Raw genomic sequence first — 46,763 nt, forward strand, 5'->3', positions numbered from 1 at the left:
GCGCGGCCGCCACGGAGATCCTGCTGGAGGCGGCCACCTGGAACCCGGTCGCGATCGCCCGCACCGCGCGGCGGCACAAGCTGTCCTCGGAGGCCTCGCGCCGATTCGAGCGCATCGTCGACCCGGAGCTGAACCTCGCCGCGCTGGACCGGGCGGCCACGCTGCTGGTCGAGATCGCCGGTGGCACAGTGGAACCCGAGCTCACCGACGTGCGGGTCGCGATCCCGGAGCGCGCGCCGATCCGGATGGACCTGGACCTGCCCGACCGGACCGCCGGGGTCGTCTACCCGACCGGTACCTCGGCGCGGCGGCTGGCGCAGGTCGGCTGCGCGGTCGAGGTCGACGTCAGCGCATCGGGGCACGGCCAGCTCGTGGTCACCCCGCCCAGCTGGCGGCCCGACCTCACTCAGCCCGCCGACCTGGTGGAAGAGGTGCTGCGGTTGGAAGGGCTGGAGCAGATCCCGTCCGTGCTGCCCACCGCGCCGGCCGGACGCGGCTTCACCCCCGCCCAGCGCCGCCGCCGCGCGGTGAGCCGGGCGCTGGCCTTCGCGGGCGCGGTGGAGGTGCCGGCGCCGGTCTTCTTGCAGGAGAACGTGTTCGACGCCTGGGGCTTGGACGCCGACGATCCGCGCCGCACGACGATGCGGGTGCTCAACCCGCTCGACGTGGAACGCGCCGAGCTGGTGACGACGCTGCTGCCGGGGCTGCTGGAGGTGGCCGCGCGCAACATCTCGCGCGGCGAGCGTGATCTGGCGATCTACAGCATTGCGCAGGTCGTGCTGCCGACGGGGGAGACCCGCGCGGTGGAGCCGCTGCCGGTGGACCGGCGGCCGACCGACGAGGAATTCGCGACGCTGGTGCGGTCGCTGCCGGTGCAGCCGGTGCACGTGGCGGCGGTGCTGACCGGCCGCCGCGAGCCGCGCGGGCCGTGGGGCGCGGGCCGGGCGGCCGAGGCCGCCGACGCGTTCGCACTCGCCGACGCGCTCGCCGACGCCGCGGGCGTGACGATCGAGCGCCGCGCCGCGGCCTACCTGCCGTTCCATCCCGGCCGCTGCGCCGAACTGGTCGTGGACGGCACGGTCGTCGGCCACGCGGGCGAGCTGCACCCGGCGGTGCTGGAGCGTTCCGGTCTGCCGCCGCGCACCTGCGCCCTCGAACTCGACCTCGACGCCCTGCCGCTGCGCGAAACCCGGCCCGCCCCACTGGTATCCGCGTTCCCGGCGGTGTTGCAGGACGTGTCGGTGTCGGTCGAGAAGACGGTGCCCGCGGCCGCGGTGGAGTCGGCGCTGCGCACCGGCGCGGGCGACCTGCTCGAGGACATCGCCCTGTTCGACGTCTACGAGGGCGCCCAGGCGGGCGAGGGCCGCAAGTCCCTCACCTATGCCCTGCGCTTCCGCGCCGTGGACCGGACCCTCACCGAGGACGAGGCCAGCGCCGCCCGCGACGCCGCCGTAGCCGCCGCTTCCCGAGCGGTCGGCGCTGTGCAGCGGGCGTGAGCTCGGCCGTCCCCGCGTCCCTTCGGCGATTCTCGGTGTGACGACGCGCACCTTCGGTTACGGTCGGTGGCGTTTCGTCTCAACGGGTTTCGACGGCGACGATGCGGAGGGCGACGATGCTGAGCCGACGCGCACTGCTGCGGGGTGCGGCGGGGGTGGGTGCGGCGGCGACGGTGGCCGGGGCGAGCGGCTGCGCGGACGACTCGGACGCGTTGACCTTCTTCTTCCAGGCCGCGCCCGACGAGGCGAAGGTCCGGATGCGGATCATCGAGGCGTTCGCGCGGGTGCGGCCGGACATCCCCGTGCGGGTGCAGATGTCGGGCATCGATCCGCAACAGCAGATCCTCACCTACTGCGCGGGCGGGAAGTGCCCGGACGTGCTGATGCAGTGGGAGTCCTACTCGCGGTTCGCCGAACTCGGCGTGCTGCAGGACCTCAACGTCATGCTGGACAAGGATCCCGAGTACGCCGCCCGGCTGCGCGCCGACAGCATCCCGCAACTCTACGAGACGTTCCGATTCGAGAACGGGCAGTACGCGCTGCCGGAGCAGTGGGCGGGAGTCTTCCTGTACTACAACAGGACACTGTTCGACGCGGCCGGGCTCCCGCCGCCGCCCGCGCGCTGGGAGGACGCCTGGACCTTCGACGAATTCCTGCGCACCGCACAGGCTTTGACGAAACGCGACGCGGCCGGGACGACCACCCAGTGGGGCTTCGTCGACGCCTGGCCGGTGCCGCGCTGGTCCGGGGCGATCTTCGGGATGAACAACGGCGCCGAATGGTTCACCCCGCCGATCGACCCGACCCGCTCCAACGTCGACGACGACCGCTTCGTCGAGGGATTCCAGTTCTACGCGGACCTGTCGGTGCGGCACCGGGTTGCGCCGCTGGCCGCGGACATGCTGTCGGTCTCGGCCTCGATGTCGGCGCTGGACCTGTTCACCCAGGGCAAGGTCGGCATGGTGCTGACCGGGCACTGGCAGTACAGCGGTTTCGCCGCGGCCGAGGATCTGGATTTCGACGTCACGGTGCTGCCGGTGGGTCCGCGCGGGCAGGCCGCGAAGTCCGATATCGGCACCACCGGCATCGGCATCGCGGCATCCAGCGCCAAGAAGGAATCGGCCTGGGAATTCGTGAAATTCGCGACCGGGCCGGAGGGACAGCGGGCCGTGGCGGCGTCGGGACTGTTCGTGCCCGCGTTGCGCTCGGCCCTCGAGTCGCCGGAGTTCGCCGCGGCGCACCACGGCATCCGCAACCTCAAGGTGCTCACCGGCGGCCCGGCGCATTCCCATCACCTGCCGGTGAGCCCGCGCTGGCCCCGGGTCGACGCCGCCTGGCAGCGCGCCACCGACCGGGTGCTGCGGGGCGCCGCGCCGGCGTCGTCGTTCCGCGACGGCCTGGCCGGTGAACTGGACCGGCTGCTCGCGGGCGAGGCGTCGTGAGTGCCGCGCCGCGCGGCCGCTCCGCGCTCACCCGCCGCAAGGCCGCTGCCGGGCGCGTGTTCATCGTCCCGAATCTCGTTGCCGTGCTGGTGTTCCTGCTGTTTCCGCTGGCGTTCTCGCTGTATCTGAGTTTCCACCACTGGAATATGTTCGACCCGCCGGAATTCGTAGGGGCACAGAACTATCGGCGGCTGTTCACCGGTGATCGGCTGTTCTACATCGCCTTGGTCAATACGCTGATCTTCACCGTCGCCACCGTGGTGCCGACGATCGTCGTCAGCCTGGCCGTCGCGGCGGCGCTGAGTGCGAAACTGAAGGGCATCGGCCTGTTCCGCAGCGTGCTGTTCCTGCCGCTGGTGGCGTCCACGGCGGCGATGACCATCGTGTGGGGCTTCATGTTCAACACCGACGGCGGCCTGTTCAACACGGTGCTCGGCTGGTTCGGCATGGGACCGGTGCGCTGGCTGATCGATCCGCGCTGGGCGCTGGTCTCGCTGTGCCTGGTCAGCATCTGGAAGAGCGTGCCGTTCGCGGCGGCCGTGCTGCTGGCCGCCATGCAGGGTGTGCCCGAGACCCTGTACGAGGCGGCGCGCATCGACGGCGCGGGCGGCCTGCGGCGGTTCCGGTCGGTGACGCTGCCGCTGATCCGGCCGGCGCTGGGGTTCGTGTTCGTCATCTCGATCATCAACTCGTTCCAGGCCTTCGACCAGGCCTACGTGCTCACCGGCGGCAACGGCGGGCCGGAGACGGGGACGTACCTGTTCGGAATCATGTTGTTCCAGAACGCTTTCGCCTTCAACGACCTGGGCTACGCGTGCGCGCTGGCCTGGGTGGTGTTCCTGATCCTGCTGGCGCTCACCTATCTGCAACTGCGGCTGGGGCGCGACGACACGGCGGCGGGCTGATGGCGACGACGACCCGGCCGACCCGGTACCGCAGGGTCATCGTGCGGCGCACCGCGCGCGGGCTGCTGATCTACCTCGCCCTGGCCGTAATGGCTTGGTGCGCACTGCTTCCCGTGCTCTGGGCGCTGTCGGGATCGCTGAAGAAGCAGGGCGAGGTGGCGGGCTCGGCGCTGGTGCCGGCCGAGCCGCAGTGGTCGAACTATCGGTCGGTCTTCGAGTTCGTGCCGTTCGGCCGCATGTTCCTCAACACCGTGCTCTACGCCGGCTGCGTGACCGCCGGGCAGGTCTTCTTCTGCTCGCTGGCCGGATATGCCTTCGCGCGCTTGCCGTTCAAGGGCCGCGACGTGGTGTTCCTGGCCTACCTGGGCACCCTGATGGTGCCGCTGACGGTCACGGTGATCCCGCAGTTCCTGTTGATGCGCTCGTTCGGCTGGGTGGACAGCCCGCTGTCGATGATCGTGCCTGGGTTGTTCGGCAACGCCTTCGGCACCTATCTGATGCGGCAGTTCTTCCTCACCCTCCCCGCCGAATTGGAGGAGGCCGCGATCCTCGACGGCTGCACCGTGTGGCAGACCTACTGGCGAGTCCTGTTGCCGCACACCAAACCCGCGCTGCTGGTGCTGGCGGTGCTCACCTGGGTCACGGTGTGGAACGACTTCCTGTGGCCGCTGATCATGTTGCAGCGCAGCAGCATCGCCACACTGAACCTCGGCCTCGTGTGGATGCAGGGCCAGTACACCGCGCACTGGCCGGTGTTCATGGCGGCCTCGCTGCTGATGCTGGCGCCGATGCTGATCGTCTACGCCTTCGCCAACAAGGCCTTCGTGCGCGGCATCGCGACGGCGGGCCTCGCGGGGCGGTGACGCCCGCCCGGCTCGAGGTAAGAAGGGAACATGCGACATCCGGCCACCTCCGTGCTGAACGCGCTGACGTTCCTGCCCGAGCGGCAGGTCACGGTGACACCGCGGCAGCTGGGCCTGCCGTACGAGGACCTGTACTTCACCGCCGCCGACGGCGTGCGGCTGAACGGGTGGTTCGTGCGCGCGGCGCGGCCGATCGGGCACATCCTGTTCGCCCACGGCAACGCCGGCAACATCGGCGACCGCTCGCCGGTGCTCGCGCTGCTCGCCGCGGCCGGATTCGACGTGCTGGTGTTCGACTACCGCGGCTACGGGCGCAGCGCGGGGCGCCCCAGCGAGCGCGGCGTCTACCTCGACGCCCGGGCCGCCCGCGCGGCGCTGCTGGAGCGGACCGGCGTGGACCGGGACCGGGTGCTCTATCTCGGCAAGTCGCTGGGCGGCGCGGTGATGATCGAACTCGCCACCGAGTTCCCGCCCGCGGGCCTGATCCTGATGTCGACCTTCACGGGCCTGCGCGACGCCGCCCGGGCGGTCTACCCGCTCCTGCCCAAACCCGTTGTGCCGAACGCCTTCCCGAGCCTGCGCCGGATCCGCTCGCTGCGGGTGCCGACGCTGGTCATGCACGGCGACAACGACGACCTGCTGCCGGTGCGGATGGGGAGGGCGCTGTACGAGGCGGCCGCCCAACCCAAGTCGCTGAAGATCTACCCGGGGGCCGGGCACAACGACCTGATCATGATCCCGGGCTGGAGTACCGACATCGCGACTTGGGCCCGCGGCGTGCTGGCGCAGACGCCCGCCGCCACCGGGGAGTAGGCGGTCGGCCGAAGGCGTGGTCGGGCGGGGTTCCGGTGCGTAGCCTGGGTCCATGTCGGAGACCAGTGAGATGGCGGCGGTGCTGGCCGCGCTGCCGGACGAGGAGTTGGCCGCGGTGGTGGCGGCCGCCACGGCCGGACGGCCCGCGCTGGAAGGGCTGCACGCGGCCGCGGCCGGAATCGGTCATGTCTCGGCCGAGGTCGCTGTGACGTCGGACACCGACCTCCCACCCGGGCCCGGTGTGTCTGAGACATTCGGGCAGGTGACGCCGACCGCCGGCATACCGTCGTCCACCGGCACGGAAGGGGTCGGCGGATACTCCCGATCCGGTGTCCCTACTTTCGAGTCAGTTCGCGATAAGGTCGAGCAGCGCTTCGGCACCGCGCAGGGGATGAGCGAACTCGATTCGCAGACGCCGGCGGGCCGCAGCGTCGAAGAACACTGGGAGGCGCGGGAGAAAGCCGCGCGGGAACGCCTGGACCGGATCCGGAAATCGGTGCGCGACAACGATTCCGGATAAGCGGGCCGGCCGGGAACGAACAGAGGGTGGATGGCATGGCCGAACCGCGGGAGATCGCCGAACGCTTGCTCGACGCACAGGTCGAGTTCATTGTCGGGGAGGTGACCGGCGACCGGTTCGCCGAGGTCGTCGCGCGCGACGTGACGGCGGTGATCGGCGTTGCCGACACCATCGTCTTCCGCGACGTGGTGACCCTGGACGAGGCCAAGCGGACCGTCCGCAAGATTGTCGACCGCAGCGACAGTCCGGTCGTGCGCGACCTGGTCGGGACGCTGTCCGACGCGCTCTACGACCACATCGCCGCCAACGACGACCACACCCTGGGCGACGTGGTCGAGCGCGAGCCGGTGGAGGCGCTGCTGGAAAAGATCCTCGGCATGCACGGCGCGCAGGAGCGGCTGCTGGACCGGCTGAGCGAGGCCCCGACGGCGGGCCCGGTGGCCGCGAAGTTCACCGACATGCTGATAGACGACATCCTCGAGGCGAACAAGAAGATCGCGGGCAAGGTGCCGGGCGTGAACTCGCTGATGTCGATCGGGCAGTCCGCGGTGAAGTCGGCGCGCAAGGCCGCCGAGGGCAGCCGGGTCGGCGCGCTGGCGGAGAAGGGCACGCTGTACGCGCTGCGGCGGGTGACCAACGCGATCCGCGAGACGCTGCGCGACGCACCGGTGCACAGTGCCGCGATGGAATTCTGGGATGTGCACGCCGGGGAGCCGGTGAGCGGCCTGCGGGACTACCTCACCAAGGCCGACCTGCGGCAACTGGTGCTCATGGTGCACCGCATCGTGGTCACCACCCGCAACAAGGAGTACGTCGGCCTGCTGCTGGACGAGTCGGTCGAGGTGTTCTTCGACAAGTACGGCGACCACACCCTGGCCGGCCTGCTCCCGGAACTGGGCCTGACGCCCGACGATATCGCCGAGGAGATCCTGGCCTACGGTCCCGCGGTGATCGAGGCGGCCAAGCGGAACGGCGTGCTGGCCGAGCTGATTCGCGAGCGGCTGGAGCCGTTCTACACCTCCGAGCAGGTGCTGGGGATCCTTGCCGACCGCTGAGGGCAGGGCAGTCGCCGCCGTTCGGGGAGCGGAGGCTCGTGGCTGACGCCTCCTGCCCCGTGCCCGGTATCGATGTGGCGGCCGTGGCCGCCCTCTCCGAGCGCACGCTCGGCCCGGAGCACAAGTCGCTGCCGCCCGCCGCGTGGGGGCGCACAGCGTGCGAATTCCTCACCGGCGCACCGTTCCTGGACGAGTTCGCCACGCCCCTGCTGACGGTGGACCGCGCCGCCCTGGATACGAATCTGGCGGTGATGGCAGACTCTGCGGCGGCCGCGGGCGTGCGGCTCGCCCCGCACGGCAAGACGACGATGTCCCCGCGGCTCTGGGCCGAGCAGCTCGCCGCGGGCGCCTGGGGGATCACCCTGGCCACCGGCTGGCAGGCGCAGGTGGCGCGGTCCTTCGGCGTCGCCCGCATCCTGCTCGCCAACGCGCTGGTCGACCCGGCCGGATTGCGCTGGGTGGCAACGGAACTGCGGCGCGACCCGGCCTTCGAGTTCGTCAGCTGGGTCGACAGCGTGCCCACCGTCGAGCAGATGGAGCGGCATCTGCCCGCGGGCGTCCGGTTGCCGGTGCTCGTGGAACTGGGCGGGCCGCAGGGGCGCACCGGCGCGCGGGGGCTCGACGAGGCGCTGACGGTCGCCGCGGCCGTGTCGCGCTCGGACCGTCTGGAATTGGCCGGAGTCGGCGGGTACGAGGGCGCCTTGGCGCACGACCGCACCGACGACGCGGTGGGCGCGGTGCGGCGCTACCTGGACGAGCTGGCCCGCCTGCACACCGCCCTGGCCGACCGCTACGAGCGGCCCGCCCTGATCAGCGCGGGCGGCAGCGCCTTCCCCGACCTGGTCGTCGAACACTTGGCCGGTCTCGCGAACGACGCGGGCGCACAAGGCATTCCAGCCACGGTGGTGCTGCGTTCGGGCGCCTACCTGATCCACGACGACGGCTTCTACTCCGACATCTCGCCCCTGTCCGCCGCCCGCGCAGCCCGTCCGCTGCGCGCCGCGATGCACGGCTGGGCGCGCACCGTGTCGCACCCCGAACCCGGGCTCGCGCTCCTGGACGCCGGACGGCGAGACCTGCCGTTCGATCAGGGACTGCCGGTGCCGCAACGCTTCTCCGACGGCACCGACACCCCGCCGGGCGCGTACGTATCGGCGCTAAACGACCAGCACGCGTTCCTGCGCCTCCCCGCGGGCGGCAACATACCGGTGGGAAGCGTAGTGCGCCTGGGCCTTTCACACCCGTGCACGGCATTCGACAAATGGCGGCTCATCCCGGTGATCGACGACGCGAACGCCCTCCGCCCCCACGTCGTGGACCTGCTGCACACCTTCTTCTGAACAGACGGAATATCGGGTCACCCGCAGCACCCGCCGTGCGTGCGGTCCGGCGGCGCGGAATCCGCCTGCCGCGCGGCTGTTTCGACCTCTCGCAGGATGCGCTCGCGATCCGTGCTCGACAGGTACCGCCCCCGGCACACCACTGCGTGGATCCGCCGGGTATTGCCGATCGACGTGAGCGGATCACCGTCGAGCACAACGAGATCCGCGAACTTGCCGGACTCGACGGTGCCGGTGCGGTGCGCCATGCCCAGGCACCGCGCGGCGTCGCGGGTCGCGGCCTGCAGGGCCCGCATCGGCGACAGCCCCGCTTGTACCAGCAGTTCCAGCTCCTCGTGCAGCGCGAAACCGGGGAAGACGAACGGATTTCCCGCGTCGGTGCCGGCGACGATGCCGACGCCGGCCTCGGACATGGTCTCGAGCAGCCGCAAGCGGGCCTGGAAATTGCTCTGCAGCACCGCGCTCGGCCCGGCGGCCGGTGCGCTTGCCTGTTCCTGCCATGCGCGACGCAGGTATTCGGGCAGATAGCGCAGCCGTTCATCGCCGGGGTTCCCGGGCGGCGTACCCGTCATCAAGCGCTGCTGGACCACCAAGGTCGGTGACTGCCAGCAGTTGTAGCGGATCAGCTGCTCGATGAGCGCCGCCGCGCGTCGCGGGCTGTGTGATTCGGCCGCGGCCTGTTCGAGGCGGATGCGGTCGGCGCGCGAACCGCCCGGCGCGGCGTCGATGCGTGCGTACAGTTCGTCGGCCCGCGCGGACGTGGACAGCAGCATCCCGTACATGTGCTCGAGGGTGTATTGGCCGAGATCGACTGCCTCCTGCACCGGGATGCGGTGCGGCACATGCCCGGCGAAGCGCAATCCGACCCGGTGCGCCTCGTCCGCGACGGCCGTGAGAGTCTCGCGCGACAGCAGCGAGTAGACCTTGACGAAATCGGCCCCGTCCTGCCGGGCTCGCCGCACCGCGTGGCGCGCCTCGGTATCGGTGGACACTGTTTCCGAACCCGGCCAGATGCCGGGCGCTCCGTCGATGATGTTGCTGGCGATCACCATCCGAGGACCGAGGGCCTGTCCCCGTTCGATGCGCCTGCGCAGATCGTGTGTCGCGGGGTCACCCCACATCTCCCGGATTCCGGTGACGCCGTTGACCACGTGCAACGGCGGGAAGAACCGCTCCGCCGACGCCGCGTGGGTGTGCATGTCCCACAGGCCCGGGATCACGAATTTTCCCGTCAGATCCACCGGCCGGACCCGCGCGGGCAATCGCAGCTCCGCGGCGTCACCCACCGCGACGATGCGGTCGCCCAGCAGCGCGATGGTGGAGTTCGGGCGCGGCGGCGCACCGGTCCCGTCGATCAGCGTGGCGCCGGACAACACCGAAAGTGCTTCGCTCGCAGTCGGATCAGCGACGCCGTGAGTGTCGGCGGACAGACCGCCCGCGACAGAACCCGCGGCCCCGACGGTCAGCAACCTGAGAAAATCGACTCGACGAAACTCCCGCATCCCGCTCCTCTACTCGATGATCGCTCACCTATGGGAGCAGATGAGCGGGCATCGGGCGGCGGGTTCCGCCGCGCGGAGCGGGGTGGTGGTCAGTGGACTGTTGCGTCGGGGGCGGGCGTCGTGCAGCTGCGGAAGTGGGCTGCCGGGCGGTGTACCGGGGAGCGGCGGGGGGAGCGGACGGGCATGATGCCCGGGGCGACCGTGCGGGGGCGGGTGGTGCGCGGGGCGGCCGGGCGTGGCGACGCGGGGCGGCGGGCGCTCGCGCGGTAGGTGAACAGGATGCCGAGGACGACCGCGGCGACGACGAGGACGGCAAGACGTAGGAACAGCAACGGACTCTCCTGCAATGCGACGTGCTGGACGCCTCTGGCAAACGCCACGAACGCCCGGGGGCGACAAGGTTCTCCTACTTTGTTTCCCTGTCACGAAGTGAATCGAAACACCGCGATCGTCGTTACCGTCGGCGACGTTACGGTTCGGCATCCCTAGGGCAACCCTGACCCGGGCGCGTCGCGAAGGGCGGCGGGGGCCCGCTTGTGAATGAGCTTGCACGATCGTGCATAATCATCACATGGCGGATACCTCGAGTGGGCCCGTGCTGCGGGTCGCGGTGGCTGGAGCGAGCGGATACGCGGGCGGCGAAGTGCTACGCCTGCTGCTGGGCCATCCGGAACACCGAGCGGGGCGCCTCGAGATCGGGGCGCTGACCGCGGGCTCGAACGCCGGGACCACGCTCGGGGAGTTGCAGCCGCACCTGCTGCCGCTGGCCGACCGGGTGCTCTCCGAAACTACCCCGGAGGTGCTCGCCGGGCACGATGTGGTGTTCCTCGGGCTGCCGCACGGGCAGTCGGCGGCCATCGCGCGGGCGCTGCCGGAGCGCACGGTGATCATCGACTGCGGCGCCGACTTCCGGCTCACCGACGCGGCGGCCTGGGAGAAGTACTACAAGTCGCCGCACGCGGGGAGCTGGCCGTACGGGCTGCCGGAACTGCCCGGCGCGCGCGAGCGGCTGCGCGGCGCCACCCGGATCGCGGTGCCGGGCTGCTACCCGACCGTGTCGAGCCTGGCGATGGCGCCGGCGGTGGCGGCGGGCATCGTCGAGCCGGTGGTCAGCGTGGTGGCCGTGACCGGAACCTCCGGCGCGGGCCGCAAGCTCGACGTCGGCCTGCTCGGCTCGGAGGTGATGGGGTCGGCCCGCGCCTACAACATCGCCGGCGCGCACCGGCACACCCCGGAGATCGCGCAGAATCTGACCGCCGCCGGCGGCCGCCCGGTGAAGGTGTCGTTCACCCCCGTGCTCGCGCCCATGCCGCGCGGCATCCTCGCGACCTGCACGGCGGTCACCGACGTCGACGCCGCGCAGGCCCGCGCGGTCTACGAGAAGGCCTACGCCGACGAGCCTTTCGTGCACCTGCTGCCCGAAGGCGCACTGCCGCAGACGGGTTCGGTGCTCGGCTCGAACGCGGTCACCCTGCAGGTGGCCGTCGACGCCGATGCCGGGCTGCTGGTGGTGATCGGCGCGATCGACAACCTGGCCAAGGGCACCGCGGGCGGCGCGGTGCAATCGATGAATCTCGCTCTCGGTCTCGACGAGACCGCCGGACTTTCCACCGTAGGAGTGGCACCGTGACAACGACCGACAGCGCCGACGGCAAGCTGGTTCGCACGCAGGGCGTGACCGCGCCGCTCGGCTTCCGCGCCGCCGGGATCGCGGCGGGCATCAAGGCCAGCGGAAACCTCGATCTCGCACTGGTTCTCAACGAGGGGCCGGAGTACGCGGCGGCCGGGGTGTTCACCCGCAACAAGGTCAAGGCCGCGCCGGTGCTGTGGTCGCAGCAGGTGCTCAAGAGCGGCCGGCTGCGGGCGGTGATCCTGAACTCCGGCGGCGCCAACGCCTGCACCGGGCCCGGCGGTTTCCAGGACACCCACGCCACCGCCGAGGAACTGGCGAAGGCGCTGAGCAACTGGGGCACCGAGACCGGCGCGGGCGAGATCGCGGTGTGCTCGACGGGCCTGATCGGCGACCGGCTGCCGATGGACAAACTGCTCCCGGCCGTCACCGAGATCGTGCACGAGATGGGCGGCGGGCTCAACGGCGGCACCGACGCGGCGCACGCCATCATGACCACCGACACCGTGCCGAAGCAGGCCGCCTTCCACCACCGCGACAAGTGGAACGTCGGCGGCATGGCCAAGGGCGCGGGCATGCTCGCGCCGTCGCTGGCGACCATGCTGGTGGTGCTGACCACCGACGTCGCCGCCACCCCCGAGCAACTGGACCGGGCGCTGCGCAACGCCACCGGCCGCACCTTCGACCGCCTCGACGTCGACGGCTCCTGCTCCACCAACGACACCGTGCTGCTGCTGGCCAACGGCGCCAGTGCGGTCACGCTGAGCCAGGAGGACCTCGACGCCGCGGTGCTGGCGGTCTGCGACGACCTGGCCGCCCAGCTGATGGCCGACGCCGAGGGTGTCACCAAGCGGGTGCTGGTCACCGTGACCGGCGCGGCCGACGAGGACGAGGCGCTGCTCGGCGCGCGCACCGTGGCGCGGGACTCGCTGGTGAAGACGGCGCTGTTCGGCTCGGACCCGAACTGGGGCCGGGTGCTGGCGGCGATCGGCATGGCGCCGATCGAGCTGGAGCCGGACCGGATCTCGGTGTCGTTCAACGGAAATCCGGTGTGCGTGCACGGCACCGGCGCGCCCGGGGCCCGCGAGGTCGACCTGTCCGGCGCCGACATCCACATCGTGATCGATCTCGGCATGGGAGCGGGCGAGGCCACCATCCGCACCACCGACCTGTCGCACGGCTACGTCGAAGAGAATTCGGCCTACAGCTCATGAGCACGTCTGTGACCGAAGGCCTCTCGGCGCTGGACAAGGCGCACGTGCTGGCCGGGGCGCTGCCGTGGCTGCAGAAGTTCCGGGACAAGATCGTGGTGGTGAAGTACGGCGGCAACGCCATGGTCGACGACACCCTCAAGTCGGCCTTCGCCGCCGACATGGCGTTCCTGCGCACGGTCGGCGTGCATCCGGTGGTGGTGCACGGCGGCGGCCCGCAGATCAGCGCGATGCTGCGAAAGCTGGGGCTGGAGGGCGAGTTTCGCGGCGGCTTCCGCGTCACCACGCCCGAGGTGCTGGACGTGGTGCGGATGGTGCTGTTCGGTCAGGTCGGCCGCGAGCTGGTCGGGCTGATCAACGCGCACGGGCCGTACGCGGTCGGCATCTCCGGCGAGGACGCGCGCCTGTTCACCGCGACACGCCGCACCGTCACGGTCGAGGGTGTCGCCACCGACATCGGTCTGGTCGGCGACGTCACCTCGGTCAATCCCGACGCGGTGCTGGATCTGGTGCGCGCCGGGCGGATTCCGGTCGTGTCGACCATCGCGCCGGACGCCGACGGCGTGGTACACAACATCAACGCCGATACCGCGGCGGCCGCACTGGCCGAGGGGATCGGCGCGGAGAAGCTGGTGGTGCTCACCGATGTCGAAGGGCTGTACACGAATTGGCCCGATCGCTCGTCGCTGACCACCCACATCGACAGCGCCGAGCTGGCGGCCCTGCTGCCGAGCCTCGACGCCGGGATGGTGCCGAAGATGGAGGCGTGCCTGCGCGCCGTGCAGGGCGGCGTGCCGACCGCGCACGTCATCGACGGCCGGGTGCCACACGCGGTCCTGCTGGAACTGTTCACCGGGGAAGGCATCGGAACGATGGTGACCCCACCCGACACAGGAACGACAACGCCATGAGTAATCAGGAAATGCGGCAGCGCTGGTCGAGCGCGCTGATGAACAACTACGGCACCCCGAAGGTCGCGCTGGTGCGCGGCGCCGGCGCGGTGGTCTACGACGCCGACGGCAACCGCTACGTGGATCTGGTCGGCGGCATCGCCGTCAACAGCCTGGGCCACGCGCACCCGGCGATTCTGGAGGCCGTCACCCAGCAGCTCGGCACGCTCGGGCACGTGTCGAATCTGTATGCCAGCGAGCCGCAGATCGAGCTGGCCGAACGCCTGGTGTCGCACTTCGGCGACGGGAGCGGTCGGGCCTTCTTCTGCAACTCCGGCACCGAGGCGGTCGAGGCGGCGTTCAAGATCGCGCGGCTGACCGGGCGGCGCAAGATCATCGCGTGCCACGACGCCTTCCACGGGCGCACCATGGGCGCGCTGGCTCTGACGGGACAGCTGGCCAAGCGCACGCCGTTCGAGCCGCTGCCCGCGGGTGTCGTGCACGTGCCCTACGGCGACGCGGACGCCCTCGCCGCGGCCGTCGACCGGGACACCGCCGCGGTGTTCCTGGAGCCGATGATGGGCGAGAGCGGCGTCGTGGTGCCGCCGCCGGACTACCTGGCCGAGGCCCGGGTCATCACCTCGCACTTCGGTGCGCTGCTGGTGCTCGACGAGGTGCAGACCGGCATCGGGCGCACCGGCCACTTCTTCGCGCACCAGGCCGCGGGCGTGGTGCCCGACATGATCACGCTGGCAAAGGGTTTGGGCGGCGGGATGCCCATCGGGGCGGTGCTCGCCCAGGGCGTCGCGGCCGAGCTGTTCACCCCCGGCCTGCACGGCACCACGTTCGGCGGCAACCCGGTGTGCGCGGCGGCCGCGCTGGCGGTGCTGCGGACCATCGACGAGACCGGCCTGCTCGCGCACGTGGAAGCGGTCGGCAAGACGCTGATCGACGGCCTCACCGAGCTGGACCACCCGCTGATCGACCACGTGCGCGGAGCCGGGCTGCTCATCGGCATCGAACTGCGGCGCGACGTCGCGGTGCGGGTGGAGGAAACCGCCCGCGCGGCAGGCTATCTGGTGAATCCGACCAAGCCCAACGTGATCCGGCTGGCGCCGCCGCTGGTGCTCACCGAGTTCCAGGCCGAGAACTTCCTCGACGATCTGCCCGCGATCCTGGACAACGCGCTACGGAAGGGGACCGCGTGAGCCTCCGGCACTTCCTGCGCGACGACGACATCACGCCCGCCGAGCAGGCCGAAATCCTCGCGCTGGCAGCCGAACTGAAGGCCGCGCCGTTCGCGCACCGGCCGCTGGAGGGGCCGCGGGGGGTCGGCGTGATCTTCGAGAAGAACTCCACCCGCACCCGGTTCTCCTTCGAGGTGGGCATCGCGCAGCTCGGCGGCCACGCGGTGGTGGTGGACGGTCGCGACACCCAACTGGGCCGCGAGGAGACCCTCGCCGACACCGGGCGGGTGCTCTCGCGGTACGTGGACGCGGTGGTGTGGCGCACCTTCGAACAGCGGCGGCTCGACGAGATGGCGTCGGCCGCAACGGTTCCGGTGGTCAACGCGTTGTCCGACGAGTTCCACCCGTGCCAGGTGCTGGCGGATCTGCTGACGCTCACCGAGCGCAAGGGCACCCTCGCCGGGCGGCGGCTCACCTACCTCGGCGACGGCGCCAACAACATGGCGCACTCGCTGCTGCTGGGCGGCGTGACGGCGGGCCTGCACGTGACGATCGCCGCGCCCGCGGGTTTCGCGCCCGCCGCGCCGGTGGTGGCGGCCGCGCGCGAGCGTGCCGCCGAGACCGGGGCCACCGTCACGATCACCGACGATCCCGAGGCCGCGGCCACCGGGGCCGACGCGCTGGTCACCGACACCTGGACCTCGATGGGCCAGGAGCACGACGGTTTGGACCGGGTGGGCCCGTTCCGCCCGTTCCAGCTGAACGCCGGCCTCCTGGCCCGCGCCGCCGCCGATGCCGTTGTGCTGCACTGTCTTCCGGCCCATCGCGGCGAGGAGGTCACCGACGAGGTGCTCGACGGCCCGCACAGCGTGGTCTGGGACGAGGCCGAGAACCGCCTGCACGCCCAGAAGGCGCTGCTGGTGTGGTTACTGGCCCAGCGATCCGGCGGTGCCCGATGAGGGAGCGAACCGGGCGGCCGTCGGCTCGCGGAGAGCGGTCCCGAGGCGAGGCGGCCGCACGACGCGTGCGGCGGGGACGGTGCGCGGAGGGCGCGGCATGAGGGCCGGGAAGGCCAAGTCCGGACCGGCGATCGCGCGCACGCGGGCGGGGCGGCAGCAGCGGATCGTGGAGTTGCTGTCCGCCCACGCCGTGCGCAGTCAGAGCGAGTTGGCGGCGCTGCTGGCGGGCGAGGGCATCGAGACCACCCAGGCCACGCTGTCCCGCGACCTCGACGAGCTGGGCGCGGTGAAACTGCGGGCCGCCGACGGCGGCGCGGGCATCTACGTGGTGCCCGAGGACGGCAGCCCGGTGCGCGGGGTCACCGGCGGCACCGACCGCCTGTCGAAGCTGCTCGGGGATCTACTGGTGTCCACCGACCACAGCGGCAATATCGCCGTGCTGCGTACCCCGCCCGGCGCGGCGCACTTCCTCGCCAGTGCTCTGGATCGCGCGTCGCTTCCGGAGGTGGTCGGCACCATCGCCGGGGACGACACCGTCGCGGTCATCGCCCGCGAACCGCTGACGGGCGCGGAACTGGCGGCCAAGATCGAACAATTGGCCTGAGCCGCGCCGTATTCGGCGACTCGGGCCGGCGGGTACCGGCCCGGCGGGTAGGCGCCGCCGGACGCGGCCTCGCCGATGCCGATGATGTGCTGGATCAGGCCGAGAGCGCCCTCGGCGAGGTCCAGCACCCCGGTTATGAATGGGATTGCATCATCGTGCATAATCATTTGCACGTGGCGGGTGCCGCTCCGGGGAGGGGGCCGGGCACCGCCGCCGCGCCGCGCGAGCAGCGGGGCACGCAGACTTGGATACGCACGAAACCTGAGGAGCTTACAGATATGGCCGATCGCGTCGTACTCGCCTACTCCGGCGGGCTGGACACCTCCGTCGCCATCAGCTGGATCGGCAAGGAGACCGGGGCCGAGGTGGTCGCGGTCGCGATCGACCTGGGTCAGGGCGGCGAGGACATGGACGTCGTGCGCCAGCGCGCGCTCGACTGCGGCGCCGTCGAGGCGATCGTGGTGGACGCCCGCGACGAGTTCGCCGACGAGTACTGCCTGCCCACCGTGCAGGCCAACGCCCTCTACATGGGCCGCTACCCGCTGGTGTCCGCGATCAGCCGCCCGCTGATCGTCAAGCACCTGGTCGAGGCGGCCGAGTACCACAACGCCTCCACCGTCGCGCACGGCTGCACCGGCAAGGGCAACGACCAGGTCCGCTTCGAGGTCGGCATCGGCGCGCTGGCGCCGGACCTGAACGTGATCGCCCCGGTCCGCGACTACGCCTGGACCCGGGAGAAGGCCATCGCCTTCGCCGAGGAGAACAGCCTGCCCATCACGGTCACCAAGAAGTCGCCGTTCTCCATCGACCAGAACCTGTGGGGCCGCGCGGTCGAGACCGGCTTCCTCGAGGACCTGTGGAACGCGCCGACCAAGGACGTCTACGACTACACCGTGGACCCGACGGTCAACTTCGAGGCACCCGACGAGCTGATCGTCACCTTCGACAAGGGCGTGCCGGTCGCCATCGACGGCCGCCCGGTCAGCGTCCTCGAGGCCATCACCGAGCTGAACACGCGCGCCGGTCGCCAGGGCGTGGGCCGGCTGGACATGGTCGAGGACCGGCTCGTCGGCATCAAGAGCCGGGAGATCTACGAGGCCCCGGGCGCCATCGCGCTGATCGCCGCGCACCAGGAGCTGGAGGCGGTCACCGTCGAGCGCGAACTGGGCCGCTACAAGCGGCAGGTCGAGCAGCGCTGGGGCGAGCTGGTGTACGACGGCCTGTGGTTTTCCCCGCTCAAGCGCGCGCTGGACGCGTTCGTCCGCGACACCCAGGAGCACGTCTCCGGGCAGATCCGGATGGTGCTGCACGGGGGTAACGTCGTCGTCAACGGCCGCCGCAGCGAAGAGTCGCTCTACGACTTCAACCTCGCCACCTACGACGAGGGCGACACCTTCGACCAGTCCCTCGCGAAGGGCTTCGTGCAGATCCACGGCCTGTCCTCGAAGGTCGCGGCGCGCCGGGACCTCGGCAAGAAGTAGGGCACGCCCGCGAACCTAGGAGACGACCACCGATGACCCAGGGCGGCAGCACCAACGAGGGCGCGCTGTGGGGTGGGCGCTTCGCGTCCGGCCCGGCCGCGGCGATGGCCGCGTTGAGCAAGTCGACACATTTCGACTGGGCGTTGGCGCCCTACGACATTCGCGCGTCCAAGGCGCACGCGCGGGTGCTGCACAAGGCGGGCCTGCTGTCCGACGGCGACCTCGAAGCCATGCTCGCCGGACTGGACCGGCTGGCCGCCGATGTGGCCTCGGGCGCGTTCGGCCCGGCCGAATCCGACGAGGACGTGCACGGCGCGCTGGAACGCGGGCTCATCGAGCGCGTCGGCACCGAACTCGGCGGCCGGCTGCGGGCGGGTCGCTCGCGCAACGACCAGGTGGCCACGCTGTTCCGGATGTGGCTGCGCGATGCGGTGCGCCGGGTGGCGGCGGGCGTGCTGGACGTGGTGGACGCGCTGGTCGCGCAGGCGGCCGCGCATCCCGACGCGGTGATGCCGGGCAAGACGCACCTGCAGGCCGCCCAGCCCGTGCTGCTGGCGCATCAGCTGCTGGCGCACGCGCACCCGCTGCTGCGCGACGTCGACCGGCTGCGCGACTTCGACAAGCGGGCCGCCGTCTCGCCGTACGGCTCGGGCGCGCTGGCCGGGTCGTCGCTCGGGCTGGATCCGGAGGCCATCGCCGCGGATCTGGATTTCGATGCGGCGGCGGCCAATTCGATCGACGCCACCTCGGCGCGGGACTTCGCCGCGGAGGCCGCGTTCGTGCTCGCCATGATCGCGGTGGACCTGTCGCGGATGGCCGAGGAGGTGATCATCTGGAGCACACCGGAATTCGGTTACATCACCCTGGCCGACGCCTGGTCCACCGGCTCCTCGATCATGCCGCAGAAGAAGAACCCGGACGTGTCCGAGCTGACCCGCGGCAAGGCCGGGCGCCTGATCGGCAACCTCACCGGGCTGCTCGCCACCTTGAAGGCGCAGCCGCTGGCCTACAACCGTGACCTGCAGGAGGACAAGGAGCCGCTGTTCGACTCGGCGGCTCAGCTGGAACTGCTGCTGCCCGCCATCGCGGGCCTGGTGTCGACCCTGACCTTCCACACCGACCGCATGGCGGAGCTGGCCCCCGCCGGCTACACCCTGGCCACCGACATCGCCGAATGGCTGGTCCGCCAAGGGGTTCCGTTCCGGGTCGCGCACGAGGCCGCCGGTGGGTGCGTGCGCGCCGCCGAGGCCCGCGGCGTGGGCCTGGACGAACTCACCGACGCGGAATTCGCCGCCGTCGACCCCGCTCTCACCCCGCGCGTCCGCGAGGTGCTGACGGTCCAGGGCTCCATCGCCTCCCGCAACGCCCGCGGCGGCACCGCCGGCGAACAGGTCGCCAAGCAGCTGGAGGAGGTCCGCGCCGCCGCCACCGCCGCCCGCACCTGGCTGTCCTGACCCGGGTCCACGGCCGGGGTCCGGCTCGCCATCGGGCTCGGGAGCGGGCCGGTTATTCTGCGGCGATGACGTTCCTGCTGTTGGTGCTGGCCATCGCGTCCGAGGTGACGGCGACGGTGTCGTTGAAGTTGTCCGAGGGGTTCAGCAAGGTCGGGCCCTCGGTGGTCGTGGTGGTGGGGTACGCGGGGGCGTTCTTCTTTCTCTCACAGGCGTTGAAGCGGGGGATGTCGATCGGCGTGGCCTACGGGATCTGGTCGGCGATCGGGGTGGCGGCGGTCGCCACCATCGGCGCGCTGTTTCTGGAGGAGAGCCTGACGCCGGTGCAGATCGGCGGCATCGGGCTGGTCATTCTCGGTGTGCTCGCGCTGGAGCTGGGCGCCGCCCACTGAGCCGCTCTCGGTCAATCCTGCACGCGCACCGGGTAACCCGCCGCGCCGAGGGCGTCCAGCACGTCGTCGCGGTGGGTGGTGCCGCGGGTCTCCAGGGTCAGCAGCACCTCGACCTCCTCGATGGCCAGCCAGGCCCCGGTGCGTGAGTGCACCACGTCCAGGACGCTCGCGCCGGTGTCGCCCACGGCGGCCAGCAGCTTGCCCAGGCTGCCGGGACGATCCGAAATCGTCACGCGCACAGCGAGATACCGGCCCGCCGCGCTGAGCCCGTGGCCGATGAGCCGGGTCAGCAGCAGCGGGTCCACATTGCCGCCGGACAGGATCGCGCACACCGGGCCGCGCAGCTCCAGCTCGTCCGCGCGGGTCATGAGCGCGGCGACCGCGGCGGCGCCGGCCGGCTCGACGATCAGCTTGGCGCGCTCCATGCACAGCAGCAGCGCGCTCGACAGCGCGTCCTCGTCGACGGTCACCACGGTCGCGTCGCCGGCCACGTGCGCGAACGGCACCGCGCCGGGCATGCCGACCGCGATCCCGTCGGCCATGGTCGACATCCGTTCCAGCGCAACGGGTCTGCCCGCGGCCAATGACTCCGGCCAGGCCGCCGCCCGCGCGGCCTGCACACCGACGACCCGCACCTGCGGCGCGAGATGGCGCAGGGCGACGGCCACCCCGGCGAGCAGCCCGCCGCCGCCGGTCGGCACGATCACCGTGCCCACCTCCGGCAGCTGCTCCAGGATCTCCAGCGCCACGGTGGCCTGCCCGGCCACGATGTCGGGATGGTCGAACGGATGGATCAGCGTCGCTCCGGTCTGTTCGGCGAAATCCTTTGCGGCGCTGAGGCAACGGTCGATGGTGTCGCCGTGCTGGTGCACCGTGGCGCCGTAGGCCCGGGTGGCCGCGAGCTTCGGCAGCGAGGCCCCGACCGGCATGAACACCGTCGAGTCGATGCCGAGAGTCGTTGCCGCCCAGGCCACTCCCTGCGCGTGGTTACCCGCGCTGGCCGCCACCACCCCGCGCCGCCGGACGTCCGCGGGCAGACCGGCGATCCGGTGGTAGGCCCCGCGCGGCTTGAACGAGCCGGTGCGCTGCAGGTTCTCGCATTTCAACCGCACCTCGTGCCCGGTGCGTTCGGACAGCACCCGCGACGCCACCAGCGGCGTGCGCCGGATGACGGGCGCCAGCTGCTTCGCCGCCGCCTCGAGGTGGTCCGGCCCGATCGATTCCATGGCCGCCATTCTGCCAGACGGTTGCCGCCGCGCCGGACCTCAGAGTTCGGCTTTGTCGATCACCTCGAGCACGCCCGACAGCCACGGCGTGTACCGCTGCGGGTCCGCGACCATCGCGTCGGCGAGGTCGCTCGGCCAGATCCAGGCGTGATCGGCGATCTCCGCCGGGTCCGGCCGCGGCGGCGTGCCGTCGAACCGGCCGACGAGCACGTGGTCCCATTCGTGCTCGACGCGGCCGGTATTCGGGTCGGCGGCCCGGTAGGTGAACGTGCCCACCTCGGTCAGCGCGGCGCGGATGCCCAGTTCCTCGACCAGCCGCTCCGCCGCCGCGTCGGTGAGCGGGCGGCCCGGCGCCGGATGCCCGCAGCACGTATTGGTCCACAGCAGCGGGAACCGGGTCTTCACCCCGGCGCGCTGCTGCAGCAGCGCGCGCCCGTCGGCATCGAACAACAGCACCGAGAAGGCCCGATGCAGGCGGCCGGGTGCGGTGTGTGCCTGTGCCACCGGGCACGCGCCGATCGCGCGGCCCTGTTCGTCCACCAGTTCGACGGGCAGGGCCTCGCGGTCGGTCGTCGTCTCGAGGGTCACCTACCTACCTTATCCGCGGCGATCAGCAAATACTGGAAGCTGCCCTCGCGATACGCGGTGAGGAACGGCTTCTCCACGCCGGTCGCCAGCTCGGAACTGGTGCGCAGCTCCCAGTAGGGAATGGTGGCCGGGGTGAGATCGGTGACGGTGACCGGCACCAGGCCGTTGGCGGCCAGGGCCCGGAAGTACTCGCCGCGCGGATGGATCATGCAGCCGTAGTGCGCGTCGATCCAGCTCACCGAGGACGACTTGCCGCCGGTGACGTCGTTGGAGCAGCCGGTGATGCACACGTACCGGCCGCCCGGCTGGAGCAGCCGCGCGAATTCGGCGAACAGGTCGTGCAGGTCGACGTACATGGTCGTCTCGTTGGTCCAGATGCCGCGCATGCTGCCCGACTCGAAGCCGGCTCCAGCATGTTCCGGAAATGGGAGCGCACCGACTCGTGGACATTGCGCTGCCGGGCCTGGTCGTTGGCGAAACCGACCTGGTACTCCGAGATCGTCACCCCGTCGACGGTGCAGCCGAAGCGCTGGTTGGCCATGATGCTGGTGCCGCCCCGCCCGCAGCCGGCGTCGAGCAGCCGGTCGCCGGGCCGGACGTCGCCGAGGTGGTCGAGCAGCACGTCGGCCTGCGCGGTCTCGAGCCGGTGCAGTTCGCGCACGATCCGGTCCTGCCGGGTGTCGTCCGGCTCCTCCAGGACCGACCAGTCCGGCTCGCCGATCCCGTAGTGGTGGTGGTAGAGGCCGTCGACCTCGCCGAGCTTGACGTTGACCCGATCGTCGTTGGGATTGTTGTTCCAGTACTCGGCGACCGAGCGCTGGTAGCTGCTGTGCAGGACAGTGTCGGTCTCGCGGTCGAGCATCGTCATCGCAGATCATCCTCTCGAACCAGGGGTGTGCCGGGTGGTGCGCGAATGAGATATCGAAAGACGTTGAGAGTCAGTTGTGGTCGTTATAGCGGCGGCTTTCGGCGTGCCAGGCGCGACTGCCGGCCATCCAGGCCCACACGCCGCCCAGGAAGCGCCGCAGTTCGGGGGAGCCGGTGGCCGCGAGGACCGTCGCCTCCGCCTCGAAGCGGTGGACCAGTTCGTCGTGGATATCGGCCGTGCGCCGCACCGCCTCGCGGCGCGGGCAGTTCTCCTCCGCGGCGAGTACGGTCGGCAGGTTGAACTCGCGCCCGTCCGACAGGTCCTCGCGGGCCATGGAATACAGGTCGTTGACGATCTGGGTGGCCAGCGCGGCAGTGGTCACCACCCGGCGCACCCGAGGGTCGGTGTACTCCGGCGCGCTCAGCTCGTAGCCGCCGAGCACGTCGATCGGGGCCAGGCACGGCAGGAAGCTGTGCGGTTGCCGGTTGGTCAGGTACTCCCACACCGGCGGCATCCGCCCGGCCGTGCGCCAGCCGGCCTCCGCGCCGAGCGCGATGAACCAGCCCCCGATCTCGGTGCGCAGCCGGGCGAGCTGCGCGGGGGTGGCGTAGTGCGCCATGTGCTCGAAGGAGGTGCGGAAGGCCCGCAGGACCGGGTCGGCCCGCAGGGCGCGCTCCAACTGTGTCTGGTATCGCGCGGGCAGATGCACGGGATCCATGACGGCGGCGACCAATTCGAGCCGCGGCCCCAATTCGGCCGCCGCGCTGGACGGAGTTCCGTCGGGGGCTCGGTCGTCGGAGTCCTCCTCGCAGTAGTAATCGTCGACGGACCATTCCGACACCGCGCATTTCGCCGCGGCCAGCAGCCGGTCCGGATCGTCGCAGTCGGGGTAGGCGAGCATGACCAGCCGGCCGAAGTCGGCCTTGTGCAGCTCGTCCATCTTGCCCTCGTAGAGCCCGATCGACTCCGCCCACACCAGGATTCCCTCGTTCACCGCCGCGGCGAGCGCCGGATTGTCGCGCACCGGGGGCGGGCAGTACAGCGGAGGGATCTCGGGTTCCGCCGCGGTGCCCGGAGCGCCTTTCCCCGGCGACTCGTCCGTCGCGGCGGTGTCGGGACGGGTAGCGAATTTCGCCAGATCGCTGCCGCCCGAAAGGATTCGATCGAGGGACCGGTTCAGGTCGAGACCCGGCCCGCCGGGCGGGCGGCGGGCCTTCGGCGGGGCGTCGTTCGTGTCCGCGAGGTACTGCGGGCGCTGCGGCGGCAGCAGCGCGGCCGCGCCCAGACCGCTGGGGCCGAGCAGGCGACGGGGCGCCCGGGGCCCGGTCATGTCCGAGAGCGGTGTCGAAACCTCCTGGGGTACTTCGTGTTCGGGCTCCTCCTGGGCGAGGAACTGCGCCGGGGGAGCGTGCTCGAGATCGGCCAGGAGCCTGGCGACGACCGCGGCCACCTCATCGGTGGCGGGCGGTGCCGCGGCGCGCGACAGCACCGACATGGCTGCTCACTCCCGTCGGTCGCCCGGGCGGGCGACGAGGACGTTGTCGAGGATGCCCAGCGCGTCGGGGACCAGTACGGCCGCCGAGTAGTAGCAGCTGACCAGGTAGGAGATGATCGACTGGTCGTCGATGCCCTTGAACCGGACGTTGAGGCTGGGCTCGTACTCGTCCGGGATGCCGATCTGGTGCAAGCCGACCACGCCCTGTTCCTGCTCGCCGGTGCGCATCGCCAGGATCGAGGTGGTGTGGTTCTCGCTGAGCGGGATCTTGCCGCACGGGAAGATCGGCACGCCGCGCCAGGACGGAATGCGGTGGCCGTCGACCTCGACCGGGTCCGGATAGATGCCGCGCCGGGTGCACTCGCGCCCGAACGCCGCGATCGCTTTCGGGTGCGCCAGAAACAGTTTCGTGCCGCGCCGCATGCTCAGCAGCTCGTCCATGTCGTCCGGGGTGGGCGGGCCGGACTCGGTGTAGATGCGCTGTTTGAGGTCGCAGTTGTGCAGTAGGCCGTAGTCGGGGTTGTTGACCAGGTCGTGCTCGCGACGCTCGTAGAGGGCCGCGATGGTGAGCTTGAGCTGCTGCTCGATCTGGTTGTGCGGCTCGTTGAACAGGTCCGCGACGCGGCTGTGCACGCGCAGCACGCTCTGGGCCAGGCTCAGCTCGTATTCGCGCGGGGCGGCGTCGTAGTCGACGAAGGTGCCCTCGAGCAGCGGTTCGCCCGCGTGCCCGGAGGAGATGTGAATATTCGCCTCGCCGTGGTTGTTCTGCGGCTTGCTGGGCCGGGCGGCGAATCGCGTGAGTTGTTCGCGCAGCGCGGGGATCTCGTCGAGGGTGCGCTCGAGCGCGGCGCGGGGCAGGGAGAGCACGGTGGTCGGGGTGATCGTGGTCAGGGTGACCGGCCAGATGGCGTTCTGGTCGGTGAGGATCTTCTCGCCGAAATACTCGCCGCCGGCGAGGATGCCGAGCCGGGTGGTCTCGCCGTACTCGCCGGTGCCGATCTTGCTGAGTTTGCCGTGTACGACGAGCAGCAGCTGGTCGACGGGGTTGCCGAACTCGGCGACGACCGTGCCGGGCTCGAGATCGCGCTGCTCGAACTGCCGGGCGAGGGCGGCCAGCGCCTCCTCGTCGTCGAAGGTGCGCAGCTGGGGCAGTTCCTGCAGTTCGAGCGGGATGACCCGGGCCTGCCCGCCGTCGACCAGGAACTCCACCTCGCCGTTGCCGACGGTGTGGGTGAGGCGGCGATTGACGCGATAGACGCCGCCGTGGACCTGCACCCACGGCAGCCTGCGGGTCAGCCAGCGGGAGCTGATGCCCTGCATCTGAGGTTCGGATTTGGTGGAGTGGGCGAGCTTCCGAGCGGCGGAGGTGGACAGGCTCTTCTGGCCGTTGGTCTGGGTCTGTGCCGGCAGTTCTATGGTCATGCTGCGGTCCTCACCTCGTGAATTTGCCACCGCGACGGCGCCGGTGGTGGAGACATGGCGATATGGCAGGCGGAGAAGCCTGCTCGTTCGGACACTCGAGCGAATGTGCAAGCGCGACTGCGCGTTTCCAGCAATCCGATCGTAAGTCCGGGTGCGGCGACGATGCAGCGGAATCCGCGAAGACGAATGAAAATCCTTGTGCCGTAACGGTTCGGAATCGCTTCTCGACCGGGACAAGTCCGTGGCGCGGCCGCTACGAACGCCCTCGGCGAGTCGCGCGCCGTGCGTGTCGTGGACGGCGGCGCGGGGGTCGGCAACGCGCCCGCGAACGGTCCGGCCAGGACGGGCCGCGGCACCGCGTCCGCGAAGTAGGCTGTTGATGTGGCAAGCTCATCTGGACACGCAGGGGCCGGTGACGGGTGTCACGCGCAGGGCGAGGGCTGGGAGTTACCGTGAAGTTCGATACGAATGTCGTCGCGCAGTCGGTGCAGCGGTTGGTGGCGACCGCGCAGAACGGGCTCGAGGTCATCCGGTTCGGCGGCCTGTCGCACGACGTGAAGTCCTCGCCGTACGAGGTGACCGAACGCAAGCGCATGTACCGCCTGCGCCACTACTTCCCGGACGACACCACCCCCGGCCGCCCCGTGGCGCTGCTGGTCCCGCCGCTCATGGTCAACGCCGACATCTACGACGTGAACGCCGAGGGCGGCGCGGTCGGCATCCTGCAGCGCGCCGGAATCGATTGCTGGGTCATCGATTTCGGCTCGCCGGCCAGCGAGGAGGGCGGCTGGCAGCGCGACCTCGCCGACCACGTGCTGGCCCTGGACAGCGCCATCGACACGGTCAACGAGCTCACCGGCCACGGCGTGCACCTGATGGGCTACTCGCAGGGCGGCATGTTCGCCTACCAGACCGCCGCCTACCGCTACGGCAAGGGCGTGGAGAGCATCGTCACCTTCGGCAGCCCCGTCGACATCGTCGCCGGGCTGCCGTTCGGACTGCCGCACGGGCTGGTGTCCGAGGTGGCCGATTTCGTCGCCGACCACGTGCTCAACCGGCTGCCGATCACCGACTCGATGGTGCGCCTGGGCTTCCAGCTGCTGGACCCGGTGAAGACGGCCAAGGCCCGCATCGACTTCCTGCGTCAGCTGCACGACCGCGAGGCGCTGCTGCCCAAGGAGCGCCAGCGCCGGTTCCTCGAGCACGACGGCTGGGTCGGCTACTCCGGCCCGGCGGCCGCGGACCTGCTCAAGCAGTTCGTTGCGCACAATCGAATGATGCTGGGCGGCTTCGTGATTCGCGACCACCCGGTGTCGCTGGCGGAGCTGCGCTGCCCGATCCTCGCCTTCGTCGGCGAGGTCGACGACATCGGCCAGCCGGCGGCGGTGCGCGGCATCGTGCGGGCCGCGCCGAACGCCGACGTCTACGAGGCCTCGGTGGTGGCCGGGCATTTCGGCCTGGTGGCCGGGTCCACGGCGACCACCCAGACCTGGCCGCTGGTGCGCGAGTGGGTGGGCTGGCTCAGCGGCCGCGGCGAACTGCCCGAGCAGATCGCCCCGATGTACGAGCGCGTCGCCGCCAACCGGCCGCGCTCGGCGGCGACCCGGGTCGTGCACACCGCCGCCACCCTCGCCGAGGCGGGCGCCGGACTGGGTGCGGCACTGGGCAATATCGCCGGCAGCACGCTGCGCGGCTCGATGGAACTGACCGGCGAGGCGGCGCGGGCGCTGCCCCGGCTGACCCGGCTGGGCATGATCCAGCCGCACACCCGGATCTCGCTGGGCCGGCTGCTCGCCGAGCAGGCGCGCCGGGCGCCGCTGCGCGACCTGTTCCTGTTCGACGACCGCGTGCACACCAACGCCGCGGTCAACGTGCGCATCGACAACGTGGTGCGCGGCCTGATCGCGACCGGCGTGCGCCCGGCCACCCGGGTCGGCGTGCTGATGGAGACCAGGCCGAGCGCGCTGGCCGCCGTGGCCGCGCTGTCGCGGCTGGGCGCGGTGGCGGTGCTGCTCGCGCCCGGCAGCGAACTGCGCCGCGCGGTCGAGCTGACCGGGACCAGGACGATTCTCGCCGACCCGGAGAACCTGCGCGCCGCGACCGACACGGGTGCGCGGGTGCTGGTGCTCGGCGGCGGCGACGCGCGGGAACTGGACGTGCCGCCGGGACGGGAGGTGACCGATCTCGAGCAGATCGATCCCTCGCGGGTGGTGCTGCCCGGCTGGTTCCGGCCGAATCCGGGGCTCGCGCGCGAACTGGCGTTCGTGCTGGTCACCGGCACCGGCGACAAGCTCGACATCAAATACATCACCAACCACCGGTGGGCGGTGTCGGCCTTCGGCACCGCCGGTTCCGCCGACCTGGACCGCGGCGACACGGTGTATTGCCTTGCGCCGCTGCACCATTCGTCGGGTCTGCTGGTGAGTCTGGGTGGCGCGGTGGCCGGCGGCAGCCGGATCGCGCTGGCCCGGTCGCTGGATCCCGCGCGCTTCGCCGAGGAGGTGCACCGCTACGGCGTCACCGTCGTCACCTACACCTGGACGATGCTGCGCGACATCCTCGACGCGGACACCTTCCCCAACGGCCACACCCATCCGATCCGGTTGTTCATCGGGTCGGGCATGCCGGCGGGGCTGTGGCGGCGGACCACCGAGAGGTTCGCGCCCGCCCGGGTGCTGGAGTTCTACGCCTCCATCGAGGGCGATGTGGTGCTGGCCAACGTGTCGGGTGTGAAGGTCGGCAGCAAGGGCCGCCCGGTGCCCGGCGCGGCGCGGGTGGAACTGGTCTCCTACGATCCGGCCACCGACGAGATCGTCACCGACGCACAAGGTTTCGCGCGCCGCGCCGCCGATAACGAGGTGGGCCTGCTGATCGGCAAGGCCGCCGACACGGTCGACATCTCGCGCGGCGGGCTGCGCGGGGTGTTCCAGCCCGGCGACGCGTGGGTCCCCACGGAGAACCTGTTCCGCCGCGACCGCGACGGCGACTTCTGGCTGATGGACCGCCGCGACACGGTGATCCTGACCGCTCGCGGGCCGGTGTTCAGCCAGCCGATCGTGGACGCGCTCAACGACATCGCCGCGGTCGATCTGGAGGTGGCGTTCGCGCTGCGCGCCGCCGAACCCGGTGCGGCCGAACGGGTGCTGGCCGTGGCCGCCGTCAGTGTCCGCCGCGGCCACCACCTGAATCCGGCGGACGTCACCGAGGGCCTGCGCGCGCTGGACCCCGACCAGCGTCCCGACCTGGTCTACGTCGTCGACGAGATCCCCCGCAGCTCCACCTACCGCCCCTCCACCCGCGCCGTCCAAGCGGCCGTGCGCCTCGAGCCCGGCGAGCACACCTGGTGGCACAACCGCGCCACCGAAACCTACGAGGTGCTCACCCCCGAGGCCCTGGCGGCCTTGCTCGCCTGAGCCTCCGGCCCGGCGGGGCGGGACTCAGACCCGGAAGGCGGTGACTGCTTCGATGACCCTGGTGATCTGGGCGTCGGTGAGGTCGGGCCAGAGGGGGAGGCGCAGGAGGGTGCTCGAGAATTCGGCGGTGCGGGTGCAGGGATGGGGGGTGCGGCCGAGTTTGAGGCCGGCGGGACTGGAGTCCAAGGGGACGTAGTGGAACGGGGCCGAGATGCCCTGGGCGCGTAGGTGATCGATCAGGTCGTCGCGGCGGCGTTCGGTGGGGGTGCGCAGGTAGTACAGGTGCGCGGTGTGCTCGCGGTCGGCGGGCACCTCCATCAGGCGCACGTCGTTGCGCCGCGCCCAGTCCGGCAGGGCGGCGGCGTAGGCGTTCCACACCCGGAACCGGCCCGCCTGGATCCGGTCGAACTCCGCCAGCTGCGCGTCCAGCACGGCCGCGTTCAGCTCGCTGGGCAGGTAGCTGGAACCGATGTCCTGCCAGGAGTACTTGTCGACCGCGCCGCGCAGGAACCGGGCCCGGTCGGTGCCCTTCTCCCGGATGATCTCCGCGCGGCCCATCAGGATCTCGTCGGTGAGCAGCAGCGCGCCGCCCTCGCCGCAGTGCACGTTCTTGGTGTCGTGGAAGCTCTGCGCGCCCGCGGTGCCGATCGTGCCCAGTTGCCGTCCGCGCCAGCTGCCGCCGAGCCCGTGCGCGTTGTCCTCGATCAGCGCCAGCCCGTGCGCGTCGGCGAGCGCCAGCAGCCGGTCCAGTTCCGCGGCCACCCCGCCGTAGTGGATCACCACGATCGCCTTGGTGCGCTCGGTGATCGCCGCGGCCACCGATTCGGCGTCGAGGTTGCCGTGGTCGTCGATGTCGGCGAAGACGCAGGTCGCCCCGCGCAGCGCCATGGCCGTCGCGGTCGAGGTGAAGGCGAAGCTGGGGACGATCACCTCGTCGTCGGGGCCCAGTTCCAGCAGCAGCCCGGCCATCTCCAGCGCGTGCGTGCAGGAGGTGGTGAGCAGCGCGTGCTGCGCGCCGGTGATCTCGCGCAGCTTCGCGGTGGCCGCCGCGGTGAAGGGGCCGTCGCCGTGGCTCTGGTCCGACGACAGCACGGCCTCGAGGTTGGCCAGTTCCCGCGCGGCGCGGTAGGGCCGGCTGAAGATGACGCGGTCAGTGCTCACCCGGGACGTTCCCCCCGTTCGCTGCGGTCGTGGACAGGGCCGGCGCCCGATGTTCCTCGGGACGCGGTGTGGGCGAATCTACCGTCAGGTAAAGGGGTTTGCCCACCAGCACGTGCAGGGCCACGCCCAGGTATTCGGCGATGAGGCCGAGCGAGAACAGGATCGCCCCGGAGACCAGCAGCAGCACGACGATCGTCGACGCCCAGCCCTCGGGGTCGTCGCCGTGGCCGAAGATCGCCTGCGACACGATGATCGCCGCGAACACCAGCCCCGCCAGCGCCAGCGTGACCCCCAGCATGCTCACCAGCCGCAGGCCGCGAGTTCCGCTGCACAGCACCATCTTCCAGAACAGCGAGAACAGCCGCCGGTAGTTGTAGCCGGATTCCTCCCGGCCCTCCGAGCGCAGCACCACCGGCGCCTGCGCGGCGTTGTCGACCACCCAGGTCAGCGCCACGTCCAGATACACGCCGTTGGAGGCGACCTCGGCCAGCTGCCGCCCGATGTCGCCGCGGATCAGCCGGTAGCTCTCGAACCGGGTCGAATCGGGAAAAGCGAACACGGTGGCCAGCACCAGTTTCGCGCCGCGCGAGGTGAGGTTGCGCAGGAAACCGTGCGGGCGGGTGTTGGTGGGCTTGGAGTAGACCAGGTCGGCCCGCTGCGCCAGCGCGGTGTCGAGGAACGAGCCGATGAAACCCGGATCGTGCTGGCCGTCCTCGTCCATGGTGACGATCCACTCGCCGCGCGCGGCCGCCATCCCGGCGATGGTGGCGGCGTCCTGCCCGAAGTTGCGGCTCAGCCACACCACCCGGACCTGCTCGTACTCGTCGTCCAGCTGCCGCAGCACCACGTCGGAGCGGTCCGGCCCGTGGTCGTGCACCAGCACGATCTCGGCGACGCGGAAGGTGGCGCCGGCGGGGGTGGTGGTGATCCGCGACAGCTCGTGCAGCTCGGCGACGAGCCCGGCGATGGTCTGTTCGCCCCGGTACACGGGCACGACCACCGAGACCGCGGCCACCCGGCCGTGGTGGCCGTCGGCCCGCGCCGGATCGGTGGCGGCGGAGCGGGCGGAGGGAATCGGCATCAGCTGGTTCGACTTTCGGGGACGACGGTGCGCGCCGGAACTCCTCGTTGCAGTGCAGAGCCCGAATCGCGGTGAACTCTAACACGCAGCGTGCCGCGCCCTCCGGCGTGGCGAGCCCGTCCGGGCGCGGGTAGCGGCCGGCGGGTGTACGGCGGTGGCGGCTCGCGGGTGCGGGGCGCTACGGGTGCAGGGCGGGTTACGGGTACATGCCAACCGTGACGCGGACCTGTAGGGTCTGGAACTCGTGGTGCAAAGTGCAGTGTCGACGGCGCTCGCCGAACCCCCTGCGGTGACAGAACCTTCCGGGCCGGCGGATCCCGCGCCGAAGGGCGGAGCCCGCAGAGACGTCTACCGCTGGGGAATCGTCACCGTGGTCGGCGTGATCCTCGGCTACGGCGCGGTGCTGCTCGCGAACGCGCGCCACTTCTTCACCGACGACACCGAATCCCAGTACACCCCGCTGTGGGTGATGCTCGGCCGCCACCTGCGCGAGGGCAACCTCCCGGTGCTGATCCCCGAGCAGTGGATGACCGGCAACTACACGATGGAGGAGGCGGGGCTGTTCAACCCGCCGCAGCTGCTGATCGATCTGATCGCGCCCTCGGTCGACAACCTCGCCGTCTACGCCACGGTGGTGAAGCTGATCTTCGCGATCATCGCGGCGCTCGGCGTGTACCGGGTGTGCCTGGCCTACGGCGGCCGGGTGCAGTGGGCCGCGGTGGCCGGTGTGGCCTTCCCGTTCACCGGGTGGTTCCTGTTCTTCGACCAGGCCAGCTGGATGACCTCGCTGACCGGCACGGCGTGGATGGTGCACGCGTGGGCGTCGTCGGTGCGCTACGCGCGCGGCAAGGGCGGGCCGATTCCCGTCTTCGTCTTCCTGTATCTGGCCATTTCGGTCGAATACGTCTTTCCCGCGGTGGAATCCGCGCTGATGCTGGTGGCCGTCGCGGTGGGGGAGCTGGTCTTCCAGCGCAAGTGGCAGCCGGTCGCGCGGCTGACGGCGGTGGCGCTGTGCGCGGGCCTGGCCGGTCTGCTGACCTATCTGCCGAGCATGCTGTCGGCGAAGGTGAGCTGGCGCGGCACCTCGCAGATCAATAACGACCAGTTCCTCACGGTGCCCTGGTCGGAGTCGCTCAACGCCAGCCTGCCCTCCGCGGTGCCCGCGCTGAATTCGTGGTGGGGCTACATCCAGCCGCTGCCGATGACCTATATCGCGTGGTTCCTGATTCCGGCACTGGCGTTCATCGACTGGGGCCGGGCGCGGGCGGCCTGGCGCGAACTCACCGCGGTGGCGCTGTTCGCGATCATGTTCCTGATGTGGGCGGCCGGGCCGGGGACGGTGGGCCCGCTGCGCTGGCCCGCCCGGGTGCTGCCGATGTTGGCGCTGGGACTGCTGGTGCTGGTGTGTGTGCTGCTGGGCCGCTTCGGCACCACCGCGAACCGGCGCGATCGCGGCATCGCGGCCGCGGTGCTGATCGGCCTGCTGTGGGTGCGCACCTTCTCGGCGCATCCGCACGCGGTGCTGTGGCACGTGCTGTCCGCGGTGGTGGTCGCCGCGCTCGGCGCGGCCGTGGTGTGGCTGGCGCGCACCCGGGGCGCGGGGGCGGCGGCCCTGCTGACCGTCGCGGCCATGCTCCCGATCGCCTACGGCCAAGTGACCGCGGCGCAACCGAATCCGATGAGCTGGAACCTGCCCACCAACCGCTCCGAGGCGAAGGCGGTGTTCCCGAAGTTCGACGGGATCACCCTGCAACTCGGCGACCGCGGGCTGCTGCAACCGGGCGACCGGACGCTGGAGGGCGCCTACGGCTCGCTGGCCTTCGGCAACTACGCCAAGGACGTGGAGCAGCACTACGTCAACGGCTACACGCCCAACGGGCACTACTGGTTCGGCGAGATGCTGTGCATGCGCTGGGATTCCAGCGTCTGCCCGGACGCCTACCGGCGCCTGTTCACCCCGGAGCCGACCACCGGCCGCACCGTCGCCGACCTGATGAAGCTGGACCGAATCGTCTTGCAGAAGGCCATGTTCCCCGACGCCGGTGCCCAGCCCGCGCCGGAAGGCTGGCAGTGGGTCGAGGTGCCCGGCCACGAGAAGTACATCTCGGTGCTGGAGCGGGTCGGCGGCCCGGTCTCGACGGTGAACGGCCGGGTCGCCGACGCCCACGACGTCACCGCCACCTCGCTGTCGGAATCGGAGACCTCCAGCAAGGTGCGGGTGTCCTCGGCCGAGGGCGGGCGCGTGGTGTTCGCGCGGCTGGGCTGGCCCGGCTACCGAGTGAGCTTGAACGGGCAGCCGGTGGCGTTCACCACCGTCGCGAAGTCCTTTGTCGCCGTGAACATTCCGGCCGGGACCGAGAACGCCACCCTGGAGGTGACCTGGCGGCCGCCGGGCTGGAAGATCGGCATCGGCACCGCGGTGCTGGGGCTGGCCGGTCTGGGCGTACTGCAGTGGTTGTACGTGCGCTCGCGGCGGCGGGACGACTCCGCTTCCGGCGAGTCCGCGGCCGCTCGACCCGAGTCGGCGGAATCACCGGCGTGAGCGCGTCCGGTCCGGACGAACATCGGCAGGTTTCTCCGGTGCTGCCGGAGACGGGTCCGGACGAACATAGGCAGCTCTTTCCGGTGTTGCCGGAGGCGGGTCCGGAAGTGCCCGGAAACGCTGCCGATTCCGTTGGCGGACAACATGTTTCCTCCGCCGGGAACGAGCCCGCGCCGGGCCTGCTGCTGCGGCTGATCCGGCGGCAGGAGATCGCGTTCGCCCTCGTGGGCGCCGGGAACACCGTGCTGGGCATGGTCATGACCGTGCTGTGGCTGAAGGTGCTGCCCGACAGCTGGCCGCCGGCGTCGGCGGTGGTGCTGGCGTACTGCGTGAGCATCGTGTTCGCCTTCGTCGCGCATCGGACGCTGGTGTTCCGGGTGCGCGGGCAGGTGCTGCGCGACTTCGCGCGCTTCGTGCTGGTGAACTCCGGCGGGCTGCTGCTCAACGCGCTCGGCGTGCAGTTGGCCGTGGGCGTCGCGCACCTGCCGGAGACGCCCGCGACCGTGGTGGTGATGGGGCTGGTCGCGGTGGCGACCTTCTTCGGCCACCGCTACTTCTCGTTCCGGCGCGCGCCGCGGCAGCACGCCGTCCCGCAAGCACCTGCCGCGCCCGATGCGGCGGCCCGGTAGGTTGTCGGTCATGGCGGAGGAAACCTTGGACCCCACCCTGCTCGGACTGCTCGCCTGCCCGCAGGACAAAGGGCCGCTGTCGCTGGTCCACGACCGCGACGGCAACACCGTGCTCTACAACCCGCGCCTGCGCCGCGCCTACGCCGTCGACGACGGGATCCCGGTCCTGCTCGTCGACGAGGCCCGCGACGTGAGCGACGAGGAGCACGAGGCGTTTTCGGCCCAGAGCTGAGGCGCGGTCACCTCGACGCGCCGTTCTCTCGCGCGGTCGCGGGAAACTCCAGGTCGCCGGTGAGATAGCGCTGGAGCGTCGGGCCGACGAGGGGTGCGAGTTCGGCGGGGGTCATCGCGGCGAGCGGTTGTACGCCGACCACCTTGCGGGCCACCAGGAGGCCGATCATCTGCGAGGCGGCCAGTAACACTCGGGGGACACCCGTGCCCGGAGGTTCGTCGACGCGCTCCCGTACGTCGCGCAGCACCACCTCCAGGAGGAACGTCCGGGCCAGCGCCGGGTCGCTGCTGCCGCCGAGGATGCTGCGGAAGGCCGCTACCGCGTGCATGCCGATGGGGGAGTCCCACGCCTCCAGCACGGTGCGCACGATCGTCTCGCCGAGGCGCTCGGTCGGCGCGGCGGCGATGCGCTCCAGGATCACGTCGGGGTCGATCGGCAGATCCAGTGCGGCGGTGAGCAATTGCTGCTTCGTGCCGAAGTAGTGGTGCACCAGCGCGGGGTCGACGCCCGCCTGCCCGGCGATGGAGCGGATCGACGCCTTGTCGAAACCCACCTCCGCGAAACGACTTCGGGCCGCGTCCAGAATCGCGTCGCGGGTGCCGGAGCGGCCGGGCCGTCGCCCGCTGCGGCCCGGGCTCTCCCCGTCGACGGCCTCGAGGTGGTCGGATAGACCGTCGTCGGCCGTCACGCCGTCCGCCTCCGCAGTGTCGCCGCGCCCAGAGTCAGTGCGACGGCGGCGAATCCGGCGACGATCCCGAGATCGCGCCACATCTCGCCGGTCGCCCCCGGATGGCGGGACACCTGCTGGAGCGCGTCGACGGCGTAGCTCAGCGGCAGCAGGTTGCTGATCACCTCCAGCCAGTGCGGCAGCTGCCCGCGCGGTACCAGCAGCCCGCACAGGAAGAACTGCGGCCCCACCACCAGCGGCATGAACTGCACCGCCTGGAACTCGGTGCGCGCGAAGGCACTTGCCAGCAGCCCCAGGGCGACGCCGAGCACCGCGTCCACCACCGCGATCAGCAGCACCAGCCACACGCTGCCCTCCGAACGCAGGCCCAGCAGCCCGAACGACACCAGGCACGCCAGCGCGGCCTGGCCCGCGGCCGCGGTGGAGAACGCCGTGCCGTAGCCGGCCAGCAGGTCCAGCTTCGCCAGCGGCGTCGTCATCAGGCGTTCCAAGGTGCCCGAGGTCCGCTCGCGCTGCATGGCGATCGCGGTGATCAGGAACATCACGATGAACGGCAGGATGCCGAGCATGCTGATGCCGACCCGGTCGAACAACCGCGGCATTCCGGGCACCACCGGGGTGTCGCGATACACGAAGTACAGCAGCAACATCAGCAGCGCGGGCACCAGCAGCAGCATGGCGACCGTGCGGTGGTCGCCGCGCAGCTGCCGCAGGATGCGCGCGGTGGTGGCGGTGTAGCAGCGCAGCGGGCGCGGGGTGACGGTGGTCATCGCGGCTCTCCCATTCTGATCAGCGCGAGGAAGGCGTTCTCCAGGCTCGATTCGCCGGTGTCGGCGCGCAATTCGTCCGGGGTGAGCTGGGCCAGCAGCTGTCCGTCGCGCATCAGCAGCAGCCGGTCGCAGTGTTCGGCCTCGTCCATCACGTGACTGGACACCAGCAGCGTGCGGCCCTGCGCGGCGAGGGCGTGGAACTGGTCCCAGAGTTCCACGCGCAGTACGGGATCCAGGCCGACGGTCGGTTCGTCGAGGACCAGCACCTCCGGGTCGGCGACCAGCGCGCAGGCCAGTGAGGCGCGGGTGCGCTGCCCGCCGGAGAGCTGGTTGCCGCGCTGCCGGGCGTGCGGGCCGAGCCCGACCGAGTCGATGGCGGCGGTCACCTCCGCGCCCGAACGGCCGTACAGCGCACCGAAATACGAGACGTTGTCGGTGACGGTGAGGTCGTCGTAGATGCTCGGCGCCTGCGTCACGTACCCGACGCGCGAGCGCAGCCCGGCCGAACCGGCCGGCTCGCCGAGCACCCGGACGCTGCCGGCCTCGATCAGCTGCGTGCCGACGATGCTGCGCATCAGCGTGGTCTTGCCGCAGCCGGACGGCCCTAGCAGCCCGGTGATGCAGCCGCGCGGCACGGTCAGCGAGACGTCGTGCAGAACCTCACGCCCCCCGCGGTGCACCCGCAGGTGCTCGACCGCGATCGCGGGGGACGGATTCGGTGCCGTCATGGGTCACCCTCTTATTCATCGAGTGTTGAATTCACTGTGTGATGAATTCTGCGCTCCGGGGTGTCGCGGCGCAACCCCCGCGGGGATCAATGTCCGCTGTGGAGGGAAGGCCGAGGGGCGGGCGCGCCGGGCTCGACGACCACGAATTGGCCCATCATTCCCTGGTCCTCGTGCCACAGCAGGTGGCAGTGGTACATGTACGGGTGGTCGGGGTCGGCGGGGCCGTCGAACCGCAGCACCAGCCGGACGGTGTCGCCCGGGGCGAGCAGCACGGTGTCCTTCGGCCCGGACAGGGCGGGCGGGGGCGGCGCGCCGTTCACCTCCGTGACCGCGAATCGGACGTCGTGCACGTGGAAGTTGTGCGGCATGCCGTCGGTGTTGCGGACCACCCAGGTCTCGGTGCTGCCGCGGGTCACGGTGGCGTCGACGCGGTCCATGGCCATCGGCCGCCCGTTGATGGCGGGGAGTTGCAGGTCGAAGCTGCGCTCGCGCAGCGAATCCGACGCCGCGGGCAGGCGGGTGGGCACCAGCCGGTCCGGAATTCGCGACGTCGAACGCAGTACGCTCGCCGCCCGCAGTTCGAGGACGTCGAAGGTGTCGTCGCCGCCGTTGAACCGGCGGCCGAAGAAGTCCAGGCCCAGGTCGGCCGGGTAGCCGCGCAGCACGACGCGCTCGGCGGGGCGCACGCGCACGACGATCTCCGCGCGCTCACCGGGCGACAGCCGGACCCGGTCCAGGTCGGCGGGACGGTCGAGGAGTCCGCCGTCGGTGCCGATCAGCGCGAAGCGGCGGTCGTCGGCGAAGCCGAAATTGTAGACGCGGGCCGTCGAGGCGTTGAGCAGGCGCAGCCGCACCACCTCGTCGCCGACCTCGCGGTACGGCGCGAGGGTGCCGTTGACCATGGTCCGATCGCCGAGTGTGCCGGTGTCGGAGAGGAATCCGCGCCCGTGGTCGAACTCGCCGCCGCGGAACTTCACGTCCTGCACGATCAGCGGGAGGTCGTCGACGCCGTAGGTGTGCGGCAGGGGCAGGGCGTCGGACTCGTCGTCGTCGAGCACGAACAACCCCGCCAAGCCGCGCTGCACGTGAGATTCGGTGGCGCCGTGGGGATGTGGGTGGTACCAGAGGGTCGCCGCGGGCTGGTCCACGGTCCACTCCGGCGCCCAGGTCGCGCCGGGGGCGATCGCCTGGTGCGGGCCGCCGTCCATCGCCGCGGGCAGGTGCATGCCGTGCCAGTGCACCGTGGAGGCCTGGTCGAGCGTATTGCGGACCTCGACGCGCACCCGCTCACCGCGCCGCGCCCGCAACGTGGGACCGAGATGGTCGCCGTTGAATCCCCACGTAACGGTGGCTTGACCGGGGCGAAAATACCTTGTCCCGGAACGCATCTCGAGGTCGAAGACACGCGTACCGTCAATATCCTTGTGCGACTGCGCTTCCGGAGGCACGTTCAATTCCTCGGTGAAATTCACCGCCCCCACGGTGGACACCCGCGCCGTAACGTACAGCCAGACCACCCCGCCCCCGGCCGCGAGCACCACGACGGCCAGTAAAGCGCTGAGCCGAAACAGAATTCGCCGCGTCCGCGACCGTGGAGAGGCCATGCCTAGACGCTAGAAACCACGACCGCCCCGCGATATCGGTGAGTACCCGGATTCCCACCCGGGTTCACCCCTGAGGGGGCGGTCGCGAGCGCCCGGGTTCTGCCGGACCTCTCGAGCGGGTTGCGGGCGACCGGGTTCGGCGGGGTCTGCCGGGTAGGGGCCGCGAGCACCCGGTTGCGCCGGACCGATAGGGCGGGGCTCAGGAGCGGTCGGGCAGGGCGCACCCGTCCGGGCCGCAGGCGTCGGCTCCGCCGACCACCTCGAGTGCCGGTTCGTGTTCGGCCCAGGCGCGCTCCAGCACCTGGGTGAAGACTTCGGGAGGCTGTGCGCCGGAGACCCCGTAGCGGCGATCGAAGACGAAGAAGGGCACGCCCCGCGCGCCGAACCGCGCGGCTTGCTCCTCGTCGGCGCGGACCGCGTCGGCATAGGCCTCCGGGTCGGCGAGCACGGCCCGGACGTCGGTCTCGTCCAGCCCCGCCTCGACGGCGAGTTCGACCAGCCGCTCGGCATCGCCGAACAGCGGCCGCTCGTCGGCGAAGTTGCCGCGGTACAGCGCGTCCAGCAGCTGTTCCTGCCGACCGCGCGCGAGCGCGTAGTGCAGCAGCCGGTGCATGTCGAAGCTGCTGCCGAAATCGCGCCCGCCGGTGCGGTACCGCAGCCCGGCCGCCTCCGCCTGGGCGGCGATGCCCCGCTCGTTCGCCGCGGCCTCCGCCTCGCTGATGCCGTACTTCTCCGCGATGTGCGCGAGCACCGGGCCACTGTGGTCGCGCGGCAGCGTCGGATCCAGTTCGAAGGACCGATGCACCACGTCCACCTCGCTGCTGTGCGGGAATTCCGCGAGGGCCTGCTCGAAACGCCGCTTGCCCAGATAGCAGAACGGGCAGTTGATGTCGGTCCAGATCTCGACCTGTACGGCCATGTCACCTCACTCGGATACGCAGCGGTCGCAGAGTGCAACCGCGCTCGCCGCGACCCTGTTCCGAACAGCGGGACAGGCGGTGACGCAGGTCACACGAAAGGCTGTCACGTTCCGTGCCGCCGGTTTGTCCCATAGCCGACCCCGCCCCTTCGAGCCTTGGGAGCACATCATGAACGTCACCGAGCGGCACGAGATCGTCGTCTTGGGCGCCGGCTACACCGGCATGCTGGCCACCGTCCGGCTGGCGCACCGCACACGCGGGCGGAACGTGCGGATCACGCTGGTCAACCCCGCGGAGCGGTTCACCGAGCGGCTGCGGATGCATCAGGTCGCAGCCGGTCAAGAACTCGCAGACCACCGCATCCCGGACATGCTCGACGGTTCGGGAGTGGATTTCCGGCGCGCGGCCGCTGTCGCCCTCGACCCCGGTGCCCGCCGCGTGACCCTCGACGACCGCACCGAATTGGGTTACGACACTTTGGTTTACGCCCTTGGCAGCGCCACCGACACCACCGTGGTGCCCGGCGCGGCCGAGCACGCCTGGACCTTGAACGATCCCCGTGCGGCACACCGGTTCTCGCGGCGGCTGACCGAGATCGCCGCGGCGAACGGCACGGTCACCGTCGTCGGCGGCGGGCTGACCGGTATCGAAGCGGCCACCGAGATCGCCGAGAGCCACCCCGCCCTGACGGTCACCCTGCTCGCCGACACCGAGCCGGGCGCGATGATGGGTGACCGTGCGCGGGCCCATCTGAACGCCGCGCTGGACCGCCTCGGCATCGTCCGCCGGGTCGGCACGCGGGTGACCAAGGTGCTGCCCGACGCGGTCCGGCTGGCCACCGGCGAGCTGCTCGCCTCGGACCTCACCCTGTGGACCGCCGGCGTGCGGGTTCCCCGCCTGGCCGCCGACGCCGGAATCGCCACCGACGCACAGGGTTTCATCCTGACCGACGCCACGCTGCGCTCGGTGTCGCATCCCGACGTGTACGCCGTGGGCGACGCCGCCGCGGTGCGGCAGGCCTGGGGGCGGATCCACGGCACCTGCCAGAGCGGCATGCCCACGGCCGGCTACGTCGCCGACACCATCGCCCGGCGGCTGCGCGGCAAGCAGGTGCGGCCGTTCCGGTTCGGCTACTTCCACCAGCCGGTCAGTCTCGGCCGCCACGACGCGGTCATCCAGTTCACAAATGCCGACGACACCCCGCGGCGCTGGTACCTCACCGGCCGCGCGGCCGTCTTCTACAAGGAGGCCGTGAGCAGCAGCCCGGTCCCGTTCTTCGCGATGAGCAAGCGGGTGAACGTCCCCGTCGCGCTCTCCAAGGGCGGGCGCGCGACCCGCTGACCTTGCCCGCGCACCACTTTCCGGAAAGCATGAGGCCCATGCCGGACGATCGCCGCGAACTCGACACGCCGCGGGGCGAGGAGACCGATCCCTTCCTCGCCCACCGGCGCCTGCTGTTCGGCACCGCCTACCGCATGCTGGGCAGCGTCGCCGACGCCGAGGACGTCCTGCAGGACGCATGGCTGAAATGGCACGATGCCGACCGGGACGCGATCGAGCACCCGAAGGCCTACCTCGTGCGTACCGTGACGAATCTGTCGCTGAACCGGCTCACCTCGGCCCGCGCCGTCCGCGAAACCTACGTCGGCCCCTGGCTGCCCGAACCACTGCTGGCCGCGCCCGACACCACCGCCGACACCGAACTGGCCGACAGCGTCTCGACCGCGATGCTGGTGGTGCTGGAGACGCTGGGCCCGGTCGAGCGCGCCGTGTTCGTGCTGCGCGAGGTCTTCGGGTTCAGCCACGCCGAGATCGCAGGCTTCCTGGACCGGCCGGAGCCGTCGGTGCGCCAGATCGCCCACCGCGCCCGCGAGCACGTGCACTCCCGCCGCCCGCGCTACGACGCCGACGCGGCGGCCCGGCGCGAGATCACCACCAAATTCCTGGCCGCCGCGCACGGCGGCGACGTCAACGCGCTGATGGAACTGCTCGCCCCCGACGTCACGCTGTGGAACGACGGCGGCGGCAAGGTCACCGCCGCACGCCGCCCGCTGCACGGCCCGGACCACGTCGCCCGCTGGCTGCTCGGCGCCATGGCCAAGCCCGCCAGCGCCGGAGCCCGGCTGGAACCCGCGACGATCAACGGGGAACTCGGGCTGCTGGTACTCGCGGGGGACCAGCCGATCGGCGCGCTGAGCTACGACATTCTCGGCGGCCGCGTCGAGAACATCCGGTTCCAGGTCAACCCGGACAAGCTCGGTGGCCTGCGCACCGGCGCCCGGCGGGGATAGGGCCCCTACGGGGCAGCGCGGAGCACCCGCCTCGGGACCGTGGTCATTGAGCCACCGGGACTTTCGTCATCTCGAGGAAAGATCGCTCGGAATGTGCCGAGTGTCTGAGTTAGGGTGATCTCCGCTGGGGGGCTCACTGCGCTCCCGGTGAGAAGTGTTCTGCCGTAAGGAATTTCGAAATGATGACGAATATGCTCCGGGGCGCCGGGCGGACTCGCCCCACGATCGCCGGGCGGGCCGCCGGGCTCACGTCCCTGCTGTTCGCGGCCGCCGTCGCCACCTCCGCCTTCCTCGCTCCCGCCGCGACCGCCGGTACCGCGCAATTCGTCTGCGGCGCAGGGGAATACGAGAACGTCGACCATGCCTGCGTGCCGCGTCCCCAGCAGAGCGCGACGCCGCCGGACGGCGCCACCGCGCAATGCAACGACGGCACCTACAGCTTCAGCCAGCACCGCCGCGGCACCTGCTCGGGCCACGACGGCGTCGACCGCTGGCTGGTGAATCTGCCCAAGTGAGGGCTTGATGAGGGATCGGCCCGGCACGCGGGGTGCCGGGCCGATTCATCGGTGCCCGGCCGCCCGCGTTTGGCTCGGCAGGGCCGGTTCGGGACAATGGGGCGCTGTGTCTGCCGAGGAACTTGCCGTCGAACCGCAGGCGGCCGCGCGCCGGCTGCTGGGCGCCACGCTGTGGTCGGGACCCGTCGCCGTCCGAATCGTGGAGGTCGAGGCATACGGCGGGGATCCGGCCGGGCCGTGGCACGATCCCGCCGCGCACTCCGGCCGCGGCCGCACCCCGCGCAACGCCGTCATGTTCGGCCCGCCCGGCGTGCTGTACGTCTACTTCAGTTACGGCATGCACACCTGCGTGAACGTGACGAGCGGTCCCGACGGGGTGGCGAGCGCGGTGCTGATCCGCGCGGGCGAGGTGACCGCGGGCCACGACACGGCCCGCAGCCGCCGCCCGACCGCCCGCACCGACGCCGACCTCGCGAAGGGACCCGGCAACCTGGGCAGCGCGCTGGGCATCACCCTCGACGACTACGGCACACCTCTGTTCGACCCGGCCTCGCCGATCCGCCTGGAACTGGGCCCGGAGCTCACCGACACCTCGGCCGTGCGGGCCGGGCCGCGGGTCGGCGTCAGCCTCGCCGCGGACCGGCCGTGGCGCTGGTGGCTGGCGGACTCGCCCGCGGTCTCGGCCTACCGCCGCAGCCCCCGCGCTCCCCGGCTGGAGCGCCCGGCCTGACCGTTCACCGAATCACCTCCGCAACGTCTCATTCCGCCGACTCGCGTCGAAACTCGTTGTACAGCTTCCAGAGCGTCTCCGCCGGGACCTCCATGCCCGTCTCGTCGGTGAACCGCTGTACCCGCCGGGCGAAGGCGACCTGCTCGTCACGTGACAGCGTCACTCCGTACTCGGTTTCCAGCAGGTAGGCGATGCCGCCCTTGCCGGATTGCGAATTGACCCGGATCACCGCCTCGTAGGAGCGGCCGACGTCGGCGGGATCGATCGGCAAGTAGGGGACATCCCAGTCCGCCTCGCGCTCCGGGACGCCTCGGCGCGCGGCCTCGGCGCGATGGGCGGCGAATCCCTTCTTGATCGCGTCCTGGTGCGTCCCGGAGAACGCCGTGTAGACCAGGTCGCCCGCATACGGATGGCGCGGGTGGACCGGCAGATTCGTGCAGTACTCGACCGTCCGGCGGATCTCGTCGATATCGGAGAAGTCGATGCGCGGATCCACCCCTTGCGCGTGCAGGTTCAGTGCCAGCGTGGCGATATCGACATTGCCGGTGCGCTCGCCGTTGCCGAACAGGCACCCCTCCACCCGCTGCGCGCCGGCCAGCACCGCTAGTTCCGCGCAGGCGACGCCGGTGCCGCGATCGTTGTGCGGATGCACCGACAGCACCACGCTGTCGCGCCGGGACAGGTGGCGGTGCATGTACTCGATCTGGTCGGCGTAGACGTTCGGCGTCGCCACCTCGACGGTCGCCGGCAGGTTGAGCGTCACCGGCCGCCGCGGCGTGGCATCCCACAGCGTCGTCATCGAATCACACACGCGCAGCACGAAATCCGGCTCGGTGAGCATGAAGACCTCGGGCGAGAACTGGAACCGGACGTTGGGCAGGTGCCCGGCGAGCTCCAGGACGTCGCGCCCACCGGCGTGGATCAGTTCGGCCAGTTCGTCGCGGGTGCGGCCCAGGACGACCTCGCGCCACCGCGGGGCCGTCGCGGTGTACATGTGGATCACCACGTCGTTGGCGAGGCCGTCGATCGCCTGCACGGTGCGCTCGATCAGGTCACGCCGGGCCGGGGTGAACACCACCAGCGTGACGTCCTCGGGCGCCAGCTCGGCGTCGCGGATCAGGCGGACGAAGTCGAAGTCGGCCTGCGAGGCACTCGGGTAGCCGACCTCGATCTCCTTGTAGCTCATGGCCACCATCAGCTCGAAGAAGCGGCGTTTGCGCGCCGGGTCCATCGGCTCGGCGAGGGCCTGGTTGCCGTCGCGCAGATCCACGGGCACCCACAGCGGCGCCTCGGTGATCCGGTTCGACGGCCACCGCCGGTCGATCTCGGGAACCGAAACCCGTTCGTGCACAGCGCGATACCGATGCGACGGCATGACGGACGGACGCTGGCGATTCCAGGGGAAGGCGGAAGTAGACATGTAGTGCGTTGCTTTCGCGTCGGAGGAGTGACCGGCGCAGCCCAGCAACCCGCGGGCAGGGTGCCGGTCGATCAGACCCCGCCGCGGCGGCCGAGGAGAAGCAGTCCCTGTCCCATGTGGCCTACACTAACCAGAAACAACTCCTCAGACAAGTAGAGAGGTGTGCGGGCTTTGGCGCACGTACAAAGGCATCCGCTGGCCGCTCAGGCCGCCGAGGTACTGCTCGGCCGGATCCGGGCCGGCGAATGGCTGCTCGGCCACAAACTGCCGGGGGAGACGACGCTGGCCGCGCAACTGGGCGTCGGCCGCTCCACGCTGCGCGAGGCGATCCGGGAGCTGTCGGGTAAGGGTGTGCTCGAAAGCCGCCAGGGCGCAGGGGTTTTCGTGACCGCGCTGGAGGTGACCGAGGACTGGGACACGCTGCTGCGCCGCGCCGACATCGTCACGGTCGTCGAGGCCCGCATCGCCATCGAGGCGGAGGCGGCGGCCCTCGCCGCGCACCGCCGCACGCCCGCGGACCTGCGGGCCATGTGGCGCGCCCTGGCCGCCCGCGCCGAGGCCGGGCCGTCCGTGGAGGAACTCGTCGACGCCGACACCGCCTTCCACCGCACGGTCGTCACCGCCGCCCACAACGACGTGCTCACCAGCATGTTCGACGCCTTCGTCCCCCGGTCGCGGCACGCCATGACCGACATGCTCCGCCTGCGCCCGCTGCCCGACGAGCACGCCGACCACCGCGCCCACGAGGTTCTGCTGGAGGCCGTCCGCGCCCGCGATCCCGCCGCCGCGGCCACGGCGAGCCGGGTGCATCTGACCTCGCTGAAGGACGCCTTCGCCTGAATCGCCACACCCACGCAACGCGGTGCACCCGTCCCGGCCTTGCCGACAGAAAAGGTCGAGCTCCGCGGCGGCGCGCGCGGCTACCCTCGCCGGACCTGTGCACGGGCGGGCGCGGGGCGTGCGGAAAGATGGGCGAGGTGAGCGTCGACATCATCGATGAACTGAGCTGGCGTGGGCTGATCGCGCAGTCCACCGACCTGGACGAGCTGCGGTCCGACCTGGCGAAGGGGCCGACCACCCTCTATGCCGGGTTCGATCCCACCGCGGCGAGCCTGCACGCCGGGCACCTGGTCCCGCTGCTGACGCTCAAACGGTTCCAGCAGGCCGGGCATCGCCCGATCGTGCTGGCCGGTGGCGCCACCGGACTGATCGGCGACCCGCGCGACGTCGGCGAGCGGGTGATGAACTCGACCGACACGGTGGCCGCCTGGGCGGAGCGCATCCGCGGGCAGCTCGAGCGGTTCGTCGACCTCGACGACTCGCCGACCGGCGCGATCATCGCGAACAACATGGACTGGACCGGCCCGCTGAGCGCGGTCGACTTCCTGCGCGACATCGGCAAGCACTTCTCGGTCAACGTCATGCTGGCCCGAGAGACGGTGAAGCGCCGGCTCGACGGCGAAGGCATCTCCTACACCGAATTCAGCTACATGCTGTTGCAGGCCAACGACTTCGTGCAGCTGCGGCGGCGGCACGGCTGCCGGTTGCAGGTCGGCGGGTCGGATCAGTGGGGCAACATCATCGCCGGCGTGGAACTCAACCGCCGGCTCGACGGCGAGCACGTGCACGCGCTCACCACACCGCTGGTGACCTCGGCCGACGGCAAGAAGTTCGGCAAGTCGACCGGCGGCGGCAGCCTGTGGCTGGACCCGGAGATGACCAGCCCGTACGCCTGGTACCAGTACTTCGTGAACACCGGCGACGCCGACGTCATCCGCTACCTGCGCTGGTTCACCTTCCTAGACCGCGACGAGCTGGCCGAACTCGAGCAGGCAACCGCGGAGCGGCCGCACGCCCGGGAGGCGCAGCGCCGGCTGGCGGCCGAGATGACGACGCTGGTGCACGGCGAGGCGAACACCCGCGCGGCGCAGCTCGCCAGTCAAGCCCTGTTCGGGCGGGGTGACCTGCACGAACTCGACGAGTCGACGCTCGCCGCCGCATTGTCGGAGGCGGCGGTCGACGGCACGGTGGCCGAGGTGACCGACGGCGCCACGATCGTCGATCTTCTGGTCGCCTCGGGGCTGTCGGACAGTCGCGGGGCGGCCCGGCGGGCGGTCAGTGACGGCGGCGCGTCGGTGAACAACACCCGCGTCTCCGATCCCGAATGGACGCCCGGCGATTCGGACTACCTGCACGGACGCTGGCTGGTGCTGCGGCGCGGGAAGAAGAACTTCGCGGGCGCCCGCCGCGCGGGCAGATGAAGATCGCCATGACCTGAGTCACACCCGTGTGATTCAGGTCGGGCGGTGGTCTGATTGCGCTCTTCTGACCTGCATGAACACCGAGCGTCTTGGGGATTTGACGATCCGTTATCCGACACGTAACTTATTCCGAGTCAGAGCGACACGGACGCCGACCCGGAGCCCCAAGGCCCGGGACACGAGGTAGGACGAGGAGCGCCTGACGGTCGGCAAGACCGCTCGACACCCCGAGCTTGACTCGATGGGGGAGAGTGGTTAGGCTGGAAAAGTTGCCTCTAGAGAAGGTCGAGAGAAAATCGGCCGGATCTTCGGTGCGTGTGTTCTTTGAGAACTCAATAGTGTGTCGATGAATGTCAGTGCCAATTATTTTTGGTTCCGGCTCTCTACACCCCCGTGTGAGGGTCGGGCATTTTTGTCAGCTATTTTCCGGCTGGCGTT

General features: G+C 70.9%; 42 protein-coding genes and 1 pseudogene (1 of these 43 cut by a window edge). 27 read left to right on the plus strand and 16 right to left on the minus strand.

Features of this window, described 5'->3' with window-relative positions:
• The 8 genes from pheT to IU476_RS23080 all read left to right on the plus strand — a co-directional run.
• Nucleotides 1–1,496: the 3' portion of a phenylalanine--tRNA ligase subunit beta gene (gene pheT / locus IU476_RS23045; RefSeq protein WP_195103269.1), read on the plus strand. Its footprint begins 1,006 nt before the window's first position; only the last 1,496 of its 2,502 coding nucleotides appear in the window; its start codon lies beyond the left edge, outside the window; the stop codon is at nucleotides 1,494–1,496.
• Between the two features lie 116 nt (nucleotides 1,497–1,612).
• Entirely contained in the window at nucleotides 1,613–2,938 is a 1,326-nt protein-coding gene (locus IU476_RS23050; protein ID WP_195103271.1) for an ABC transporter substrate-binding protein, read from the plus strand.
• Nucleotides 2,935–3,843 carry a carbohydrate ABC transporter permease gene (locus tag IU476_RS23055; RefSeq protein ID WP_195103272.1) on the plus strand — a complete coding sequence of 303 codons (909 nt, stop codon included), beginning with the start codon at nucleotides 2,935–2,937 and terminating at the stop codon, nucleotides 3,841–3,843. The genes IU476_RS23050 and IU476_RS23055 overlap by 4 nt, the downstream gene beginning before the upstream one ends.
• Nucleotides 3,843–4,706, plus strand: coding sequence for a carbohydrate ABC transporter permease (locus IU476_RS23060; protein WP_195103273.1), 864 nt, complete (start codon nucleotides 3,843–3,845; stop codon nucleotides 4,704–4,706). Before IU476_RS23055 ends, IU476_RS23060 begins: the two co-directional genes overlap by 1 nt.
• 30 nt (nucleotides 4,707–4,736) lie before the next feature.
• Complete coding sequence (locus IU476_RS23065; RefSeq protein WP_195103274.1) at nucleotides 4,737–5,519, plus strand: alpha/beta hydrolase; 783 nt, start codon at nucleotides 4,737–4,739, stop codon at nucleotides 5,517–5,519.
• Nucleotides 5,520–5,571: 52 nt separating this feature from the next.
• On the plus strand, nucleotides 5,572–6,039 hold the full coding sequence (locus IU476_RS23070; RefSeq protein WP_195103275.1) for a hypothetical protein: 468 nt from the start codon (nucleotides 5,572–5,574) through the stop codon (nucleotides 6,037–6,039).
• A gap of 35 nt (nucleotides 6,040–6,074) precedes the next feature.
• Nucleotides 6,075–7,094 carry a hypothetical protein gene (locus IU476_RS23075; RefSeq protein WP_195103276.1) on the plus strand — a complete coding sequence of 340 codons (1,020 nt, stop codon included), beginning with the start codon at nucleotides 6,075–6,077 and terminating at the stop codon, nucleotides 7,092–7,094.
• 38 nt (nucleotides 7,095–7,132) lie between these two features.
• Entirely contained in the window at nucleotides 7,133–8,434 is a 1,302-nt protein-coding gene (locus IU476_RS23080) for a type III PLP-dependent enzyme domain-containing protein (RefSeq protein WP_324194207.1), read from the plus strand.
• A 17-nt stretch (nucleotides 8,435–8,451) separates the two neighbouring features.
• On the opposite strand, the gene IU476_RS23085 is transcribed toward IU476_RS23080, so the two are convergent.
• On the minus strand, nucleotides 8,452–9,810 hold the full coding sequence (locus tag IU476_RS23085) for an amidohydrolase family protein (RefSeq protein ID WP_195103277.1): 1,359 nt from the start codon (nucleotides 9,808–9,810) through the stop codon (nucleotides 8,452–8,454).
• 215 nt (nucleotides 9,811–10,025) lie between these two features.
• On the minus strand, nucleotides 10,026–10,268 hold the full coding sequence (locus IU476_RS23090) for a hypothetical protein (RefSeq protein WP_195103278.1): 243 nt from the start codon (nucleotides 10,266–10,268) through the stop codon (nucleotides 10,026–10,028).
• A gap of 239 nt (nucleotides 10,269–10,507) precedes the next feature.
• Between IU476_RS23090 and argC the strand changes: the two genes are divergently transcribed.
• The 9 genes from argC (at nucleotide 10,508) to IU476_RS23135 (ending at nucleotide 19,741) form a co-directional block, all read left to right on the plus strand.
• Nucleotides 10,508–11,566, plus strand: a complete 1,059-nt coding sequence (gene argC, locus IU476_RS23095) for an N-acetyl-gamma-glutamyl-phosphate reductase (RefSeq protein WP_195103279.1) — start codon at nucleotides 10,508–10,510, stop codon at nucleotides 11,564–11,566.
• The gene (gene argJ / locus IU476_RS23100; RefSeq protein WP_195103281.1) at nucleotides 11,563–12,780 is read left to right on the plus strand and encodes a bifunctional glutamate N-acetyltransferase/amino-acid acetyltransferase ArgJ; all 1,218 of its coding nucleotides are present in this window, start codon (nucleotides 11,563–11,565) and stop codon (nucleotides 12,778–12,780) included. Before argC ends, argJ begins: the two co-directional genes overlap by 4 nt.
• Entirely contained in the window at nucleotides 12,777–13,688 is a 912-nt protein-coding gene (argB, locus tag IU476_RS23105) for an acetylglutamate kinase (RefSeq protein ID WP_195103282.1), read from the plus strand. Before argJ ends, argB begins: the two co-directional genes overlap by 4 nt.
• On the plus strand, nucleotides 13,685–14,875 hold the full coding sequence (locus tag IU476_RS23110; RefSeq protein WP_195103283.1) for an acetylornithine transaminase: 1,191 nt from the start codon (nucleotides 13,685–13,687) through the stop codon (nucleotides 14,873–14,875). Before argB ends, IU476_RS23110 begins: the two co-directional genes overlap by 4 nt.
• A complete protein-coding gene (argF, locus tag IU476_RS23115; protein ID WP_195103284.1) occupies nucleotides 14,872–15,813 on the plus strand; it encodes an ornithine carbamoyltransferase in 942 nt (313 codons plus the stop codon). The genes IU476_RS23110 and argF overlap by 4 nt, the downstream gene beginning before the upstream one ends.
• A gap of 97 nt (nucleotides 15,814–15,910) precedes the next feature.
• Nucleotides 15,911–16,417: an arginine repressor gene (locus IU476_RS23120; protein WP_195103285.1), complete on the plus strand. Its 507-nt coding sequence runs from the start codon at nucleotides 15,911–15,913 to the stop codon at nucleotides 16,415–16,417.
• A gap of 278 nt (nucleotides 16,418–16,695) precedes the next feature.
• Complete coding sequence (locus tag IU476_RS23125; protein WP_195103286.1) at nucleotides 16,696–17,898, plus strand: argininosuccinate synthase; 1,203 nt, start codon at nucleotides 16,696–16,698, stop codon at nucleotides 17,896–17,898.
• A 32-nt stretch (nucleotides 17,899–17,930) separates the two neighbouring features.
• Nucleotides 17,931–19,352: an argininosuccinate lyase gene (argH, locus tag IU476_RS23130; protein ID WP_195103287.1), complete on the plus strand. Its 1,422-nt coding sequence runs from the start codon at nucleotides 17,931–17,933 to the stop codon at nucleotides 19,350–19,352.
• A 65-nt stretch (nucleotides 19,353–19,417) separates the two neighbouring features.
• On the plus strand, nucleotides 19,418–19,741 hold the full coding sequence (locus IU476_RS23135) for a DMT family transporter (protein WP_195103289.1): 324 nt from the start codon (nucleotides 19,418–19,420) through the stop codon (nucleotides 19,739–19,741).
• An 11-nt stretch (nucleotides 19,742–19,752) separates the two neighbouring features.
• Here the strand turns inward: IU476_RS23135 and ilvA are convergent, their stop codons facing one another.
• From ilvA to IU476_RS23160, 6 genes are all read right to left on the minus strand, one after another.
• Nucleotides 19,753–20,976 (minus strand): threonine ammonia-lyase, encoded by a 1,224-nt coding sequence (gene ilvA, locus IU476_RS23140; protein WP_195103290.1) that lies wholly within the window; start codon nucleotides 20,974–20,976, stop codon nucleotides 19,753–19,755.
• A 30-nt stretch (nucleotides 20,977–21,006) separates the two neighbouring features.
• Complete coding sequence (gene idi, locus IU476_RS23145; RefSeq protein WP_324194208.1) at nucleotides 21,007–21,555, minus strand: isopentenyl-diphosphate Delta-isomerase; 549 nt, start codon at nucleotides 21,553–21,555, stop codon at nucleotides 21,007–21,009.
• The gene (locus IU476_RS36310) at nucleotides 21,552–21,794 is read right to left on the minus strand and encodes a hypothetical protein (RefSeq protein WP_228824110.1); all 243 of its coding nucleotides are present in this window, start codon (nucleotides 21,792–21,794) and stop codon (nucleotides 21,552–21,554) included. The genes idi and IU476_RS36310 overlap by 4 nt, the downstream gene beginning before the upstream one ends.
• Nucleotides 21,791–22,423, minus strand: coding sequence for an SAM-dependent methyltransferase (locus IU476_RS23150; protein ID WP_228824111.1), 633 nt, complete (start codon nucleotides 22,421–22,423; stop codon nucleotides 21,791–21,793). Before IU476_RS23150 ends, IU476_RS36310 begins: the two co-directional genes overlap by 4 nt.
• Nucleotides 22,424–22,493: 70 nt before the next feature.
• Nucleotides 22,494–23,918, minus strand: coding sequence for a family 2 encapsulin nanocompartment cargo protein terpene cyclase (locus tag IU476_RS23155; protein WP_195103291.1), 1,425 nt, complete (start codon nucleotides 23,916–23,918; stop codon nucleotides 22,494–22,496).
• A 6-nt stretch (nucleotides 23,919–23,924) separates the two neighbouring features.
• Nucleotides 23,925–25,340, minus strand: a complete 1,416-nt coding sequence (locus IU476_RS23160; protein WP_195103292.1) for a family 2B encapsulin nanocompartment shell protein — start codon at nucleotides 25,338–25,340, stop codon at nucleotides 23,925–23,927.
• Nucleotides 25,341–25,792: 452 nt separating this feature from the next.
• On the opposite strand from IU476_RS23160, the gene IU476_RS23165 reads away from it, so the two are divergent.
• On the plus strand, nucleotides 25,793–28,753 hold the full coding sequence (locus IU476_RS23165) for an AMP-binding protein (protein WP_195103293.1): 2,961 nt from the start codon (nucleotides 25,793–25,795) through the stop codon (nucleotides 28,751–28,753).
• A 24-nt stretch (nucleotides 28,754–28,777) separates the two neighbouring features.
• Here IU476_RS23165 and rffA read toward each other — a convergent pair whose 3' ends face one another.
• Together rffA and IU476_RS23175 are read right to left on the minus strand one after the other, a co-directional pair.
• Nucleotides 28,778–29,914: a dTDP-4-amino-4,6-dideoxygalactose transaminase gene (rffA, locus tag IU476_RS23170; protein ID WP_195103294.1), complete on the minus strand. Its 1,137-nt coding sequence runs from the start codon at nucleotides 29,912–29,914 to the stop codon at nucleotides 28,778–28,780.
• Complete coding sequence (locus IU476_RS23175; RefSeq protein WP_195103295.1) at nucleotides 29,904–30,995, minus strand: glycosyltransferase; 1,092 nt, start codon at nucleotides 30,993–30,995, stop codon at nucleotides 29,904–29,906. The genes rffA and IU476_RS23175 overlap by 11 nt, the downstream gene beginning before the upstream one ends.
• Nucleotides 30,996–31,284: 289 nt before the next feature.
• On the opposite strand from IU476_RS23175, the gene IU476_RS23180 reads away from it, so the two are divergent.
• The 3 genes from IU476_RS23180 (at nucleotide 31,285) to IU476_RS23190 (ending at nucleotide 34,398) form a co-directional block, all read left to right on the plus strand.
• Nucleotides 31,285–33,537: a putative glycosyltransferase family protein gene (locus IU476_RS23180; RefSeq protein WP_324194211.1), complete on the plus strand. Its 2,253-nt coding sequence runs from the start codon at nucleotides 31,285–31,287 to the stop codon at nucleotides 33,535–33,537.
• Between the two features lie 107 nt (nucleotides 33,538–33,644).
• Nucleotides 33,645–34,166: a GtrA family protein gene (locus IU476_RS23185; protein ID WP_324194212.1), complete on the plus strand. Its 522-nt coding sequence runs from the start codon at nucleotides 33,645–33,647 to the stop codon at nucleotides 34,164–34,166.
• 10 nt (nucleotides 34,167–34,176) lie between these two features.
• A complete protein-coding gene (locus IU476_RS23190) occupies nucleotides 34,177–34,398 on the plus strand; it encodes a Trm112 family protein (protein ID WP_195103297.1) in 222 nt (73 codons plus the stop codon).
• A gap of 7 nt (nucleotides 34,399–34,405) precedes the next feature.
• Here IU476_RS23190 and IU476_RS23195 read toward each other — a convergent pair whose 3' ends face one another.
• The 5 genes from IU476_RS23195 to IU476_RS23215 all read right to left on the minus strand — a co-directional run bounded on the left by IU476_RS23195 (nucleotide 34,406) and on the right by IU476_RS23215 (nucleotide 39,107).
• Entirely contained in the window at nucleotides 34,406–35,086 is a 681-nt protein-coding gene (locus IU476_RS23195; RefSeq protein WP_195103299.1) for a TetR/AcrR family transcriptional regulator, read from the minus strand.
• Nucleotides 35,083–35,856, minus strand: coding sequence for an ABC transporter permease (locus IU476_RS23200; RefSeq protein WP_195103301.1), 774 nt, complete (start codon nucleotides 35,854–35,856; stop codon nucleotides 35,083–35,085). The genes IU476_RS23195 and IU476_RS23200 overlap by 4 nt, the downstream gene beginning before the upstream one ends.
• Nucleotides 35,853–36,584, minus strand: a complete 732-nt coding sequence (locus tag IU476_RS23205) for an ABC transporter ATP-binding protein (RefSeq protein ID WP_195103303.1) — start codon at nucleotides 36,582–36,584, stop codon at nucleotides 35,853–35,855. Before IU476_RS23205 ends, IU476_RS23200 begins: the two co-directional genes overlap by 4 nt.
• Nucleotides 36,585–36,670: 86 nt before the next feature.
• Nucleotides 36,671–38,188 carry a multicopper oxidase family protein gene (locus IU476_RS23210; RefSeq protein WP_195103305.1) on the minus strand — a complete coding sequence of 506 codons (1,518 nt, stop codon included), beginning with the start codon at nucleotides 38,186–38,188 and terminating at the stop codon, nucleotides 36,671–36,673.
• Nucleotides 38,189–38,387: 199 nt separating this feature from the next.
• Entirely contained in the window at nucleotides 38,388–39,107 is a 720-nt protein-coding gene (locus IU476_RS23215) for a DsbA family oxidoreductase (RefSeq protein WP_195103307.1), read from the minus strand.
• A gap of 169 nt (nucleotides 39,108–39,276) precedes the next feature.
• On the opposite strand from IU476_RS23215, the gene IU476_RS23220 reads away from it, so the two are divergent.
• The 4 genes from IU476_RS23220 to IU476_RS23235 all read left to right on the plus strand — a co-directional run bounded on the left by IU476_RS23220 (nucleotide 39,277) and on the right by IU476_RS23235 (nucleotide 42,644).
• Complete coding sequence (locus IU476_RS23220) at nucleotides 39,277–40,449, plus strand: NAD(P)/FAD-dependent oxidoreductase (protein WP_195103310.1); 1,173 nt, start codon at nucleotides 39,277–39,279, stop codon at nucleotides 40,447–40,449.
• A 38-nt stretch (nucleotides 40,450–40,487) separates the two neighbouring features.
• The gene (locus IU476_RS23225) at nucleotides 40,488–41,399 is read left to right on the plus strand and encodes an RNA polymerase sigma-70 factor (RefSeq protein WP_195103312.1); all 912 of its coding nucleotides are present in this window, start codon (nucleotides 40,488–40,490) and stop codon (nucleotides 41,397–41,399) included.
• A 182-nt stretch (nucleotides 41,400–41,581) separates the two neighbouring features.
• Nucleotides 41,582–41,914, plus strand: coding sequence for a DUF3761 domain-containing protein (locus tag IU476_RS23230; protein WP_228824112.1), 333 nt, complete (start codon nucleotides 41,582–41,584; stop codon nucleotides 41,912–41,914).
• A 106-nt stretch (nucleotides 41,915–42,020) separates the two neighbouring features.
• A complete protein-coding gene (locus IU476_RS23235; protein WP_324194213.1) occupies nucleotides 42,021–42,644 on the plus strand; it encodes a DNA-3-methyladenine glycosylase in 624 nt (207 codons plus the stop codon).
• Between the two features lie 55 nt (nucleotides 42,645–42,699).
• Here the strand turns inward: IU476_RS23235 and IU476_RS23240 are convergent.
• Nucleotides 42,700–44,064, minus strand: a pseudogene (locus IU476_RS23240) (2-isopropylmalate synthase); the annotation flags it as partial.
• A gap of 171 nt (nucleotides 44,065–44,235) precedes the next feature.
• Between IU476_RS23240 and IU476_RS23245 the strand changes: the two are divergent.
• Nucleotides 44,236–44,904 carry a FadR/GntR family transcriptional regulator gene (locus IU476_RS23245; RefSeq protein WP_195103321.1) on the plus strand — a complete coding sequence of 223 codons (669 nt, stop codon included), beginning with the start codon at nucleotides 44,236–44,238 and terminating at the stop codon, nucleotides 44,902–44,904.
• Between the two features lie 137 nt (nucleotides 44,905–45,041).
• On the plus strand, nucleotides 45,042–46,325 hold the full coding sequence (gene tyrS / locus IU476_RS23250; RefSeq protein WP_195103323.1) for a tyrosine--tRNA ligase: 1,284 nt from the start codon (nucleotides 45,042–45,044) through the stop codon (nucleotides 46,323–46,325).
• Nucleotides 46,326–46,763 lie beyond the last annotated feature (438 nt).

The sequence above is a fragment of the Nocardia blacklockiae genome, from assembly GCF_015477355.1.
Classification (GTDB): Bacteria; Actinomycetota; Actinomycetes; order Mycobacteriales; family Mycobacteriaceae; genus Nocardia; species Nocardia blacklockiae.

What these genes read in the sequence shown, in the direction of transcription:
- IU476_RS23050 (WP_195103271.1), top strand. Translation starts at nt 1,613, where the DNA reads ATGCTGAGCCGACGCGCACTGCTGCGGGGTGCGGCGGGGGTGGGTGCG.
- IU476_RS23060 (WP_195103273.1), top strand. Translation starts at nt 3,843, where the DNA reads ATGGCGACGACGACCCGGCCGACCCGGTACCGCAGGGTCATCGTGCGG.
- IU476_RS23065 (WP_195103274.1), top strand. Translation starts at nt 4,737, where the DNA reads ATGCGACATCCGGCCACCTCCGTGCTGAACGCGCTGACGTTCCTGCCC.
- IU476_RS23070 (WP_195103275.1), top strand. Translation starts at nt 5,572, where the DNA reads ATGTCGGAGACCAGTGAGATGGCGGCGGTGCTGGCCGCGCTGCCGGAC.
- IU476_RS23075 (WP_195103276.1), top strand. Translation starts at nt 6,075, where the DNA reads ATGGCCGAACCGCGGGAGATCGCCGAACGCTTGCTCGACGCACAGGTC.
- argC (WP_195103279.1), top strand. Translation starts at nt 10,508, where the DNA reads ATGGCGGATACCTCGAGTGGGCCCGTGCTGCGGGTCGCGGTGGCTGGA.
- argB (WP_195103282.1), top strand. Translation starts at nt 12,777, where the DNA reads ATGAGCACGTCTGTGACCGAAGGCCTCTCGGCGCTGGACAAGGCGCAC.
- IU476_RS23110 (WP_195103283.1), top strand. Translation starts at nt 13,685, where the DNA reads ATGAGTAATCAGGAAATGCGGCAGCGCTGGTCGAGCGCGCTGATGAAC.
- IU476_RS23120 (WP_195103285.1), top strand. Translation starts at nt 15,911, where the DNA reads ATGAGGGCCGGGAAGGCCAAGTCCGGACCGGCGATCGCGCGCACGCGG.
- IU476_RS23125 (WP_195103286.1), top strand. Translation starts at nt 16,696, where the DNA reads ATGGCCGATCGCGTCGTACTCGCCTACTCCGGCGGGCTGGACACCTCC.
- argH (WP_195103287.1), top strand. Translation starts at nt 17,931, where the DNA reads ATGACCCAGGGCGGCAGCACCAACGAGGGCGCGCTGTGGGGTGGGCGC.
- IU476_RS23135 (WP_195103289.1), top strand. Translation starts at nt 19,418, where the DNA reads ATGACGTTCCTGCTGTTGGTGCTGGCCATCGCGTCCGAGGTGACGGCG.
- ilvA (WP_195103290.1), bottom strand. Translation starts at nt 20,976, where the DNA reads ATGGCGGCCATGGAATCGATCGGGCCGGACCACCTCGAGGCGGCGGCG.
- IU476_RS23150 (WP_228824111.1), bottom strand. Translation starts at nt 22,423, where the DNA reads ATGACGATGCTCGACCGCGAGACCGACACTGTCCTGCACAGCAGCTAC.
- IU476_RS23155 (WP_195103291.1), bottom strand. Translation starts at nt 23,918, where the DNA reads ATGTCGGTGCTGTCGCGCGCCGCGGCACCGCCCGCCACCGATGAGGTG.
- IU476_RS23160 (WP_195103292.1), bottom strand. Translation starts at nt 25,340, where the DNA reads ATGACCATAGAACTGCCGGCACAGACCCAGACCAACGGCCAGAAGAGC.
- IU476_RS23175 (WP_195103295.1), bottom strand. Translation starts at nt 30,995, where the DNA reads ATGCCGATTCCCTCCGCCCGCTCCGCCGCCACCGATCCGGCGCGGGCC.
- IU476_RS23190 (WP_195103297.1), top strand. Translation starts at nt 34,177, where the DNA reads ATGGCGGAGGAAACCTTGGACCCCACCCTGCTCGGACTGCTCGCCTGC.
- IU476_RS23200 (WP_195103301.1), bottom strand. Translation starts at nt 35,856, where the DNA reads ATGACCACCGTCACCCCGCGCCCGCTGCGCTGCTACACCGCCACCACC.
- IU476_RS23205 (WP_195103303.1), bottom strand. Translation starts at nt 36,584, where the DNA reads ATGACGGCACCGAATCCGTCCCCCGCGATCGCGGTCGAGCACCTGCGG.
- IU476_RS23210 (WP_195103305.1), bottom strand. Translation starts at nt 38,188, where the DNA reads ATGGCCTCTCCACGGTCGCGGACGCGGCGAATTCTGTTTCGGCTCAGC.
- IU476_RS23215 (WP_195103307.1), bottom strand. Translation starts at nt 39,107, where the DNA reads ATGGCCGTACAGGTCGAGATCTGGACCGACATCAACTGCCCGTTCTGC.
- IU476_RS23220 (WP_195103310.1), top strand. Translation starts at nt 39,277, where the DNA reads ATGAACGTCACCGAGCGGCACGAGATCGTCGTCTTGGGCGCCGGCTAC.
- IU476_RS23225 (WP_195103312.1), top strand. Translation starts at nt 40,488, where the DNA reads ATGCCGGACGATCGCCGCGAACTCGACACGCCGCGGGGCGAGGAGACC.
- IU476_RS23230 (WP_228824112.1), top strand. Translation starts at nt 41,582, where the DNA reads ATGACGAATATGCTCCGGGGCGCCGGGCGGACTCGCCCCACGATCGCC.